This window comes from Pseudoalteromonas sp. A3 (assembly GCF_025942345.1).
Taxonomy (GTDB): domain Bacteria; phylum Pseudomonadota; class Gammaproteobacteria; order Enterobacterales; family Alteromonadaceae; genus Pseudoalteromonas; species Pseudoalteromonas atlantica.
Map to the genome: position 1 here is coordinate 57,672 of NZ_JAPCKL010000001.1, position 57,671 is coordinate 115,342.

The following is a 57,671-nucleotide window of genomic DNA, read 5'->3' on the forward strand; positions in this document are numbered from 1 at the left end:
AGTAGGTTTTCCTGTGTCGGCAACTAAAAATGGTGGTGGTGCATTTTTACTTGTATACGCTTTGTTTGTTGCTTTTATTTGTTTACCAGTAATGATGGCTGAAATGGCCATGGGTCGTAACGCGCAAAAAGATCCACTTGGTTCGTACAAAGCGCTGGCAAATAACGACAAAAAATGGAAGTTTGCAGGCTTTTTGGCTGTATTAACGCCGTTTATGATTGCCGTATTTTACATGGTTATTACCGTGTGGATTTTTGGTTACTTAAGCCAAACCGCCATGGGTAATTTAGATGCATTGGCAGATCCGAGCCATTTTGGCAGCTTTATAAATAGCTACACCGTTTTTGGCTACATGGCTGTGGTCGTTATTATTGTTAACCTTATTTTATTGGGTGGGGTTAAACAAGGCATAGAAAAAGCCGCTAAGTTTTTAATGCCGGCTTTATTTGTTATGTTGCTTGCCCTTGTAGCGTATGTATTAACGCTTGATAACGCCATGGCTGGTGTTAAATATTATGTTATTCCTGATTTTTCTAAAATGAGCGCCAGCGTGCTTAATGGTGCACTAAGCCAAGCGTTTTTCTCACTATCGCTTGGTATGGGTATTTTAATGACGTACGCCTCTTACATATCTAAAAAAGATGACATTGTTGGCAGTGCTAAAATGGTAGCTATTACCGACTCATTAGTGGCATTTGTTGCCGGTTTAATGGTGTTACCGGCAATATTTAGTTTTGATCCAAATACCGACCCAGCCGCACTTTCTGACTCGTCTGTATCGATGATATTTGTATACTTACCTAAAATTTTATTAGCACTTCAAAATGATATTGGTTACTTTGGCGCGTCTGCAGTGGCGTTTTCGTTCTTTTTATTAGTGTTTTTTGCAGCGATTACTTCGCTTGTATCAATTGTAGAAGTACCTACAGCGACCCTTAGCGACCGCAAAGGGATCAGCCGTAAAAAAGCTTTAGGTATTTTAACGCTAGCCACCGGTGTATTAACTATATTGTGTACTATGTCTTTTGGTATGGTTGATAGCTTAACGTCGTTTACTAGTTACGGCAGCGGTAATAAAAGCTTTTTTGATATTGTTTATGATGTATTTTACGACACTATATTGCCACTGAATGGTTTAATGGTGTGTTTATTTGTTATGTATCGCTGGAAAAAAGCGCGCCTAACAGATGAGCTAAGCCAAGGCTCACCAAATTACGCCGGTAGCTTTATGGAGAAATACGTTAACTTTTCGCTTTCTACGTTTATTCCGGTTATTTTATTAGCCATATTTATAAACACAGTAGCGACTAAGTTTTTTGCCTTTAAGTTATTTGGATTTTAGGCTAAAAGAAAGTTTTCAAAAGCCGCGTATTAACGCGGCTTTTTTGTGTTTAGAATAGCGGCTTAGCTTGTTAGCTTATAGCTCCTGAGTCTAATGAACTGCCAATCCCCAGTGTAAACATCCACAACCCCCATAAGCTATGCTCAATTACACACACTATGGTTGAGCGGCTTTGCGCGTAGGTAAACGAAAATAATAGCCCGCCTAAAAATGCTAAGCCTACAGCCACCCAATTGGCATACACAATATGGGCAAGGGCAAACACCGTCGCACTTACCACTATACGCACTCTTTTTTTTGGCATAATGCGTTTATAGCGATGAAAAAAGTAGGTCCTGAAAATTAGCTCTTGTGGTAATACCGACAGCAGCGGGTATAGAAGCAGTAAAAGTAACCAGTTATAAAATGAGTGCAGCGGCATGCTAAACCAGTTTTCTTGGTGAATAATGCCGTAAAACACCCCTGAAAAAAGCGCTCCTAAAAAAAAGAAACTAAATAAACGTCGCTTTACCGAAGAAAACTGCCCCAGGCTTGTGAGTCTAAATCGCTTAAAGTGAGGGTCGTTCAGTAATAACATGCAGCACACACTCATTAAAACAATCAGTGCGGGTATTAGCCAGTTAGCTAGGTAACTACGAAGGGTAAAGCCTATTAAAGGCAATAAAACAAATATTAGGGTAAATTCAAACCAGCGGTATTGATTGGCGTTCAAGGTCGTCTCTGATTGATTTTTTTTACACGCTATCAAGCAAAGACGACATTTTTATGACGAAGGTGTTTTACTTTGCGGGTTCTTCTTCATCAGGGAAGTATTTATACAAAGCAAAAATAGTGATCAAAATACTCACAAAAGTAATGGCCATTAAGCCAAACACTTTAAAGTTAACCCAAAAATCGAGTGAGAAATTATACGCAATGTAAATATTCAGCACTGCAATACCTGCGGTAATGGCAACCCACATTAAGTTAAGCTTATTCCACACCGGCTCAGGTACTTCAATCGCCTGTTTAGAGTCGTTGGCGTTTTCGAGGATTGAGCTAAGGGCCTTTTTAACAAGATTTTTATTCAGCACGTAGCGGCTAATTAATAAGGTAAGGCTTAAGCCGGCATAAATTAACGTGGCTTTCCATTTTATATACTGCTCATCGTGGAGTACTAAGGTTAATGTGCCAAACACCGCTGCAATAGCAAAAAATAGCCATTGGCGGGCAGGTACATGGCCGTGCTTAAAGTAGCTATACGCAACTTGAATAAGCGTAGTGACCATTAAAAGGCCTGTTGCCCAGTAAATATCAACTAATTTAAATACCGCAAAAAATAATATTAGCGGGATGTATTCAATCAATGCGTGCATATACTACCTAAATTATACAAAAAGAAGTCAGGGAAGTTTTTACCACATAACACTAGGCAACTACAAGGTTGACTTGTTGCCCTGTAAGCCTTAGCCTGCGTGGCTTTAATTATCCATCATCATATTCCCACGCTTAACCAACACTGATTAAGTGTGCATTTAGGAGCCTACAATGAACAAAGCACAACTTGTTGCCCAAATAGCAAAACGCAGTGAACTAACAAAAAAAGACACACAAGCAGCCCTTACTAGCTTACAAAAAGTAATTACTAAATCGTTATCTGAAGGCGACCAAGTGCAAATTAATGGATTTGGTACATTTGCTTTAAGCTACTACCCAGCGCGCACTGGCCGTAACCCACAAACAGGCGAAAGCATTGAAATAGAAGGCGCTAACAAACCCGTATTTAAACCAGCCAAAGCATTAAAAGATCTCCTTTAAATAGCAACTTGCATTGACCGGTACCAGTGATCAGTACCAGCGACTAGTTCCTGCAACCAATACTTGCTAATAGCCCGGTTACCTTTTTAGGTTTAGTTAGCGCTATTAATCATAACATTACAGTTCGGCGCACCCCGCTAATAGGGTGCGTCTACAAAATAAATACCCAGTTTTTAGTTAATGCCTTACTACTTCATCTTGTAAGCAAAGCTTGTGTGCTGGTTTTTAATACGCACTTTAAATTAAGCTATGTAGATTGTTCAAACCCTCTAAATGATTTACATAGCTTTGACAGCTTTAATTTATATTATCCATTATTTTCAATAGGTTAAAATTGGCATCGGTTATGCTTTTAATAGGGTGATTGAAACAATTTATTAAACGCAATAAGGAGATCTCTATGTCTACATTACAAACAAGCACTCGTTTACAAGGCAAAAAAATTGCTATTTTAGCCACCGATGGCTTTGAGCAAAGTGAGCTATTATCTCCACGTGATGCTTTACTTAATGCCGGCGCCGATATCGATATTGTGTCGGTAAAAGAGGGTGAAATCACCGGCTGGGATGAAGATAAATGGGGCGACAAAGTAAGCGTAGATAAACTTGTTACAAATGCCAGTGCCAGCGATTACGATGCGCTCATGCTGCCAGGTGGTTTATTTAACCCAGATACGTTACGCCAAGATAAGCACGCAAAAGCGTTTATAGACGGTTTTTTTGGCGCTGAGAAAAACAAACCCGTCGCAGCTATTTGCCATGCTCCTTGGTTACTTGCCGAAATTAATAAATTACGCGACCGTACCGTTACATCATTCCCAAGCATTAAAAGTGATTTGATCAATGCTGGTGCAAACTGGGTTGACGAAGAGGTGAGTGTAGACCAAGGTTTAGTAACAAGCCGCAGTCCTGCAGATTTAGAAGCATTTAATGCAAAATTTATTGAAGAAATTTTAGAAGGTAAGCATCAAGCTCACTAAGTTTAGAGCTTAATAAAAAAGGGCATTTTAAATGCCCTTTTTTAATGCGTAAATTTTAAGCTTTTACAGTGCGGTGGCCGCTTTCATATCAGCTACAAACGCTTTTAACTGCGTTGTCATCGCGTCTAAATCATTAAGGTTGGCTCCAATAATTTTAACAACGGCTGAGCCTGAAATAGCACCAGCTGCACCGGCATTTAGGGCGGCTTTTACATCATCGGGCGTAGAAATACCAAAGCCTAATAAAGCAGGGGCTGCATGGTATTCTTTTAATTTAGTTACTATGTTACCCGCTGGCATTTGCGCTTTAGTATCGGTGCCGGTAACACCCGCACGCGATAATAAATACGTGTAGCCACGGCCGTAAGATGCACATTGGCGCAGAGTATCGTCATCGGCATTGGGTGTGGCAATAAATATTGGGTCTACACCGTTTGCTACGGCTGCTTTTCTAAACATTTTAGACTCATGCAGTGGTACATCAGCAACTAAAATAGAGTCTACGCCCGCCGCTTTAGCATCTTTATAAAATGTTTCTAAACCGCGTTTAAACACAAGGTTTGAATACAATAATAAGCCAATTGGAATATCTGCATTGTAATCGCGTATTTCTTTAATAATATCAAAGCAATCTTGCGTGTTAATGTTTACATCGAGAGCACGAATATTCGCCGCTTGAATAACGGGGCCATCGGCGATTGGGTCTGAAAACGGAATACCTAGCTCCAGTGCATCCGCGCCGCCATCAATTAAACTTTTAATGATGGCAATACTTTGCTCTTTACCTGGGTCGCCAATGGTAACAAATGGCACAAATGCGCCTTGTTTTTGCTCATTAAGTGCAGCAAAGGTTTTACCGTAACGATCTGTATTTAACTGGCTCATAGTTGACCTCCTTGTGATAAAACGCTGTGTACGTGGGTTAAATCTTTATCGCCACGGCCACTTAAGTTAACCACTAAAATGCTTTCTTCTGTTTGCTCTTCGGCGTATTTAAGTGCATAAGCAAGGGCATGGCTTGATTCAAGAGCTGGGATAATGCCTTCGTTTTTAGCCAGTGCTTGGAACGCGTCAAGCGCTTCTGTATCGGTAATACCCACATATTGAGCACGGCCTGTTTCGTGTAAAAACGCGTGCTGTGGTCCAACTGCAGGGTAATCAAGGCCGGCAGATACTGAGTATGACTCTTCAATTTGGCCATCGTCGTTTTGCATAATGTACGTATAGGTACCGTGCAATATACCTTTAGTACCTTTACAAATTGTAGCGCCGTGCTCGTGGGTATCTAGGCCTTTACCTGCAGGCTCTACACCAATAAGTTTTACACTTGGCTCGTCAATAAAGTCAGTAAACATACCAATGGCATTAGAGCCACCGCCAACACAGGCTAGTACGGCATCTGGTAGGCGTCCTTCTGCTTTTAGTACTTGTTGTTTAGCTTCTTCACCAATGATTTTTTGATACTCTCGTACAATTGTTGGGAATGGATGAGGACCCGCAGCGGTACCAAGTAAGTAATGAGCGTCTTGGTAGTTTGCAGACCAGTCACGTAGCGCTTCGTTTACCGCATCCTTTAATGTGCCAGAGCCGGCTGTTACCGGAATAACCTCTGCGCCCATTAATTTCATTCTAAATACGTTAGGCTGTTGGCGCTCAACGTCTTTAGCACCCATATAAATGCGGCATTTTAAGCCAAGTAATGCACAGGCTAGGGCTGTTGCCACGCCATGTTGGCCCGCTCCAGTTTCGGCAATAACTTCATTTTTACCCATACGTTTAGTTAGCAACGCTTGACCAAGTACTTGGTTGGTTTTGTGTGCCCCGCCGTGCAGTAAATCTTCACGTTTTAGGTAAAGTTTTACTTTAGGGTTTTTAATTAAATTACGCGTTAATGTAAGCGGCGTAGGGCGACCGGCATACTCGTTTAATAATTTTGTAAACTCAGCCTCAAACTCAGGGTCTTTTTGTGCTTTGTTAAATTCGTTCTCTAACTGCTTAAGCGCAGGGACAAGTAGCTCAGGTACAAACATACCGCCAAACTCGCCAAAATAAGCTGGATTTTGCATTATAACCTCAATAATTTCTGATGCTTGTAAAAGCATTTTGTAATTTGATAGGGCACTTTTTACCCGCAGATTCTTCAACGCCTGAATTTAAATCAAGGCCTAGGGCACCTTGAAACAGCGCGTCTTTTATATTGTCTGGATTTAAGCCACCCGCTAGCATAAAGGGGGTTGTTGCGTCGCGCAGTACTGCCCAATCAAATGCTTTACCTGTACCACCGGCTTGTGTATCGCTGTGGGTATCATAAAGATGGCGGTCTACGCCCGTAGCTGGGGTTGGCAATGTATCTTTAATTGCCTGTGCTTTCCAAATTTCACAACCTTTAGGTAACTGTGTACGTAATGCGGCAATGTAATCGTCACTTTCCTGACCGTGTAATTGTACTGCGGCAAGTTTTAGTTCGTGCGCGTATTGCACCACTTGCTGCGGGCTTGCATTAACAAAAACACCGACAAATTTAAGTGGCGCACTTTGGCTCAGCTCAATCGCACAATCTAAATCAACATAACGAGGCGATTTAGGGTAAAAAATGAGTCCACCGTACACTGCGCCGTTGTTGTAAGCGGCCTGTACGTCTTGTGCTCGGGTTAAACCGCACACTTTGTTATCACCTAAAATCACTTTTTTGCAGGCTTGTTCTAAATCGCGCTCAGCCATTAAAGAACTGCCAATTAAAAAGCCATCACATAATGGCGCTAAACGTTTAACATCTTGATGAGTGTAAATACCTGACTCTGAGATAACCACTTTATCTTGTGGGATGAGTTTACGTAGCTTTTCGGTGGTGGCTAAATCAGTGCTTAAATCGCGAAGGTCACGGTTATTAATACCAATAATTTGCGCATCAAGTGCAAGGGCACGGTGCACTTCTTCTTCGTTACTTACTTCGGTTAATACCGACATGTTAAGCGAGTTGGCAACTGCATGTAGCGCTTTATATTGTTCATCATCAAGCACTGAAAGCATTAGTAATATAGCATCGCCGCCATAAATACGTGCCATGTAAACTTGGTACTCATCAATAAAAAAGTCTTTACAAATAAGTGGTTGCTCTACTTGGCTACGTACAAACTCTAAATAATCAAAGCTACCTTGAAAGTATTTAGTATCTGTAAGTACGCTCATGCAGCTAGCATATTTTTTATAAACAGAGGTGATCTCGGTTAAATCAAACGGCTCTCTTATTAGTCCTTTTGAAGGAGATGCTTTTTTACATTCTAAAATAAACTGCGTACCCGGCTTTGCTAACGCTTTATAAAAGCTGCGGCTGGTTGGCACTGCTAGGTGTTTAAAGCTCTCTAGTGGGCGCGCGGCTTTACGCTCTATTAGCTCTTGTTTTTTATCAGCAACAATTTTGTCTAATACATTAGCCATGACTTACCTCAATAATTGCATTTAATGTGTTCATGGCTTTGCCTGAACTTAGTAATGTTTGTACCTGTTGTGCGCCTTCTTTTAATGACTGTACTTTACCGCTTAGGTATAAAAGTGCAGCCACATTGACCACGATTGCAGCATTGTGCGCATCACTGCCTTTACCTTGTAAAATAGCAAGGCTTGCATTTGCGTTATATTGTGGGCCTTCACCGGCTAGTTGTTCAAGTGAATAGTTTGCAAGGTCAAAGTCGCTTGGGTTTAATGTGTACTGCGTTATTTCGCCATTGTTTAGCTCAACTACGTTAGTTGGGCCGTGCAGGGCTATTTCGTCAGTGCCAGAACCATGCACTATCATCGCGCGCTTAGTGCCTAATGTTTTAAGTGTTTGCGCCATTGGCATACATAAAGACTCATCGTAAACACCCAGTAATTGCACGTGTGGTGCAGCAGGGTTAGCAAGCGGGCCTAAAATATTAAAAATGGTACGTGTTTTAAGCGCAGTACGTACGCCCATCGCGTGGCGTACACCACTGTGATAATGCGGTGCAAACAAAAAGGTAAAATGGGTTTGTTCAAGGCACTGTGCAGCCTGTGCTGGGCTCATATCAATGTTAATGCCCAGTGCTTTTAATAAATCAGCAGAGCCCGAATTACTCGATACACTGCGATTACCATGTTTTACCATATTAATACCCGCGGCAGCTGCAACAATCGCCGCGGTAGTACTAATATTAATCGTGTTTGATCCATCGCCCCCGGTGCCGCAGCTATCGGCAAGTTGCGTGCTAGCGGTTGTAAAGGCAACGGCGTTTTCTCGCATTGACGCTGCAGCGCCGGCAATTTCATCGCTTACTTCGCCTTTTATTTTAAGGCTGATTAGCAATGCAGTGAGCTCTATTTCGCTCATGTTACCTTGCATTATTTGGTTAAATAATGCATTTGATTGGGCATAGTTTAACGACTTGCCTTGAATAAGTTGCTCAATAGCGTATTGAACATTTATGGTCTCTTTTGCTTGGGTACTCATAATGTCCTCTATTAGTTGGTGCGCGTTAAGTACGCAACACTTTGTTGAAGTAGCATTGCACCATTTGGCGTAAGTATTGACTCAGGATGAAATTGATAACCTAACGCTTTATCGTCGTGGTGATATATGGCCATAGGAATATCGTCAAATTGTGCAATTACCTCAATATTTTCAGGTACCCTAGTTGCCATTAATGAATGGTAACGGGCTACGGGCATGGTGTTGCCCATTCCTTCAAACACCGGATGCGGGTTTAAATTAATGATTGATGACTTACCATGTACGGTTTCGCCAGCGTGGCCGATTACTCCGCCGTAACTTTGTGTAAGTGCTTGTTGCCCCAAGCAAATCCCCAGCATGGGGAAGTGGCCTTTAGCCAGTTCGATTAATTCCATTAAGCAACCTGCATCACTGGGTGCACCAGGCCCTGGCGAAAGCACTAATAATACTTGCCCAGGCTCTTGGCGCATTTTATTAAAAATAACCTCTGCGCTTATGTTATTTCTGTATACCACAAGCTCACAGCCCAGCATGGTTAGTTCATCAACGAGGTTGTAGCTAAACGAATCAAAGTTATCTAAAAAGTATATTTTCATTGGGTTTGCTGTGCTCATTTTATACCGCCTCATAAGTCGATTTTATGGCGGTGATCACCGCTTGGGCTTTAGCGCGGGTTTCGTTAGCTTCGGCTTGCGGATCAGAATCGTAAACGACACCTGCACCTGCTTGCACATACGCGGTATTATTTTTAACAAACGCTGAGCGAATAACAATGCAGCTATCCATTGCACCATCGCCTGTTAAATAGCCTACTGCGCCACCGTAGCTGCCACGGCGTTTGCCTTCGGTTTGACGTACAAGTTCGGCAGCGCGTACTTTAGGAGCGCCTACCAGCGTGCCCATGTTCATACACGCTTGGTAAGCGTGCAGTGCATCAAGCTCAGGCTTTAATGTGCCCACCACGCGAGAAACCAAGTGCATTACTTGCGAGTAGCGGTCTACTTTTAATAGCTCTTTTGCATGGCGTGTGCCGGCTACACTAATGCGTGCCACATCGTTACGGGCTAAATCAACTAGCATTAAATGCTCTGCACGCTCTTTTTGATCGTTTCTTAGTTCAAGCTCTATACGGCTGTCTAAATCTGGGTTGATTGTGCCATTGGCAAATTTTCCGCGTGGGCGAGTACCGGCAATAGGGTAAACTTCAACTTGTTTGCTTTGTACTTCGTATTTAAGCGCAGACTCAGGTGAGGCGCCAAATAAAGCAAATTCTTCATCGCGCATATAAAACATATAAGGGCTTGGGTTTTGCTTTTTAAGCTGGCTATATGCGTGCAACGAATCAGGGCAGGGCAGTGAAAACGTACGCGAAGGCACAACCTGAAAAATATCACCATCAACGATGTTCTTTTTAAGCTTAACCACTTGCTCGCAGTAAGTTTCATCGCTTATATCAACACTTACATCGCAGGTACCTGTTTGCATAGGCGCACTAAACTCTTCTGCTTTGTCGCATAAGGCATTTAATCGTTCTAGCTCTTTACCTACTTCAAAACAATTAGCGTGTACGTCTGGGCCATTAAACACATTACCAATAAGCTCGGTGGTTTGTTTTTGATGATCGATAACCACTAAGGTTTCGGCTAAGTAAAATACGTAGTCTGGGCAGGTGTTTTCGCCATCGGGTACGTCGCTTAGCTGCTCAAAATTAGCCACCATGTCGTAGGCAAATACACCGCCTAAAAATACCGAAAACGGGTTTTCGGTGGTGCTTTTGATACTGTTTATACAGGTGCGTAGTGCGCTAAATGCATTATCGGCAACCAGTTTACTTGCCTCGTCAATGTCATTAGAGCCGCCTTTATAAACAAGAGTTAGGCTTGTGTCGGTTAAGGTTGCATCGCAGCTTTGTACATTGGCTCTTAAATACGGCAGCAACTGTTTACCGTTATTAGATTGTGCGCTTACCGTGACGGTTTTACCTTGGCAAACAATGCGCAGCGCGCAGTCAACTAAAATTAAGCTTTTAACACTGTCTTTAGAATCAATTTCGGCTGATTCAAGCAGTAGCGAATTAGGCTTATCAAGTGCTGCATAAAGTGCAAGTGGGCTACTAATGTAGTCGCGCACTTGCGTTATGCTAGTAACTTCGCCTGGTGTGGTAGTTATATGACTAAAAATCAAACCTCATTCCCTCAAAAAATAAAACCCCGCAATGCTTTTGCAATGCGGGGTTTGAATAACGATATCTAAATTACAAACAGATCATTACCGTCCCGCTATATCAGGCGCCACCACCAACGATGTGTAAGAGTAAGACCGTTATTCATGTTTTTTTGCCTCAAAATAAAAAATTAAATACGTAAAATTTAGTTATAAAAAAACCCGCATAGTTGCGGGTTTTGAATATTTGCTAGACACGACAATTCATCACCCAAAAATTATGAGTGCCACCACCAAATAGTGTGTTGAATTGAATTGATCATTTTTATTAATTCTTAATCTGTCTTAAAGTGGCTACAGTAAAACGTATTTAGCGCTTTTGTGTCAAGTGTTTATTTAAAACAATTTAGTCAAAAAAGTTGTTATACTTATATAAACATCTATTACCCTTAAATTTAAGCAGTTTTCTTTTGATAAAATACGATTTACACAGCCATACAACGCATTCAGACGGACATTTAACAGTTGAGCAATTATTAAACCGCGCTGTAGAAAAAAACATTGATGTGTTTGCGATAACCGATCACGACACTGTGGCTGCTATTACGCCGGCAAAAGCGTTTATCGAAACAGAAAACCTACCGCTTAAGCTTATATCTGGCGTAGAAATTTCTACCAAGTGGGAAAGCTTTGAAATACATATTGTTGGGCTAAATATTGATATAAACAACAATGCCCTTACATCATTGTTATCGGCGCAGCAGCAAAAGCGTGACGAACGCGCAATCGAAATTGGCAAAAGGCTGGCAAAAAACGGTTTTGATGGCATTTACGAACAAGCCAAGGCGCTGGCAGAAAACGCCCAAATAACACGTGCTCATTTTGCGCGTGCATTGGTTGAAAGAGGCGTAGCTAAAAATTTTCCTGGGGTATTTAAAAAATACTTAGGGCGCAGTAAAACAGGTTATGTTCCTAGCAATTGGTGTGATATGCAAACAGCCATTAGCGCCATTCATGCTGCAGGCGGGGTTGCGGTACTTGCACACCCAGGGCGTTATCAAATGTCTAATAAATGGTTACGTAAGTTACTTGTGCAATACAAAAGTGACGGGGGCGATGCCATGGAAGTTGCGCAGCCGCAACAAGCGCCTACTGAACGCCAATTTTTGGGGCAATTGAGCCAAGAGTACGGTTTACTGTGCTCGCAAGGTTCTGACTTTCATTTTCCAACTAGTTATTTAGAGCTAGGTAAAAACTTATACTTACCCAAAGACTGCCAAGGGGTTTGGCAAGTGTGGGAAGGGCAAGAAGGAGTATTATCATGAGTCAATTAATTCATATTCACCCAGCAAACCCACAGCCACGACTTATTAGCCAAGCGGTTGATATTATTAAACAGGGCGGGGTTGTTGTATACCCAACAGATTCGGGCTACGCAATAGGGTGTAACCTAGGTAATAAGCAAGCAAAAGAGCGCATTGAGCGTATTCGTGGAATAGAAAAACACCATAACTTTACGCTGGTATGCCGTGATTTATCTGAGCTGGCAACTTATGCCCGTGTAGATAACCAAATGTTTAGGCTTATTAAAAATAATACGCCAGGGCCATACACCTTTATTTTTAAAGGCACAAAAGAGGTGCCAAAGCGTTTATTAAACGATAAGAAAAAAACCATTGGTATGCGCGTTATAGAGCATCCAATTGCATGTGCATTACTTGCAGAGCTTGGGGAGCCGTTAATGTCGTGTTCGTTAATTTTACCAGGAGAAGAGTTCACAGAATCAGACCCAGATGAAATTTTAACGCGTTTAGATAAACACGTAGATTTAATTATTGACGGCGGACACCTTGCAGAGCAAGCAACCACGGTTATTGACCTATCAGAAGATGATATTCACATTTTGCGTGTAGGGTGTGGCGATACCAGCCCGTTTGAGTAACCTTGGTGAGTGATACAACACAGGGTGAAAAAAAGACTCAAAGTGAGCCAGTGCAGCAAAAGCTGCCACTGGCTTTTTTGCATGGCAAAGCCGTTGTAGATAAACCTGAAGATTTATACATTCCGCCCGATGCACTTGAAATTATTTTGGAAACCTTTGAAGGCCCGCTTGATTTACTGCTGTATTTAATAAAAAAGCACAAGTTAGATGTGCTCGAACTCTCTATTTTTAGCATTACTGAGCAATATGTCAGTTATGTAGAAATGATGAGTGAGTTTCAGTTAGAGCTTGCCGGTGAGTACTTAGTAATGGCAGCGTTATTGGCACAAATAAAATCGCGTCTGTTATTGCCTGTGCACGAGGAGCTCGAAGAAGAGGAAGACCCCCGCGCCGAACTGATCAAGCGTTTACAAGAATACGAGCAGTTTAAAAAAGCAGCCGAAAATATAGATGCCATCCCCCGTTTAGGCCGTGATATTTTTGTCGCACATGCAACTATGCCGGTTATTGAAAATACCGCTCAAAACCTGCCAGAGCTTGAGTTAAAAGATTTAATGTTAGCTCTGAGCGACGTGATGGCGCGCGCCAAAACATTTGAGCATCACCAAGTAACAGCAGAAATCCTCTCTACCCGTGAGCGGATGAGCCAAATTTTAGCCCAGCTGAGTAACGCAAAAAAAGCACTGCCGTTTAACGATTTATTCACCCTTAGTGAAGGGCGAAGCGGTGTAGTGGTTAGCTTTATTGCTATGCTTGAGCTTATAAAAGAAGGCTTAATTAGCTGTTTGCAAGTCTCACCTGATAGCCTAATTTACATAAACCTTACTGACACACCAAATAGCTAATTAGTAAAACTGTAGCTCAAGTTGTATGTGCGTATATGCACAGATGCTGTTTGTATACGCTATTTTAGTTTTTCTTCACCCTCTATATTCTTAAATTATTGAATTTAGAGGAACCCACATGTTTAAAAATACGCCCACATCTTATGGCCTTATTGCCATTACTTTACACTGGTTGATGGCTTTTACCGTGTTTGGTTTATTTGGCTTGGGCTTATACATGGTTGAGCTAACCTATTACGACAGCTGGTATAAAGGCTCACTGGATTTACATAAAAGTATAGGTATAACGCTCGCCGCAGTGCTTATTTTTAGAATTTTGTGGCGCGTATTCAGCCCCAAACCTCGCCCCCTTAGTCAAAATAAAACAGTAAACCACATTGCACATACCGCGCATATTGTTATGTACCTAATTTTAGCAGTCATTGTAGTGGCGGGTTATTTGATTTCTACCGCCGATGGCAGAGCAATCGCTGTTTTTTCGATATTTAATGTACCAGCTCTGGATTATAACTTTGATGGACAAGCCGATATTGCCGGAAAAATTCATTACTACGGTGCGTGTACATTAATTGGCTTGGCTGTTTTGCATGCACTGGGGGCATTAAAGCACCACTTTATTGATAAAGATAAAACCTTAACGAGAATGATCAAACCAAAGGAATACTAACATGAAAAAACGACTATTAAGTGCAGCTCTATCGGGTGTAATGATGTTATCGGCTACTGCAAATGCAGCAGATTATGTAATTGATACGCAAGGAGCGCATGCATTTGTTACCTTTAAAATTAAGCATTTAGGCTACAGCTGGCTGCACGGGCGATTTAACCGTTTTGATGGCAGCTTCAGTTACGACGCTAAAGCGCAAACAGGGTCTAATATTTTAGTAAATATAGATACAGCAAGTTTAGACTCTAACCATGCTGAGCGTGATAAACACTTACGCGGTAAAGACTTTTTAAATGTGGATAAATACCCAACAGCAACATTTAAAAGCACCAATGTGAAATTTACCGATGATGATACAGCCACAGTAACGGGTGACTTTACTTTACATGGCGTAACTAAACGCATTACGTTTAAAATGGATAAAGTAGGTGAAGGGCAAGACCCTTGGGGTGGCTACCGTGCTGGTTTTGAGGGCGAAACCAGTTTAAAACTGACCGATTACGGCATTGATTATAATTTAGGCCCGGCGTCTACCCATGTTGATATTGGGCTGTCTATTGAAGGTGTGCGTAAATAATAAAGCGTAGATTAAATTAAAACGCCACTTTAGTTAGTGGCGTTTTTGTTTTTTGTAGCGTGAATTCTTGATTCTAATAAGGGTTTTAAATGTGGGGGTAACCAGCGTAACATTACTTGGTGGTATTGCTCGGTTTGCTTAATTTTTTTTAATTGCTCATCTAATAGTTGAATATTTTTAGCACCTTGTTCATTTTTAGTGCAGCCAATATAGCCATAACTTAACGGTGGCGCTTCAACAATCGCTCGCTGAGTTAGGTTTTCTTCAAAGTACATAGATTTAGCTAAGTAATGGTGCTCACTTGGGTAACCTAATAAAATATCTAAGCGCTTTAAATTGAGCATATAGGTAAGGCTGGCTAAACTATTTCGCGTTGGGCGAATAACAATATCAACATCGGGGGTGTTATTTATTACGCTGTCGAGTTGCTCGCCGTATGAGCGGTTCATAGATACACCTAATGTGAGCTTTTTTTCTGCTAGTAAATCCTGCAACGACACTGGCTCTGAGTTAGGCACTTCAAGCGAATGCGCCAAACCTTTATGCATAGCAATGGAAGGTGAAAGGCCCGTGGTTGAGCTTTGCTCACTAAAGTGAATAAACTTTTCTCTAAATGCATTTTTATAAAGTGATAGGGCGCAATGTGTGGCTGATTTATTGGCTAGTTCTTGCGTTACTTTGCCAGAGGGGATAACAAGGCGATTAAACGTGATGTGCTCAAGTTGTTGCTCGAGTAAGGTTATAACGCTTTCATCACGCCCCTGGTGTTGGTATTTTCCATTTAAAATGTAATAGGGCGCAAAGTCGTGCGTTAGCCAGTTAATCGTGTGGGCGTAACTGACTGAAGAAATGCTTAAATATAAGGTGATACACAAAAATGCACGGAGCATTACTACAACTACCTAAAACAATGAAAGTATCGCTATTGTAGTCAATTAAGTGCAACAAAGTAAAATGCCAGCTACAAAGCTGGCACATTTTATTAACATTAACTGCTTAATCAGTTAATTGCTCGCAATGTTTAGTTGGCTTTTAACCATTTTACAAATTCGCGCGCTTCGCTTGCTTTTTGGAACATTGCGTTTTTCAAACCTTGTGTATCACTAAAAATAACACGTTGTTTGTTTACAGAAATTGATTGCACCGGATGGGCAATTTGGATCATAGATCCATTGTATTTATAAGACATAATAAAACTCACTTTATTCTTGTTATTTACTCTGCGCTATTTTTTATAGCCAAATGCAGTTAATAAATTAACGATGTTGTGTTTAGCTTCATTACAGTGTTGACGATCTTTATGACACTTTTGCGATGATATTAAAAAAATCATCAAGGTATTAATAGGGGTTCTCGCCGTACAATAACTTAGCTTTAAAATATACGTTTTGCGGGGCTTACTGGATCAGGGTAAAAAGGTTAACCGCGGTGGTTTTTTAAGACCAGAGAAGAAAGGTAACCTAAATAAAAAATGTGTGCAAGCTATTTATTTAAAAATTATTTATACTTAATTTTATCAACTGCTTAAACGCATGGATTTTGACCTTAAAAAGGTAAGTATGAATTACATAATAGTCAGCGATATTTATGGTTTAACAGCACCTTTAATGAGGTTGTTAGATATTATGCAAGCCAATACAGAGGTTATAGACCCCTATAAAGGAGAACTGCAACCCATTGATAGTGAAAAGTATTATTATAATAAATTTATAAATGACTGTGGCCATGACAATTACGTAGCTAAGCTCTTAAATGTATTTAATAACCTTACAGAGCCAACAGCCTGTATAGGGTTTAGTGCAGGCGCAAGTGCCGCGTGGCGCGCACAGTTATTAACAGGCAATCCACACCTAAAAAAGCTGATTGGCTTTTACCCTTCACAAATTAGAAATCATTTAGATATTGCGGCAAAAGTACCTTGTACGTTTATTTTTCCACATACCGAAATGCATTTTAATGTAGATGAAGTGATAAGTACTTTAGCCAGTAAAAGCCAAGTTACGTGTAACAAAACACCGTTTTTACATGGTTTTATGAATGCTTACTCAACTAATTACAATGTAAAAGCATATGATGAGTATTGCGCACTTATTAAAAGCACTTAAAGTGTATTTAACTGCGTTTTAGTAATAACAGGAAAGTCGGTACGCGTATTATATTGCGCGTACAAGGTAGTAAAAATACTACTGCGTGAGAGCTTATCTAACTCTTTTATGAGCGTTTTAGCACTTGTGCGCCCAGCTCTGCAGCATAGTTGGTATTGTTTTATTATAGCGGCAACGCTTTTACCTTGTTTTTGAAGGGCTAAATCGGCTTCTACAAAAAATGCTGCCCCTGTCCAATAAACCCGCTGTTGTGCACGTTGCTTCCACATATCACTTGAAAGTTTATTAAGTGGCTGCTGCTTTGTTTTAGTTTGTAAGCGTGCTCGCTCAAACCCTGCGTTTAGGCGCTGAACAAATTGCGCTTGGCTAATGACACCGCTGTTGCGCATTATTACGTTTTGCATGTAACTGGCAAACCCCTCGCTTAACCAAAAGCCAGAGTAAGGCAGTAGTGGTAAATATAAATGAGGGAGCTCATGGTAAAGCGTCCAATCTTTTGTAAATGCATTTAAACTTGCGTAGCGGTCAATATGCAGCTCTAATCCATCGGGATTATTTCGTTTTACGCTAGCCCATGGCACGGGTTCAAAAGCAAAATATTGTGGCTTTAAATAAATAGGGAGGGTGCTTTGTTGTAATGGGCCTAAGGTATTTTGTGTTTTTTTAAGGCTTTGATTTACCCAAGTAGCTACCGTTTTTTGACCCTTAGTCGTCAGTGCGTCTAAATTATGAATAACTACATCAACAGCTGAGGCATTTAAAGAGCACATTAATAGCAATAACAGCCAAAATAACTTCATTTATACCTCCTAAATACGCGCTTAATACTAGACCCACTATTTACGTAATTAAGCACACGTAATTCGTTATTTTTTTAACTAATATCAATTATAAAAAGCAAATTGCATACATACTCAATCAAGCATGATTTAATCAGGTAACACTATTTTTAGTATAGGTATTAACCATGGCTTATCAGCATATTAAAATCCCTGAGCACGGACAAAATATTACTATTGATGCTAAAGGCCAATGGCATGTGCCTGTAAACCCTATTATTGCTTATATTAATGGTGACGGGGTTGGGCAAGAGGTCACACCGGCCATGCAGCATGTGGTGAATAATGCCATTACACACTGTTATGCAAAGGAGCGAAAAATTCACTGGATGCAAGTATATAACGGCGAGCAAGCAGCAAAGTTATATGATGGCGATTGGTTCCCAGAGGAGACGATTAACGCAGTACGTGCGTGTAAAATAGCAATTAAAGGGCCCTTAACTACACCTCTTGGCGGCGGTTTTCGCTCATTAAATGTAGCGCTAAGGCACGAAATGGATTTATTTGTAAATATGCGCACTGTTAAAGGGTTAAGTGCATTGCCATCGCCGTTAAAAAATCCATTTTTAACTAACATAACAGTGCTGCGTGATAGCAGCGAAGATGTATATTCAGGAATAGAGTGGCAAGCTGGCAGCGTAGAGAGCGAGAAAATGCTCGACTTTTTATGTGAGGAAATGGGAGTAACGCGCTTAAGGTTTTCACAAGAGTGTGGCATAGGTATAAAAAATATATCTAAAGAAGGCTCCGAGCGCCTAGTACGCTATGCAATTAATTACGCCCTTAAAAATAACAGCGAATCGTTAACGCTTGTGCATAAAGGAAATGTACTTAAATTTACCGATGGTGCCTTTAAACGTTGGGGGTTTGCCTTAGCCCAAAATGAGTTTAACGCTACCCCACACGAAAACGGGCGCTGGCTTGAAATACCACGCGCTAATAAATCGCCTTTGATTATTAAAGAAGTGATAGCCGATAACATGCTGCAACAATGTTTAATGAACCCAGAGCAATTTGATGTGGTAGCAACCACAAACCAAAATGGCGATTTTTTAGCAGATATGCTCAGCGCACAAGTTGGCGGAGTGGGCATTATGCCGGCTGCTAATTTAAATAACGATGTGGCATTTTTTGAACCAACCCATGGTACGTTTGAGAGAATAGCAGGGCAAAACAAAGCAAATCCAAGTAGCAGTATTTTAAGTGCCGTTTTAATGCTTAAGTTTATGGGCTGGGATGAGGCAGCAACGCTGATTGAACAAGCGCTCGAACAAGCACTCAAAAGCAGTAATGTAACCTTTGATTTAGCGCAAAATATTAATAACTCGACAACCCTAAGCTGCAGTGACTTTGCACAAAAGGTTATCGAGTATTTTTAAGCAACTCCATTATTAGGCCGCTGTGGCTGTTTTTGCCTTGTGTACACATGGGCGATTAGTAAGCTGTGCAGCGCGGTGGTAAATATCGTGTGCGTTAGGTTCATCGCACTGAGTACCACTAAGCGTATCCATTAATGCAACTACAATAATAGCCGGTACTTGGCAGCAGTATTCATCAAGTACTGCCTCGGTTGTTTGTGCATCTACATGGCAAAGCGGGTGGTTTTTACGCTGATACGCATGCAGTAGCGTATCTACTTCTAAAATGTCATCTGGTTGGTGCTTTGTTTTACGGCATTTACAACCAAACTCATCAACCAAGGTAGCAAGTGCTTGGTATGTCTCAGCGGCATTGGTTTTAGTGCATAACTGTTGGGTAATAAACTGATGTAAATTAGCATCAATAAATAACCCGTCTTGTTGTGTGAAGCTTGATGTTGTCATAATCATTACTCTTAGTTTGTTGGCTTAACTTCACTTTAGCGCTAAGTGTATTATTAATGAAATTGTTGTTTTCAATAACTGACATTGATTTTATCAATAGTAAATAACAGCTAACCAAAAACCACTTAGCATGCTTATTTAAAGTGGTGCAAAAACCTATAAAAATGCACAAAACTGGGACACACTAAATAATAATTAAAAGCATAGTTTAATTAAGTATTTGATTTTAATTGATTTTTATTTTTGTGGTGGGTTGGCATCAAGGTTGCTAAATATAAAGGGTAGGGTTCACTCCTATTTCTACGATTTCAAAAGCGCCATGGTATTTTCCCAAAGTTGAATACCATGGCGCTTTTTTATTTTTAAAAGAGCAATGCGCATATAATAGTTGTGATAAAAACCACAAAATAAAGTTTATGATGCCAGTTTTTCTTATAATTTTTACGATACTGTTTGATCATAATATCAACATCTTCTTTAGAAAAAACATGTTCACACCGATAGCACACGTGCATTCCTTTTTTAATAAAAGCGCCACATTTTATACATCTATAAATATAGCTAAGGCGGCTTTCGCATAGGTAAGGATATTATTTTTTATTTTTCATAATTGTTATTTTTGAGCGCTTTTTTTTGTTTTACTATTGTTTCTATACCGTGCGCGACGGTTATACACCCTAAGCCTATTGCACCAAAAATAAAAAAATAGAATTTTTTAGGGCTCGATTCGATAGAAGCAATTACCCGTTCCCCTCCTTTATTATGTATAACGCCATCATTATAAGTAAAGTAGCTCCATAGAATGAAAAACAAGCCTAGTAAAATAGTTACGTATGCTTTGGCTTCTTTCTTTGAGTTTTGCTCTGTTATTTCTAATTGCTTTATAACCTTAGGATCCACTCTCTTTGGGTTGTTTAGCTCTTCTATTAGATGTTTGTATCTTTGCGGGTATTTGTTTGCATCAATAGTTTCAAGTGCTTCATGTAATTCTTTAAGTGAATAATTAGAGTAATCAATGTTGATAGTGATTTTCCTTAAATCTTTTTTAATACATTTTGAGCTGTAATCAGAATTTTAAATTAAAGAAAATTACTAATTACCTATCAGCAATTGTTTTAGCAAACTCAAGCAACTCACGGCGTAACCACTGGTGTGCGGGAGCATGGTGAAGTAGTGGGCTCCATATCATTTTTACCTCAATAGGAACTATTTGAAACGGTACTGGGCTAATGACTAAATCGGTATGCGTGGTTAATAATTTAGCCTGCCTGCGCGGTAAAGTAGCAATAAGTTGCTCTGATTGGCATAGCAAACTTGCAATCATGTAGTGGCGTGTAAACACCCGTATTTTACGCGTTTGTTCTAGCTGCCAAAGTGCTTCATCTACCCAGCCTAGTTTTTGCTTGCCAGACTTGTTGGTAACGGCGGCTTCTGGCCCCCAGCCTGCACGGTTTACCCAAACATGTTCTTTTTGTAGGTAATCTTCAAGGCTTGAATGCTGTAAAAAGGTATTTTTAGGGTGGGTTAAACAGCAGTAATTATCGCGCCAAACACTGGCTTGATGAAACGAGCGAGGCAAGCCATTAAAACGGTTTATGGCTAAATCAATAGTGCCTTTTTCCATATCTTGTAGGTTTACATCGCTTGGACTCAGTACATCAAAATTAACCCCCGGGTTTTTAGTTAACTGCTCAGTAATAAAGGGGGCAATTAAGGTCGACTCCATGTAGTCGTTTGCCATTATTCTAAAAGTCACCTCTGCCGTTGCCGGGTTAAATTCCTCACTGGGCTGAGTAATCGCCTCTGCCATTTTTAAAAGAGACTCTATTTCAGGCTTTAAGCTAAGTGCTTTGCTGGTGGGGGTCATAGAGCCTGCGGCACGCACAAGTAGTGGGTCGTCAAATAAATCACGTAATCGTTTAAGTGCGTTACTCATGGCAGGTTGTGTTAGTGCGAGTTTATTAGCCGCTTTTGAAACACTTTTTTCATCAATGAGCACATTTAAGTACACTAATAAGTTGAGATCGACGTTACGTATATTCATATGATCAATTTTATTTATATGCTTTATTAATTACCTAAATTAAAGCCTGCTTGCTAAGGTGTAAACAATTAATAAAAAATAACCGCTATAAGTGGTAAAAATAAAAGTGTTGTAACCATGTCAAAACCGTTAACTAATCAAACCAATAATGCGCTACAGCAAGTTATTGCTACTAAGTTGGCCCGCGCTGTTTTTGCAGGCTTTGAAGCAATGTTTGCGCAGTTTCTAAATATTACGCTAGGTGCGCAAAGCCGGTTTGAACAACAAAAATATCACGATGTGCAAACTGCAATGCGCGAGCGCTTACAAGTGTACGAACGTGAAGTAAAAAATGTTAGTGAAGCTGTGAGAGTAATTGCTTACGCTGAACTAACTTGTCCGCAAACATGGCAGCTAGCTAAAAATATATACGGCGATATGGTGCAAAATCATGAAAACAAACCCATAGCACATACCTTTTTTAATTCTACCTTTGGTGCAATTTGGGACGATAAAAAAATTCGAACCGTACATTTGTTTGTATTAAAAGCAAAATACAGAAGCGAGCCGCGCTCGTATGAAAACTTAGTTAGGAGAATATCGTTTAAAGATGGGTTTAACCACGCTGTAAAAACCCTAATTACCCGCCAAGCATTTAGAGTACCTTTTAGTCAATTAAACGCCGATTTAAACGCATTGCAAACAACGTTAATGGCCGGTGCAAAGCAGCAATGTAAACAAGTGTATGAGCTTATAAATTTAAACGACGGGTTTATAGAATACGCAAATTCATTATTTTTTAGAAACAAAGCCTGTTACTTAATAGGGCGCTGTATCGCTAAAAATGGCGATAATATGCCTTTTGCTATCGCCATATTAAATACTAATAAAGGGTTAAAGCTTGATGCCGTAATGATGGGCGCCGATCAGTTAAGTTTACTGTTTGGTTTTGCTCGTACCTATTTTATGGTCGATACCGACCAGCCCGCGCGTTACGTAGATTACTTAAGCGTGCTGATGCCTCATAAAAAGCGCTTTGAGTTATTTAACGCCATTGGCTTTATTAAGCACGCTAAAACAGAGTTTTATCGTTACAAAGTTGATACCACTAAAAATAGCCCTACTAATTTTAAATACGTGACAGCACCAGGTACTCCCGGCATGGTTATGCTGGTATTTACCATTGAAGGGCTAGACTACGTTTATAAAGTAATAAAAGATAAATTTAGTGCACCAAAAACAGCCACCAAAGCGCAAGTAAAAGCCAAGTACAACTTTGTAAAGCAAGCCGACCGAGTAGGGCGCTTAGTAGATACACACGAATTTAGGTATTTAGCGTTCGACCTCAGCCGCTTTAGCGACGAGTTACTTAAGCAAATGAAGGCACAAATTGGCAGCAGCATGGTTATATCGGGTAAGGCGCTTATTTTAAAGCATGTGTATGTTGAGCGAAAAATGACGCCGCTTAATTTATACATTAATCACTGCTCTAACAAAGCATTACAACAGGTTATGACCGATTACGGTAAAGCGATTAAAGACTTAGCCGGCGCAAATATATTCCCAGGCGATATGCTAATGAAAAACTTTGGCGTAACCCGTTGGGGGCGCGTTGTTTTTTACGACTTTGATGAAATTTGCCCATTGACTGATTGCTACTTTAGAGATGTACCTAGCGCACAAAACGACCTAGAGGAGCTAAGCGCCAACAGTTATTTTGATATAGCAGAAAACGATATTTTCCCCAGTCAGTTTAAGGTGTTTTTTAGCGCAAACGAAACGGCATTTAACTATTTTAACTGCGAACATAACGATCTGTTTTTAGCTGATTTTTGGCAAGCTTGCCAACAACAAATTAAATCAGGCTTTTTACCTGACGTATACCCGTATAAACAAAGCTGGCGGTTTAAATAAAAATAACTAACCCCATGTCTAGCTAGGGCCTGTTTATCTTTCGAGGTTAAATTTGCAGCCGTCTGTTTGGTAATTAGGCATGGCAGAGCCTATGTAGTGTGGTTGTTCCCCATAAATAGGCGATAACGTAGCATAAATGCCAAACAGGCGCTGCCCGAAGGGTTTCTGCCTAGGGGCCATTTACTCTTTGTTGCCTACATGGATGTAGGTAAGGGGCGTGAGCAGGACGCGGAAGCTTTGCTCGGTTTTTACTTAGCCCACTAGGTTACAAACCTCGCGCCGCGATTAAATGGCCCCTAGATTGAACAAATTTTAATCCTGAAAGGTTAACAGGCCCTAATTAAAAGGCTAAATACGGAGCATTAATGAAATATATTTCTCATGAGGGTGGCACCCTTGCATTTAGTGAAACCGACAAACCGGTTTTAAAAAGCCACGAAGTGCTAGTAAAAGTGTCTGCTATAGGTGTAAACCGCGCTGATTGCATGCAGCGCCAAGGTAAATACCCAGCGCCAGCTGGGGATAGCCCCATTTTAGGTTTAGAGTGCGCAGGCACAGTGGTTGAGCTTGGTTTTGATGTTGATAAAAGCTGGCTCAATAAACGTATTTTTAGCTTGTGCGCAGGCGGGGCTTACAGCGAATACGTTGCCATAGATGCTAAACAATTAATGGTATTGCCAGATGATTTAACCATGGTAGAAGGTGCAGCTATTAGCGAAGTGTACCTAACAGCATTTGGTGCGCTTTTTGAACTTGGTAAATTACAACAAGGCCAAACAGCGCTTATTCATGCAGGGGCAAGTGGTGTAGGCGGTGCGGCGATTCAAATGGCTAAAAGTGCAGGTGCAACGGTGGTTATTACTGCCGGCTCAGATGAAAAATGCGAGCATGCAAAAGCCCTTGGCGCCGATCATGCCATTAACTATAAAACAACTGACTTTGTAGAATATATGCAAGCAAATGAGCTTTTAGCAAATGCAATTGTAGATCCTGTATCGGGCAGTTATTTAAATAAAAATGCGGTTATTGCTGCCATGGATTGCCAAATTATTATGCTCTCTTTTTTAGATGGGCGTTTTGCTGAGGTTGATTTTGCAGCGCTACTACGCAAACGTATTTCGTTTCATGCATCAACACTTAGAAACCGTAGCATTGAGTTTAAACGCCAATTACGCGATGACTTAGTTGCGCGTTTTTACAATGATATTGCTACTAAAAAGTACGACTTTAACGTGTATAAAACACTACCGTGGAGCGATGCAAACGAAGCGCATGCTATTTTAGAGCGTAATGAAAATGCCGGTAAAGTGGTATTACTTGTAGAATAACCACCCAATGTAACACTGAGGCGTGTGTTGGCGTTGTTAATGCATGGCTCAGCTAATATAATTTAGTAAATATAAAATACGTACAAAACACACAAGGTTAAAAATGAACCCAATACTAGCAATACTTAAAGAGCACAATGTAAGCGACGAAAAAGTAAAAGCATTGTTCGAAGCCTTTACACAAAACCCAATGATGGCAATGGCATTAGTACAAGAGCTTGGTATTCCGCCTGAAAAACTACAGCAGTTAATGGCCGTGGTGATGACTCAGCCGCACTTAATTAAAGAAGCCACCGACGAACTAGGCCTAGACTTTGAAAAAGTAAAAGAAGCGAAAGACAAGCTAAACCAGCAATAAGCTTCACAAATTACTCCTTACCAAGGCATAAGCCTTGGTAATTCTACCTAAAATCACCACACTTTTTGTTACATTATTCATTGAACTGCTTGGTATTAAGCTAGTCATACTATTACTTATGATAGGTAGGGACTAGGTATGAAGCCACTTTATAAATTTTGGAAAAATAACCGTTCGTTAATTTTATTTATTGCGCTGATGAGCGTGTTTAGAAGCGCAGTTGCCGATTGGTATGAAGTACCGACAGGCTCGATGAAACCCACCATTTTAGAAGGCGACAGAATCTTAACCGATAAAATGGCTTATGATATACGCATCCCTTTTACGCATATTCCTTTAGTTAAATTAGCCGACCCACAAACAGGCGATATTATTGTATTTGACTCACAAGCTGCTGATAACCGGTTAATTAAACGCGTAATTGGTGTGCCAGGCGATACTGTAGCGCTTTATAACAACGAGCTAGAAATTAATGGCGTTAAACTTAAATACAATAACTTGCAAAGCAATATTGATTCTTTAGATAAAATAGAAGATTTAAATGGCCACAAACACACGATTCGTGTTGCGCATACGCCTTCACAGCTATCGGGTTTTAATAAAATAACTATTCCTGAAGATTATTATTTAGCAATGGGTGATAACCGCGATCACAGTGCTGACTCGCGTGTTATTGGTTTGATCCCTCGCAGCGAACTACTTGGCAAAGCAGAGCGCATTATTGTGTCGCTTGATTACGACGATTATTACTTACCTCGTAAAAACCGCTTTTTAAAACCCTTACTTTAAGGCGGTTTTGGGCGCTAACCATACGCCGATGTTAATCGCTTAGCTCTACAATTTTTTGCGCAATATTATAAAGCGAGCAGTGCGAGTCCATTGCTTGCTTTTGCAACTTTTTATGAGCTTGCTCTTCGCTAAGGCTTAGCTGCTCTATTAAAATATACTTTGCCTGATGTATTACTTTTTGTTCTGTTATTACCCGTTTAGCATCAACTAAAGCCTGATTTATTTGCTTAATATGTTGGCTTTGCTCCATGATTAGGTCGTACATGCTTTTATTACTATTGAGTTTATTAGCAGCGGTATTTTGGGGGGGATTTTGTTTAAACGCGAGTTGGCCGTCGGTCATTGGCATGTATTGCTCTTCAAGGCTGCTTATAACCTGTTTATTTGAATTTAAAGTGCGCTGCGCCTGAGCAATTTGCATTGCTGCAGAGTCAATAAGGTAGTCACTGAGGTTTTGCTCAATTTTGTGCATAATATCGATACGCGTTGTTGTTACCTCGTACCACACCTCACTAAGCTGAGAAAGCGGCTGCGCATTTTCGTCATCTAAATTTTGTAAAAGCCCGCGTAGCTGATCCACTTGCTTATTTACGGGGTGATCAGTTAACGAGCGATAGCATTTTAATACGTGTTCGTCGGCGTATTCGTTAAAAAACGTAAAGCTGTGGTGCTGTTGTTGAACAAAATGAGCAAGCTGTTGTTTTTGCTCCACGGTAAACTTACTTGATGCAAACGCTTGCGCGCCACAGGCACGTTCTTGTCCGGCGTATTCTTTACCTTGCATAAAATTAAAATATGCCACTAGCAATCGTGTAACGCGCGGGTCGCTGGCGCCATCGGCGGCTTCTAAAATTATATTTAGCAAACACGAAATAAGCTGCGTATACGATTGAGTTGCATGCACTGGGGTAATTTTTTGATTTGCTATTTGTTGTCGCAGCTCTGGCAGCGCCTCTAACGATTGCAAACTATGGGTAATTAAATTGTACAAACGGGTGTGGCCCGTGTCGGCGTTATCGGTAATAAAGGTCGTTTTAATTGAGTGGTAAAACTGCGTTTGTGTTTGCTCTGTTAAGCTAATTTGTTGTTTTAACTGCGAAGCAAAACGTTTGCGGTTAGAGGCTAAATAAATATTGCTCATGCCGCGCTCTTTTTGTAACTGATGTATAAAATCGCCCAGTTTAGTAAGCGATGCACAGCTTTTTTGAAGCTGTTTTAAGGCATGAATTTCTTGGTATTTTGCTGCTAATAAAAACTGTTTTGTGAGAGGATTGCTCGATAACATAGGACTTGTTCCACACTTTTTTGTATATAAAGTGCAACCACTGTTCCAATCATTTAAAAAATTTTCGATTGAATTTAAAATTAAATTAAAACAGCTGCTTAAAGCCATACTTGTTATTTGTTCCCATTTTAACTTATCTGTCCTTATTACAGGAATAAACCTTTTTGGTGCAAAAATAGTTGTTTTTGCACTCGATTGCGCCCTACATGAACGAGGGGAAAAAAGTGTTTACTCTGTAAACTGCACAGAGCAAACACCAGAGGGGGAATTTATGCGTTGCTACATTGCAGCAACGCTGGGCTGATAGCCATTTGATGATTTATTACCTCGCCAACCATAATTAGCGTAGGGCCCGTTAATGTGTGCTCCGCACTTTCGCTAATAATTTGCCCAAGCGTGCTGGTTATTATTTTTTGCTGGTTGGTGGTGGCATTTTCTATCAATGCGATAGGGGTTGTTTTAGGCCAGCCAACCGATTGCAAACCAGTACTTAATGCGTTTAAACGTCCTAATCCCATATAGACGACTAGCGTGGGGTTGTTAGAGTCTTGTACATAGGTGTAGTTGTGCCAATTAGGGAGTTTATTAGGATCGGCAAATTGCGCCGTTAAAAAGGTAACACTTCGGGCCACATCGCGAGCAGTAAGCGGTATACCAGTATAAGCCGAGGCTGCACACGCGGTAGTAACGCCCGGGACAATAGCAAAATTAATATTGTGATCTGATAGGGCGTTGGCTTCTTCATTGATGCGCGCAAAAATACTCGGATCGCCACCTTTTAAACGAACAACTTTAAACCCTTGTTGTGCGTATTTTACTAATAAGGCACTAATGGCAGCTTGTGGCATAGAGTGCTTGCCTGCACGTTTACCTACATACACTCGCTGCGCATGTTTAGGCAGTGTATTTAAAAGCGCTTCACTAACTAGGCTGTCGTACAATACCACGTCGGCTGCTGCAATCTGGCGCTGCGCTTTTACAGTTATAAGCTCAGCATCGCCCGGGCCTGCCCCTATTAAATACACGTGGCCGTTTTTTCGATGTTTAGCTTTGTGCTTTACATCTTGAGTTAGCTTATTAACAAACTTGTTTAGCCATGGGCTGTCAATACCCGAAAAATACGAAAGAACACTCATTTTATTGCTCCTTATGCTAACGCTGTAATGGCTTTTGGCTCAGCGCTAACAAAGACATTGCCATTGTCTATTTTGGCTTCAAATACGGGGAGCTGTATTGCCTCTGCTTCTAGGCATTCGCCAGTATTTAAACAAAAATGTTGCTTATACAAAGGGGAGGCCACTACTAACTTTCCATCAATAGAGCCAATAATGCCGCGCGATAGTACATTGGCTTTGCCTATCGGGTCGTAGTTGCTAATGGCTAACACAGGCTCACTATTTTGTGGAACATAAAATATGGCCACTTGCTGGTTGTTTACTAATGCGCATACGCCACTATTAGCAACTAGGTCGTCGGTTGTTCCAATTTTATGCCAATACATCAGCTTGCTCCTGCTCAATTTCCATTACGGGGATACGGTTTGTCGAATTTTGCTGGTTACGTTTTTCAGACTCAGTGGCGGGGCGAATTTGGTTGCGCTCTTGTACAAATAAAATATTGCTATCGGCATCTGGGTTATTAATAAATTGGCGGAACCGTTTTGAGGCCTCTGGACTTTCGACTGCTTTTTTCCATTCGCAGGCGTAAGTTTTAGTTATAAGCGCCATTTGAGTTTCAAGCTCATGGCAAATACCTAGGCTGTCGTCTATTACTACGCTTTTTAAATAATCTAACCCGCCCTCTAAATTTTCCATCCACACTGAGGTGCGCTGCAGTTTATCGGCGGTTTTAATGTAAAACATGATCACGCGGTCAATGTATTTAATGAGTGTTTCGGTATCTAAATCGGTAGCAAATAAATCAGCATGGCGCGGGCGCATACCGCCATTTCCACATACGTATAAGTTCCAGCCATTTTCGGTTGCTATTACGCCTATATCTTTGCTTTGTGCCTCAGCGCATTCGCGAGTACAACCCGATACGGCCATTTTAAATTTATGCGGGGCGCGTAAACCTTTGTAGCGGTTTTCAATCGCAATCGCGTGGCCAACACTGTCTTGAACGCCATAGCGACACCACGTACTGCCAACGCACGATTTAACAGTTCTGAGCGATTTACCATAAGCGTGACCGGTTTCAAAACCGGCTGCAATAAGTCTTTCCCAAATAATAGGGAGCTCTTCAAGGCGTGCGCCAAATAAGTCGATACGCTGCCCACCGGTTACTTTACAGTACAGGTTAAAGTCTTTGGCAACTTGGCCAATAACGATAAGTTTGTCGGGGGTAATTTCGCCACCCGCTATACGGGGAACGACAGAGTAAGAGCCATCTTTTTGCATATTTGCAAGGTAAGTGTCGTTGGTATCTTGCAGGCCAACATGAGCGGGTTCTAAAATAAACTCATTCCACGTTGAAGCTAAAATAGAGGCCACGGCAGGTTTGCATATTTCACAGCCGTGATGACCGCTGCCATGTTTAGCGAGCAAATCATCAAAAGTTTTAATGCTTTCTACTTTTACTAAATGCAGTAACTCTTGGCGCGAAAAAGCAAAGTGTTCACACACATGGTTGTTAACTTCAACCCCACGGCTTTGAAGTTCACTGTCGACTACCGATTTTAATAATGCGGCACAGCCACCACAGCCGCTGGCGGCTTTGGTACAAGCTTTAACTGCAGATAAATCGCATGAGCCGCCATCAATTGCACCCACAATGTCTCCTTTGCTTACATTGTGGCACGAACAAATAGTGGCGGTATCGGGCAGGGCATTTCCCGCTAAAACAGGCGCTCCTTCACTATCAGGTAAAATGAGGCACTCAGGGTGTGCGGGTAATTCCATATCGTTTAACATGTACTGCAACAGTGTGTCGTAATCGCTAGTATCGCCAACAAGCACTGCGCCTAATAACTTATTGCCTGCCTCATTTAAAATAATTTTTTTATAACAATCACGAATAGGATCTTGATAAATTAACTCTTTGCAATCGGGGGTTTTAGCGTGGGCATCGCCAATTGAGCCTACCTCTACCCCGAGTAGTTTTAATTTTGTGCTCATATCGGCGCCTAAAAACTCAAGTTCGCCGCCTGTAAGTTGGCTTGCAACCACGCGAGCCATGTTATAACCCGGGGCGACTAAGCCAAATAGCTTTTTGTCCCATAAGGCACATTCGCCAATAGCATATATATCTGGGTTTGATGTTTGGCATTGGTTATTTATTACAATGCCGCCACGTTGCCCTAATTCAAGTTCGGCTACTTTGCCAAGCTCATCGTATGGGCGAATACCGGCCGAGAACAAAATTAAGTCGGTTTCTAAAAACGTGTCATCTGAAAAATTTAATCTGTAACGGCTCGTTTCGCCTTTTACTATTTCGCTGGTGGCTTTAGCGGTATGCACGCTCACGCCCAGTTTTTCAATTTTGTTTTTTAACAGCGTACCACCTTGTTCATCAAGTTGTACCGCCATAAGTTGGGGTGCAAACTCAACTACATGAGTATCAAGCCCAAGTTGTTTAATTGCATTGGCTGCTTCAAGCCCTAATAAGCCGCCACCTATCACTACGCCACTTTTACTTTGTGCAGCGCTTGCTTTTATTTGCCCTAAATCTTCTAGGGTACGGTAAACCAAGCAATGGGGTTGGTCATTTCCTTTAATTGGCGGCACAAATGGGTACGAGCCTGTTGCTAAAATAAGTTTATCGTAATTAAATTTATCACCGGTTTGAGTGCTAACTACCTTGTTTGTTTTATCTATTTCATTAACCCACTGGTTAGTATGCACATTTATATTTAACTGCTGATAATTATCAAAGGTGGTTAGGGCTAAATCGGCGGCTGTTTTACCATCAAACACGCTGGATAAGTAAACACGGTCATAAGCTAAATTTGCTTCTCCACACAGTACGGTAATGTGCGCGTTAGCGTCGCTTTGGCGCATTTGCTCTACAAAATGGTGCCCAACCATCCCATTACCAATAATGAGTATTTTTGTTGGTGTTTGCATTGGTATCCCCTCAATGACGGTTTAATTTAAAAACAAAAAAGCCCGCCACAGTTACAAATTAATGCAACTGCGAGCGGGCTTCTTTGCCTGTGGTCATAACAACCTAAATGTGTGTCGTTTTAATAACGAACGGTATGGTTATCATATAAGCAAAAACACGGCCATTTTTATAAGTGTTTGTTTTTTAATAGCTACATTACTTTTAAATGTTTTTCTTACGCATATTTGAGTTGTTTTGGTGCGGTGACAGCACTATGGGAGTGCACAAAATGAGGCTACAATGTGATGCTTAGTCAACAAAAGTGCATTTGTGCCGTTAACTAAAAACGAGGGATAAGCGTTTAGGCTATAAATAAAAAATGCGCTTTGTTATTTTGAAATAAAAATAACAGTAAGCGCATTAATACTGTAGCTTTACTTGCTTTGTTTTGCTAGGGTTTCTACATCGGTATCTTCAACAGGTTTAAAGCTGCCCGTTGCTTCATCGTAGGTTTTAATTTCTGCAGATTCTATATCATATACCCAGCCGTGTAGCTTAACTTGACCGGTTGCAATTTTTGCAGCCACAGCAGGGTGTGTTTTTATATGCTGTAGTTGTTGTACTACGTTTTCTTCAATTACTAAGCCTAGGTGGTCGTTATTGTTTAGCTCTGCGCAACCACATTTTTCTTTTACAACTTCAGTTGCTACGCGGCTGTGGCCAAGCCACTCTTTAACGTGCGGTAAGCTTGATAAACCTTCAGTATTTATAGCGCCTTTCATTGCGCCACAATCCGAGTGCCCACAAATAATAATGTGCGATACGCCCAGTGCAGCCACCGCAAATTCAATTGAGGCTGTCATACCGCCGGTTTGATTACTATGTGGCGGGATAATATTGCCCGCGTTACGACAAATAAATAATTCACCGGGTTCAGTTTGAGTCACTAAGTTAGGATCGATACGCGAGTCGGCACAGGTGATAAATAACACTTCTGGGTTTTGACCATTGGCTAGTTTTTGAAACGCTGCTTTTTTTGATGGGTAAACTTCTTTTTGAAACTTAGCCACGCCCGAAATAATATGTTCCATGTACAACTCCTATTGGTGTAATTTAATCGTGTTATTTATAGCTTTATTCGCCTGACAAATTAGCGCCATTATAACTTTGTTCTTGTTTGTTTTGTACTATTACACTGTTTAATAAATTTCATACTCGCGAACAAAGGGCGACACACGTGCATGAAGTTATTGGCGAATACATGAGCGTACCTAGCAGAGGCTTCGAGTAAAATAAAAGGCGGTAAGTGGCGAAAAAGGTGGTTGAGGAGGTTAGTAGCTTAACTTGCTTTAAGTTTATGGGCTGATTTTAAGTTATACATGCGCTGATCCGCTAAGGTTAAACACTCAGTATGGCTCTGGCACTCATCGCTAGATGCTATGCCATAACTAATACCTGATTGCGGCCATTGCTGTTGAATAGTGCGATGTAATGCGGTGAGCTTCTGGGTAAGTGTGGTTTTTAGTTGGGGAAGGTGTGATTTGTTTTTGACTTTACATAACCAAATAAATTCATCGCCCCCGGTTCTAAATACGGTGCCGTCTTGCGCTAGATGCTGTGTCATTAATTTTGCTGCATTAATTAAAAACGCATCACCTTTGGCGTGCCCAAGCGCATCGTTTATTTTTTTTATTCCATCACAATCTATAAACACAATGATGTAAGCACTGTGTGCAAGTTTAATCAGCTCATCATTTAATAGTAGTCGGTTGCCAACTTGGGTTAGAGGATCAAAGCGAGATTCATGTAACAAGGTACTAAATTCGTGCTGTTTTAACTTTAGCCACTCAGACAAAGACAGCACAATACACACACAATCTATTGCTAAGGCTAACAGCACAAGTATTTCTGATGAGGTAGCATTTATTAAATCAAAATGAAATGCAACGAATACTACTAATGACAGGCTATAGAGCATATTTCCAAATAAAAAATACTTGGCTCTAAAATCGTTCAGGCTAAGCATGGCAAACCCGGTGGTTAAGCTAAGCATAACCCATACAGCTGCTAAAAAGTGCGCGATATAAAACACTAAATAAAAGGGCATAAATAGGCTGCAGATACCGCATACAAATGCGCTAACGGTAAAGTATTTTAAAGCACTCCCAAGCTTATTGGCTTTTTCTTTATCGAAGTTAAACAGGTAGTAGGTAAATGCTGCTGCGCAACTTACAGCAAAGGCAAATAAATAAATACCTAAGTAATGTTTATTAAAAGAGGGGCTGGCATAAATTGTATTTACAGCGCCCGAAGCAAACGCCCAGCCAAGACCGTGCAAACCGACATACCCAGCACAAAACAAGGCCACTTTTTGCTTTACTCTTAAAAACATTACAAAGGCCATCATTGCTAAAGTAAGCATGACAGAAATTGCAATAAGGCTTAATGAGTTTATATAAAACTGATGATGCAAAAATGCACCTTCGCTTAAAATACTTAAATCAACCGGCGTTGGATAGTGTTTGGCTTCTAAATATATCCATAAATAGCCACTGCTTGGCGCATAGAAGGGCAGTTTAAATGCTTGTCCATGCATTAAAATAGCCGGTTGATTAACGTGAGACTGCGAAAAATCAGCAAGCTTAACTATATCCCCCTGTTCGGTTTGCCAATAGGCTAAACCAACGTCGATAAAATTGGCTTGCGGCAGCACATACCAAGCTCCAGTGGTGGGGTTATTTAACGCAATTTTTGTTATTACAGCGCCACTTTTACCGAGCAGGTTACTCGTTTCACTAGCGTTTTTATAAGATGTAATTACTTGCTGTGCAGAAGGAGGCGCATTGAATGCTGTGACAGGGCGCCACAGGTTATCATCCTCTAGGGTAATGTTGTTATTAAGTGTATAAGCATATGTTAGCGGGCTAAACAAAGCACAGAAAAAGAATACTGTTAATATACCAACCCGCACCATACCTAAACTCACTTTAAAAACCCACTAAGCGATTATAATCAAATTGTAAACAAATAGTATATAAATCAAACAAAATTATCGCCTTTAAGTAATGGCTTAATTTGGCTTTAAATAACAAACTGCATTAATAAATAAATAAGTAAGTAATAATGAATATGCAATTAGCTCGCAGTTAAGTGGTTTGTGCATGCAGATTGAAAACGCCAGTACAAGTAATGGCGCTAAGTTGGAGCCGTGGGTTTGTGATCATGCAAAAGCCAGTCAACGCTTTACTCTCAATAGCACGGGTGATGACTACTTCGAGCTCAAATCAAGTTTAAGTAATAAATGTGTTGATATCGCAGGTAAACTGCAAACATATGGTGCTGATATTGTACAGTGGCAGTGTTATAACGGCGACAATCAACGTTTTCAATTTATTGAATAATACAATTAGCAAAGTTTTTTACACTAATCTAAGTTGTTGACAATTAATTGTTATTTATTTTGTGTTGTGTAATTATTCAACATAGTACCTAACCGCTTTTTTACAAAAGCGGTTCTTTAATAATAAAAGAATAGGCTTGCTATGAAACACACACATAAAACCATTTATATCCCAATAGCTCTATTGTTAGGCACTGGGCTTGTCGGCTGTACTAATAATCAACCAGAACAAAGCATACAGCTTAGTAATACTACACAAAAAGAACACATGCTGTGGGATTTTGAAAAAGCTGACTACCAACCTTTTTTAAAAAGCCACAATGCCACTACAAGTCTAATTGAACAGCAAGGCAACCATAAATTAAAGGTTACATTTGCTGCAAAAACGCATCACGAAAGTGATATTGAATTTGTAAATAACCAAACTTGGAATTGGCAAGCTTTAGGTAATTTCGCTTTTGCTTTAGATATTGAAAACCCTGATAAAGTGTCTACCCAGTTATATATAAAAACAATTGATAAAACTGGCAAAGCACAAAGCCGCAGTGTAGTGGTACCCAGCGAATCAACTAATACTTATTATATTGAATTAAAAGGCGCTGATTTAAATATAGAGTCGGGTATACGCTCTAATCCTCCAAGTTGGAAAAGCAGCTACACACCGGTATTGTATCGAGGTGGTGCAAAAAATATTGATGTCAGCCGAGTAACAAAAGTGAGCTTTGGCACAAAGGGCTTATTAGAAGACAAACACTTACTCATTGATAATGTAAGGCTAATAAAACCGACAAACTTTGATACTGAGTACCTAGCAGGCTTAGTGGATAAGTTTGGCCAAAACGCCAAGCGTGACTTTGCCAATAAAGTATCTTCAACTGAGCAGTTAATTGCGGTTTCAAAACAAGAGCAAGCCAATCTTAGCAAAGTCCCTTTAGCTGGTCGCTCTAAGTTTGGTGGATGGCAGGATGGGCCAAAACTTAAGGCTACAGGCTACTTTAGAACCGACAAGTACAATGGAAAATGGAGCCTAGTTGACCCACAAGGCTATTTATTTTTTTCAACCGGTATCGCCAATGTACGCTTAGCCAATACCACTACCATTACAGGTTACGATTTTGATCAAAAATACATAGTACAAAGAGAGCCCGGTGATTTAACCCCTGAAGATTCGATTGGTTTAAACCCTGCACCGAAATCGGCATGGCCATCACGTTATATTAGCTCAGAATTAAGAGCAAATATGTTTAATTGGCTACCCGCTGTTGATGATCCGCTCGCAGATAATTATGGATATCGCCGTGAAGTTCACAGTGGTGCGTTAAAAAAAGGCGAAACATTCAGTTTTTATAGAGCTAATTTACAACGCAAATATGAAACCCAAAACGAACAGGTATTGATGCAAAAATGGCGAGATACCACCATTGACCGTATGCTCACTTGGGGTTTTACCTCGTTCGGTAACTGGATTGATGAGGGTTTTTACCAAGAAGACCGCATACCCTATTTTGCGAATGCGTGGATCATTGGTAACTTTAAAACCGTTAGCAGTGGCAACGATTACTGGAGCCCACTACCAGACCCCTTTGATCCCGCCTTTATTAAACGCGCTGATGTGACGTTAGCAACGCTAGCCGCACAAGTTAAAAATAACCCATGGTGTGTTGGTGTATTTATAGATAACGAAAAGAGCTGGGGCATGATGGGCTCAGTTAATTCGCAATATGGTTTAGTGATTAACACATTAACTGTCAATGCAAAACAAAGCCCCACAAAAGCTGAATTTGTGTCCCTGATGAAAGAAAAGTATCAAGACATATCAGTATTAAATGTAAACTGGAAAACTAATATTTCATCTTGGCAGGAATTTGCCTCAGGGGTGGTTATCCATGATATCACCGAGGCAGTACAAGCTGATTTTTCCGTGATGTTATACCACTACGCAAAACAATACTTTGCCGTTGTTGAGCAAGCGACAGCCAAGCACTTGCCTAATCATCTATACATGGGCGCGCGATTTGCTGATTGGGGCATGACACCTGAAATTCGCCAAGCTGCGAGTGAGCACGCAGATGTAATGAGTTATAATTATTACCGTGAAGGCTTAAATGATGATTTTTGGGATTTTTTAGCCGCACTTGATAAGCCCAGTATTATTGGAGAGTTTCATAATGGGGCGTTAGATTCAGGGCTATTAAACCCAGGCCTTATTCATACTCAGTCACAACATGAGCGTGGCGTTAAATATCAACAATACATGAAGAGTGTGATCGATAACCCATACTTTGTTGGCGCACATTGGTTTCAATATATAGATTCGCCGTTAACTGGGCGCGCTTATGATGGCGAAAACTATAATGTTGGCTTTGTTAATGTCGCAGACATTCCCTATCAGCCGCTTGTCAACGCCGCTAAAGAAGTTAATCAGCAACTATATCAACGCAGGTTTAGTCATGAAGATAACTAAAAGCTTGGCCTTTAGCTTATTTTTAGTGATTACCTTATCTGTATATGCAGAGCAACACGAGGTTAAGCCGCTTATAAAGCAAGGCCCTTATGAGATATACAATAAAAAAGCGTTACAGGTTTTAGATTTAGATGCAGCGATTGAGACACTGGCATCTGGCTTTGATTGGTTAGAAGGGCCTGTGTGGGTGAATGATGGCCAGTACTTGTTGTTTTCAGATATTCCCACGCACCGTGTGTATCGCTATCAAGAAGGCGAAGGAGTGCAGCTATATTTAGCACACAGTGGTTATTCAAATGGTCTATTGCTGAATCAGCAGAACGAGCTGGTGTTGTTGCAATCGCGCTCACGTCAAGTAGTTAAAATGGCCGCGCCATTAACATCAGCTAAGGCAAACTATCAACAACTTGCTAGCCAATATAAAGGCCAGCGGTTAAATAGCCCTAATGACGGCGTATTTAATCGCCAAGGCCAGTTGTTTTTTACCGACCCTCCTTATGGTTTAGCCAAGCAATTGGACGATCCCGCTAAAGAGCTAAACTTTCAAGGTGTTTATAGCCTAACAGCGGCAGGGCAGTTACAGCTATTAGACAAGACACTGATTTACCCAAATGGCATTGCGTTATCAAAGGATGAAAGCACCTTGTATGTGGCCGCATCCAACCCGCAAAAGCCTGCATGGTATCAATACAAATTGCATAAAGACGGGACGGTAATAAATAAAACGTTACTGCATCAATTGCCTGCTGTTACATCGGATAGCCATGGTTTGCCAGATGGCTTAAAAATACATACAGATAGCGGGATTATTTTTGCAACCGGGCCTAACGGGCTCTGGCTATTTGATGAACAAGGCACGTTATTGGCACGGGTAAGGCTGCCTCACATCAGTGCCAATTTAGCCTTTAATGCTCAGCAAAATCGGGTGTATATCACTGCACATCAACACTTGCTGGCGCTCTCACTAAAGAATTAAGCTAGTAAGGTTCACCATTACAACTCATCGAGCAAGTCAAATCAGTTGATTAACTTGCTCGCGCTTTACTTCAAAGCAAATTTCCGCGTTAAGTTATTTTCATTTTATTAACTATATATCCTTTACAATAAATTTGCATTGTTGTAGATTGTTAACAATAGACAGTATCATGTAAACTAATTTGGTGGCTAGATGAGAAATTCATTACTAAAAATAAAAAGCGTAAAGGTGGAGTATTATCAAATTCCTCTGGCTGAGGTGTTAAGTGATGCTAAACATGGAGATCATACCCATTTTGAAGTGATTGCTGTGCGCATCATGACAAACGACGGCTATGAAGGCATGGGTTATACCTACACCGGTGGCAAAGGTGGCCGTGCTATTTATTCATTATTAAATGATGAAATTAAACCTGGCTTAATTGGCGTCGACTCATCAGCCATCATGTCAATTTGGGATAAATTACAGTGGGATCTGCATTATGTTGGTCGCGGTGGTTTATTAAGCTTTGCTATTTCTGCAGTTGATATTGCGCTGTGGGATATCAAATGTAAGCGGTTATCAGCACCACTGTGGCAAGTCGCTGGTGGTCATAGCGATAAAACAGCGTGCTACGCTGGCGGAATCGACCTTAACTTTGATGAGAAAAAGCTGCTGGCGAATATTCAAGGCTATCTAGATCGTGGCTTCAACGCCGTTAAAATTAAAGTTGGTAAAGCAGACAATAAAGAAGACGTAGCTCGTGTTGAAGCTGTCAGGCAGTTGATTGGTGATGATAGAACGTTAATGGTCGATGCTAATTACTCAATGAACGTAGAGCATGCAATTCGTTTTGCCAAAGCGATTGAAAAATTTGATATTACGTGGTTTGAAGAACCAACCATCCCTGATGACTACAAAGGTTTTGCTCGTATAGCACAGGCGACATCTATTCCTTTAGCGATGGGCGAAAACCTGCACACTTTACATGAATTTGGCTATGCAATTGATCAAGCCAAATTAGGCTTTTTACAACCTGATGCCTCTAATATTGGCGGTATCACTGGCTGGCTGCACGTAGCAAGTCAAGCTTATACCCACAACTTACCTATTTGTAGCCATGGTATGCATGAATTACATGTATCGCTTCTGGCTTCACAACCTCATGCGGGATTTTTAGAAGTTCACTCGTTCCCGATTGATGAATACACAACGCGACCGTTACAACTTGATGATAACGGTAAAGCCTGCGCCCCAGATATTATCGGTACTGGCGTAGAGTTTGACGCGCAATTAGTTAAACCACATTTAGTAAAACAATCATAAGGTATCACTATGCAAGCAGCAGAATATATTGGTAATAAATCGTTTCGTATCGTTGCAGGTCAAGCGATAAAGCCACAAGCAGATGAAGTTCGTTTAGATGTTGGTTTTGTTGGTATTTGTGGTACCGACATGCACATTTACCACGGTGTAATGGATCAACGTGTAAACCCACCACACACCATAGGACATGAGATTTCAGGTGTTGTCGCCGAGCTTGGCAGTGAGGTTACTAACCTACAAGTAGGTGATCGTGTTGTTGTACGTCCACTTGATTATTGTGGTGACTGCCCAGCCTGTAATGCAGGCCATAGCCACGTGTGCCATAACCTTAAATTTATGGGGATTGATTCAGTTGGCGCATTCCAAAATTCATGGACCGTAAAAGCCCGCACTATCCATAAACTACCAGAGAATGTATCACTTGAGCAGGGTGCACTGATTGAACCGTTATCGGTTGCATGCCACGATATTTCGCGTTCTCGTTTAAAAGCAGGCGAAAAAGCTGTAGTGATTGGGGGTGGCCCAATTGGTCAGCTTGTCGCATTAGTGGCAAAAAGTGTGGGTGCAGAGGTATTGATCTCAGAGGTTAATAACGAACGACGTAAATTTTCGTCACGTTACGATATTGAAACAATTAATCCGCTGGAACAAGATTTACAAGAATATGTGTCTAAATGGAGCGATGGAAAAGGCGCTGATGTTGTGTTTGAAGTATCTGGTGTGCAGCCTGCAGTTGAAGCCATGACCCAAATTGCAGCTGTGCGTGGCCGTATCTGTATGGTTGCTATCCACTCACAAAAACCGCCAGTCGATCTATTTCAGTTTTTCTGGCGTGAGTTAGAGCTGGTTGGTGCACGTGTATACGTAGATGCTGACTTTGAAATGGCAATTGATTTGGTAGCCAGTGGCAAGATTGACTTAGCACCATTTATTACATCTGTGAGTGAACTTGCTGATATTAGCTCTGCATTTGCCAGTATGGATAACAATCCAACGGGTATGAAAGCACTTGTCTCTTGCCAAACTAAGTAATGGAACAAATTATGTTAGATAAATTTAGCCTAAAAGGTAAAACAGCGTTAGTCACAGGGTGTAGTCGTGGTATTGGTAAAGCAATGGCACTGGCATTAGCAGAAGCGGGCGCCGATATCATCGGCGTATCAGCAAGTCTAGCAAAGTCTGGCTCAGATGTTGAAACCCAAGTCTTGGAGCGCGGTCAGCTATTTCATGCTTATCAATGTGACTTTTCATCACGAGAAAGCTTGTATACTTTTATTGAGCAAGTGAAAAGTGATCACCCTAAAATAGATATTTTAGTGAATAACGCTGGCTCAATCTTGCGCGATCCAGCGGTTGAGCACAGCGATGAATATTGGGATAAAATCATTGAGATTAACTTAAACTCACAATTTATCTTAAGTCGCGAACTAGGAAAAGAAATGGTCTCGCGTGGCCAAGGTAAAATTATCTTTACTGCGTCATTATTAACCTTTCAGGGCGGGATCACCGTACCTGGCTATGCGGCAAGTAAAGGGGCAATAGGCCAATTAACTAAAGCACTTGCCAATGAGTGGGCGAGTAAAGGTGTTAATGTAAACGCTATTGCACCGGGTTACATTGCAACAGATAATACCGAAGCACTCAGAAATGACCCAGAGCGTGCAAAATCGATTTTAGAGCGTATTCCGCAAGGTCGTTGGGGAACACCGGATGACTTTAAAGGGCCAACTGTATTTTTAGCATCAGACGCCTCAAACTACATGAACGGCAGTGTATTGCTAGTTGATGGCGGCTGGATGGGACGATAAAAAATGACAATTAAAAATAACGTAAACTTTATCAATGGTGAGTATGTAAGCTCATCAAATAGCGACACCATCAGCGTGCTCTCGCCAAGTACCGGCGAGCAGGTGGGTGTTATTCCTAAAGGCAGTGTTGAAGATGCACAAACAGCCCTTGAAACAGCGACTGTTGCACAAACTGCATGGGCACAAAAAACGCCACGTGAACGTGCCACAATCCTACGCCGTTTTGCACAAGGTATTCGTGATAATAATGAGCGCCTAGCTGAGTTATTAGTACAAGAGCAAGGTAAGCTGATTGATGTGGCTCGTATGGAAGCCAATGTCACAGCAACGTTTATCGAATATGCATGTGATAATGCCTTAACAATCAAAGGGGATATCATTCCTTCAGATCACGAAAACGAAAAAATCTATATTCATAAAGTGCCACGTGGTGTGGTTGTGGCAATCACAGCGTGGAATTTTCCGCTGGCGTTAGCTGGTCGTAAAATTGGCCCTGCACTAATCACCGGTAATTCTATCGTTATTAAACCAACGCAAGAAACGCCATTAGCAACTATGGAACTCGGTGAAATTGCTAACCAAGCGGGTGTTCCTGCTGGCGTACTTAACATTGTTAATGGTACTGGCTCTGTGGTGGGTCAACATTTATGTGAAAGCCCGCTGACAAAACTGATCACCATGACCGGAAGTACCCGTGCAGGGCAAATTATTCATCAAGCCAGCGGTAAGCATTTAACTCCTGTTATGCTTGAGCTTGGCGGCAAAGCACCGTTTATCGTAATGGAAGATGCAGATCTAGATAAAGCTGTTGACGATGCTGTTACAGCACGATTTGCAAACTGTGGTCAAGTATGCACCTGTGCAGAGCGTTTATATGTGCACAGTGATGTATACGACAGCTTTATTGAAAAGTTCATCCCTAAGGTTAAAGCCTTAAAAGTGGGGGACCCGATGGATCCAACATCAGAGATGGGTCCTAAAGTAAACCAGAGTGAAATTAATAATATTCACTCAATTGTTGAAAAAGGCATTGCTCAAGGCGCGAAGCTTGCCACTGGCGGCAAAGTCGCGACGGTGGCAGGATTTGAAGGCGGAAACTGGTACGAACCCACGGTACTTGTGGATGTTGACCAAGATAATATTTTAGTGCACGAAGAAACCTTTGGCCCAATATTACCTATTATTAAAATCAATAGTATTGATGAAGCGATTGCATACACGAATGACAGTGAATACGGTCTATCAGCTTATTTATACACAAAAACATTGGATTACATTCACCGCTCTATTGCTGAAATGGAAGTAGGCGAAGTGTATGTAAACCGTGGTTTAGGTGAGCAGCATCAAGGTTTTCACAATGGTTGGAAACTAAGCGGTATGGGCGGTGAAGACGGCCAGTACGGCTTAGAGCAATACCTTGAGAAGAAAACAGTGTATTTAAATGAGAAGTAATTAGGCAAGGTGGATTCTCTCACATTTGCCCACCTAAAGCCGATGCAGTGCATCGGCTTTTTTGTGCTTGTGTGTTTTTTAACAAAACACAAATAGGACATGAAATTACCATTTTTAAGCGTTAGTTGTGTATTCTGAGCAAAAATAACGGACTAGTATGGTTCATCAAATTTATATTTTACGGTGAAGGTACAAAGTCATGACAACAAAAAACACAAAGGTGAGTGAATTTGCCGATGCATTTAAAGGGCAACGTACCGCAACGGGCATAGGCCAAATGGATGACCAAAATGATCCCGTAAAGATGATATTAGGTTTAAAAGAAGTACGAAAAGCCGCGCATAATTGTACCCTGTTTCAATCAGGTGCCAAACCTGGCCGCATTGTTATTCCTTCTGAAGTTGCAATTAGAGAAACCCGGCAAATTCCCTTTGAAGTTGACCCACCTGAGCATGGCGGTTTTCGTGAGTTATTAAACCCGTGGTTCAAACGTCCGTTAGAAGAGCAATACCAAGCGCGTTTACAACAAATCATAGATGACACTATTGAACATGCTCTGAATACCGAGACGATTGAAATTGTCAGTGAATTTGCACTGCCACTGCAATCGAAGGCACTGACATTGTTACTTAATACCCCAATGGATACAGCACAAACATGGATTGATTGGGGAACACATGTATTTCGCAGTGAAGACAGTAATCTAGATGGCGATAAAGCCAACATTCTGTACGACTACATAGATCAACAAATTGATAAAGCAGTGGCGCAACCTAGTGATGATCTGTACTCAGTATTACTGGCAGCCAAGGTCAATGGTCAAACCATGACCAAGGAGCAAGTTAAAGGGGTCATGATCCTAACTTTTGCAGGTGGCCGCGATACCGTCATCAATGCTATCACTAACTCAATGGCTTACTTTAGCGAACACAGCAGCGATTTACAGCGTATTTGCAATGAACCAGAAATCCTTAATCGTGCGGTGGAGGAGCTGCTTCGTTATTTTTCACCCTTAACGCATATGGGGCGAGTAGCCACACAAGATACACAGGTTTGTGAGCATGCGATAAAAGCTGATAGCCGTATCTCTTTGTGCTGGGCATCAGCAAACCGTGATGAAAACATCTTTAAAAATCCAAACCATGTAGATTTTGACCGTAAAGTAAACCCTCACGTCAGTTTTGGCTTTAGTCACCACACCTGTTTAGGAGCTACTCATACGCGGCAAATATTACGTCAATTGGTGTTATCTCTGGCTAAAAAAGTTGCCTGCATAGAGACAGTTAAAGCCGACGAAAATATTGAACAGCTTGGTGAATTTTCAAGAAAAGTCGGCTTTAACAGTCTTCACGTTCGTTTAACCGCTAAATAATTAATCGATAACAAAGCGCACTGTAGCAAGTGTCAGTAAAAAGTAGAGGAATAATCATGGCTAAAGTAATTTTTATGACCCAAAGTAATGGCGCAATAGCAGTGGAAGGAAGTGGTGGTTCGTTAATGGAACTTGCGGTGGCAAATGGTGTATCAGGCATTGATGGTGATTGTGGTGGTGTGTGCTCTTGTGCAACCTGTCATGTTTACGTTGCCCCTGAAGATTTTGAGAAAGTGGGAGCCGCGGATGAAATTGAAAGCGACATGCTCGAACTTGACGATAACGTGACTGAATATAGTCGGTTATGCTGTCAAATTGAGGTATCTGATGACATAGATGGCATGACATTTGTGGTGGCAAATTAATTGGTAAATTCTTATGCAACATATAAATACAGAGCAAAACGACATTGATTTAAATGTAGTCGTCATAGGTGCCAGCCACGCAGGTGTTAACTTCGCGTTTAATTTACGCCAACAGGGCTGGCTTGGCGCTATTACACTGATTGATAGCGACCCTGAATTACCTTATCACAGACCGCCGTTATCAAAAAAAACCTTGCAAGCAAGTGACACAATTGCCAGCCCATTGAAAGCAGAAAAAGCTTACAAAGATAACAATTTATCGCTGTATTTAGGGCAAACTGTTACAGCCATCAACAGTGAAACAAAAACAATTACATTAGCATGTGGGCGGTTAATTACCTTTGACAAACTTGTTATTGCCACGGGCTGCTCGGCGTTTATTCCTGCGATTAAAGGCTTAAATGAGACTGTTGATGCTCAAGGAAGTCATCAGTATTTTTCTATGCGAACCTTTGTTGATACAAAGGCGATAAAAGCTGCGCTTAATAACAGTCGCGATAAACAAGTCGTGATTATTGGCGGCGGGTATATTGGGCTTGAGTCAGCATCGTCATTTGTTGCATTAAGTGCCAATGTCACTGTGATTGAAAAGCATGACAAAATATTATCCCGGGTGACCTCTGCGGTGATGTCTGACTTTTTAACTGATTTACATCAAAGCAAAGGGGTAAATTTACAAACCAGCAAGGATGTAGTCGAAATAAAACACCAAAGCAATAAACACATCGTGGTATGCAGCGACGGCAGTCAATACCCCGCTGATTTTATTCTAGTGGGCGTGGGTGTAAAGCTAAATACCCAATTGGCAAGTGCTGCGGGGATAGAGGCCGATCAGGGAATTAAAGTAAATGAGGCTTGCCAAACATCCCATCCTGATATATTTGCTATCGGTGATTGTACTCGTCATTTTAGCAAAATTTATCAGCGATGGATCCGTTTAGAATCAGTCCAAAATGCGGTTGATCAAGCCAAATCGGCGGCCATGTTTATTGCTAAGCAACAATACACGCCCGCGGCTGTGCCTTGGTTTTGGTCTGATCAATATCAATACAAGTTACAAATTGTGGGTTTAGCAAATGGATATAATGAGCTAATAGTGCACAAAGAAACACCAGAGCAGTTTTCTGTTTGGTATTTTCATGATGACACCTTGTTATGTGTTGAAGCAGTTAATAGTAGCAAAGCTTATGTACTTGGGACGCAAGCGATAAAACAAGGGCTATCAGTCAATAAAGCGTTATTAAGGATCACAACAGCATTAAGTAAAACCTTATTACAGAGCACATAATTGCGCTTATTAGCGCAGTTGTTGACGATACTGTAGCGGCGTGACTTTGAAGTGAAACTTAAACTGTTTAATGAAGTAAGAAGGACTGGAAAAGCCTAAATCATAAGCAATATCTGTGACTGATATATCAGTTTGACCCAATAATCGCGCAGCGTTATATAACTTATGTTGAATAAGGTAATCGGAGTAGGGAACACGAAAGTGTTTTTTAAAAACCCGAGAAAAATACGACGGCGATAAATGACACATATCAGCGGCTTGCTCTAACGAAACGTTAATACCATTATGGGTCTTCAATTGTTCAATAATAGGCGTTAACTTTTTAAAGCTTGCTAAGCCAGATCGCGGTTTATTGAGCGTTGCCGCGCCATTTTTACCGTACTCGCAAACGAGTGTTATAAGGCTATTAAACAACTGTTTACAGGTTTTGCTTTTAGGGTTTTGGTTGTATTCGCTTAGCATCCAGGCTAATAAGCAGTGCAGCTTTTGTTGTATTTCGACACAGAAACTAAGATGCATACCCGATTTAAGCAGCTCGGTAAATTCGTTTAAAGCCGGGTCATTTAGTTGCTCAGGCATAAATTGCACTATATACCAAGATTTAGACCGCGGGTTTAACTCAAAGTCATGGGTTTCCATTGCTGGTGTAAATACGGCCTCATAATCAGATAGCTTTGACTCGCCCTGATGATAGAAATAAGTGCCATCGATGCGCTCAAAAAAGATGAATTCATGGACCTGATGAAAGTGCATAAAACAGGAATAAGCATCGTGCTGCAAGTAACTGACATGATGAATTTCAAAATCGTAGCCATCCTTTATGGTAAATGGCTCGCAATAGATTGTAGGCTTAGACATATAGTTTATTGTTAACAAAACTTAGTTGAAGTGTATCGCGCCTTATTAAAAGCTGCAATGTCTGATAAGCCAAATTGAATATTCGATACCCTGAAGGAGAAAATATGGAATTAAAGTTTTTATGCCCTTACTGGGGTTGTGAAGGAATAGCCGCAGAGCAGTTTGTTGCCCGCGTACTCGCTGCGGGTTTTGATGGGGCTGAAATTAACTTCCCTGATGACGATGAGTTTATTGCAACCATTAAACGTGCAGCTCGTGAAGATAACTTTGTTGTGGTTGCTCAACAGTGGCTGGCTGCTAAAGCAGAATCGTTTGCACAGTACCGAGCTAGGTTTAATGCGCGACTACGCTTTCTTGCTACACTTAACCCTGTGTTTATAAATTCACATACAGGGAAAGACTTTTATAGTTTTGCGCAAAACAGCTTATTAATAAAAGATGCGTTAGCGTTAGAACGTACTTTAGCAGTGACAATTACGCACGAGACTCACAGAGGGCGCTTTAACTATGCCGCTTTTGCTACTAAGTCTTACCTTCAACAATTTCCAGAGCTAAAATTAAACGCAGACTTCTCCCATTGGACTAATGTAAGTGAAAGCTTGCTTGAAGAGCAACAAGATGCCCTATTAGCAGCGCAACAGCAGAGCTACTATATTCACGCAAGAGTCGGGCATACTCAATCCGCGCAAGTAAATGATCCCTTTAGTAGCCAATGGCGAGAAACATTAAACCTGTATGTACAATGGTGGCAAACGATCATCGACTTAGTAAAAGCACGAGGTCAGCAAACATTTTATATTTGCCCAGAGTTTGGTCCTTGGCCTTATATGCCGAATGAACTCAATTCTAATAAACCAATAACAGAGCAATGGCAACTGAATGTTGCTATGAAAGATTACCTAAAGCAGCACTTGGTTGTGTAACTAGAGGGGATATTTTATAACCGGCTTTAACTTAAAAAAAGCCGGTTATATCAGCGTTTGTACTATTTACCGTAGCGTTTTTCGTACATGGTCGATGTGACGTCTTTTACCGCCTCAATCATTTTAGGATAAGGAATATCGGTGCCCGTGACAAAGCCGATATTGGCATTTTCACCATCAAAGGCTCGCCCAGATACTGGTTCATCAACATACTGAAACCAATGCGCGCCTACCATATAAGGTTTTTCGAGAACGCTTTGCATGTATTTTTTATACATGGCTGCACGGTCAGTTTGATTCGCTGCATGGACAATGCCTGGGTTGAACAAGCCAGAGTCGGTTGCAGTTCCGATATGAAACTCGCCAATAACAACAGGTAAATCAACATTTTCTAAAAATTTCCAATAATGATCTTGCATGCCTTCTTCGTAAATATTAAAGCTTAAAACATCTGAGTATTTTACAGAGGCTTTAATAATTTCATCGGGCATACCCCAATTAGCCATACGAGCGCCCATATATAAGTGATTAGGGAGTTTTTTAGCTAAGGTGCCATTAACCACTTTAAAGTATTGCTCGCCGAGCATTTCTAGCATTTTAGAAATATCAGCTATTTGTGCATCGCTGTAAGTGGTAAATGTTACGCCCTTGTCGAGCTCATCCCAGTTAGCGATATCACTTTGCCATGCTTTATTTAATGCAGTAATTGAGCTGTATTTTTGTTTAAGGTGCGTAGTAAAAGCATGCTTAGCAGGGCTATTCGCTGCATTTTTAGAAAGTGCATCGAGTATGATCCCATAACGCTTTTCAACACTGCCTTCACGCTCGCCCCAACTTTTCTCGTTATCTATAAAAATACCGATACACCAAGGTGATGCTTTAATTTTTTGTGCTATAGCATCGATTGTTATTTCGGCGCGTTTTTTAAATTCAGGGTCGTATACGTCAGGCATTAAACCCCAGTGGTTGGTGTGGCCAGAAAGGGTTTTAAAATCACCAATAATCCAACCGTTGGCAAAATAGGGCACCGATTCTTTATCATAAAAAGCCGGGTCGACCCAGTTACCAAACGATGTAAACCCCCAATCCTTCATGCGGTCAAGTGTTACATCATGCCATTTATCTATGTACGATTTAGGTGATGTTTCGCCGTAGCGACGTTGTAAATTTGCACGATAAAAGCTATATGTTTCGCCATGTGCCACAGGGCCTTTATGGGTTGAGCGTCGGTAGCTGTAATGCTCGCTCAGTGGCTCATTGTAATCCGGCAGCCATTGGAACATATTATGACGCAGCTCAGAAGTAATAAAGCGGCTCTGGCGAGCTTGCTCTGAGACTTTAACAATGCCCATAGAATCTTCGGGGGTGATCTCATCACTGCTGCGATTACGTACTGAGTCGTCTTTAAAGTCTACCCCAGTAATTGTTGTTAGGTTAGCCATACGGACATTAGCGGGACCATGAGAGAAAAATAAATACCCTTCAGGGTCGACCATCCACCATTTACCGTCTACTTTTTCAGTTCTGAAATAGCCTGTAGCCTCTAACTTAGGACCGTTGGCGTAACCACCAAATCGTGAACGGTCGCTCATGCCTTTGGATTTTGCAAGTTCAGCTAGTTCAATATCAGCCAAACGTTTAAGCTGCTCATCTGAGGTGATTGTCAGTGCATTGGTTTGTTTACTGTATTGACCATATTTGTCGATGATATTAACCATCCAGTTTGGATCTGACGGTGGGTTTTCTCTTAGTTTGATATCGCCAATTAATATTGACTTATCTTCTAGCACGCCGATAGTGAACAGGTTCATTGCGCTAATTTTAGTAAAGTCGCCACCATCATCACGCCAAGAGCGCCACACCATTAAGCGATCTTTTGTTTGCCAAGGTGGCGCATCTCCCCACATACCGGCATTTGTTTGTGCTTCTTTGCCAGTTAAAGGAAAATACACCGTCCCTTGGTAATTAGCAGGTAAACTCACTGAGCGACTTTGTAGCTGACCGTGTGGGTTTTCTAATGACAAGTAAACATGTATAGAGTCTGAGCTGGTGTTTTGTACATCAAATGCCAAATTATAGTTATTATATGCCGACACGTCCCATGGGCTCGGTGGAGCTATTTTTAGCTCAGAAATATTTCCCTTAGCTGAAAAATTTAACGCTAATTGTTTATTATTTGCTGACTCAATCAATTGATGAGATGTATGACTATCAAAAAGCCATCTTTGCTGTTGTTGATCTGAAAAATCAACCAGCTTGGTCAGTGTTTCTACCTCAGTAAATGGATCTGCTTGTGAGATAACTGATGGCTTTTGCACAGGCGCTTTATGTGTATCGCTGCAACCATTGGCAAACACACAGGCTAAGCTTAGCGCAATTAAATTAAGTGTCATTGAAGGGCGAGGTGTTGTCATTTTAGTTTGGTCCTGTTGTAAACTAGAATGAATAACATACGATCATTGTTAACAATAAACAATGATCGTATTCATATTTATCACTTTTAATTTTGTTTTATTAACTTCATTGGGTAGCTGTTGGACGAATTCCATTGGCCAACATATAAATTGTCATCTTGATCTACACAAATACAGTGCACATGATTAAATACTTGCCAATCAGTTTGCATCGGTTGTAGTTGACCATCTTGATAAACAGGTTGTGGTGCACCCACGTTAGCGATGATTTTATTTGTTTCGTCAAAAATACTAATAAAACCTGAATCATCGGCATTGCGATTATCAACGTGTGACCAACACACCGGCGCATAAAAAACGGATCCCTTGAATACGGGACCACCAATGTAGGCGCCATTAGCACTGATTGTTTTAAGGTATTGGCCATCTAAAGAAAATACTTTTAAACATTGCTCAAACCGAGAGCTTACGAGCAAAGTCGGGTTATTTTCATCACGTAAGTCAATTTCAATTCCGTGCGTATTTTGTAAGTTGTAGTGGCTATCGCTGTTATCGTGTCCTCCCCAGTGTTTTATATAGCGGCCTTGTTTATCAAAATTAAGTAAAAAGTCGCTACCGTAGCCGTCGGTTACATACAAATCGCCATTCGATGCAATGGCGATATCAGTGGGACGAAAAGGTTGCTCAGGTGAATAAGCGCCATAAGTTTGTGGGTGGCCAATTGTGTAAATGAGCTTGCCGTCTAGGGTCATTTTGGCAATAAAACCAGCTTGTGGTATTACATTGTTGTTAGGGCTATCCCATTGTTCTTTGCTGTGACCATCCCAATGTCGGTTAACGACCCAGCCACTATCGACCACATATAAATACTCTTGCTCGCCTTCTTGCACAATTTTAATGGCATGACCACCTGGGAACAGGGTACCAAATGCATCCAGTAACTCACCTTGTTGCGAGTAAACTAAAATGTTATTACGCGTGTTATCAGTGATCATAAAAATACGCCCTTGCGAGTCCATCACCATGGCGTGACAATTTTCGATGGGGTAGTCTTCGGGGTCTAATTTACCCCAGTGCGCATCTATCTTGTATTGGTAGTTACCATGACCCACTATTTTGCCATGCGGGTCTTGTCCGTTTTTTGGTATTGCGTGAGCAATTTGTTGTTTTTGTTGTAACGTTAGCTGTTGGAGCATTGTATTTTCCAAATAAAAAAAACCAACTCAAAGTAAGGGCTAACAATCTTTGAGTTGGTTTGGCTAGAAAAGGGTGGCTATCCTGGGTGATTTAAAATCGCATCATCAACAACCCGATCGAGAGGATAGTAAATCGCTTCATTTTCTTTAAATGATTGATTGCTGACGGCATTATAGGCACAAATCATTGACCAACGTGGCTCAGACGCTCTATTTTGATTAGATTTATGTAGCAAATTACAGTGGAAAAACAACACATCGCCAGGCTCAAGCTCAACGTTAACCAGCTCATGATATTTCATGGCCTCTTCGACAAACTCTAAGCACGCGCCTTTTTGATCGCCAGTTTTGCTGTGATCTAAACGCCCTAAATGATGAGAGCCTTTTAAAACTTGTAAGCAGCCATTTTCAATCGTTGCTTTATTAATCGCCACCATACAACTGATTGCTTTAGGGTAAAGCATATAGTTATCACGATGCCAGTAACCAAAGTCTTGGTGCCATTCCCAAGCACCGCCTACAAAGGGTTCTTTCATCATAATTTTGGTGCTGGTATGGTAAACCTCTTCGCCGATAAGGGTTTCACAGACATCTACTAAACGACGGCCACGGGAAAACATACTGTAAAAGTCATCTCCCGTTTTTTGCCATAAACACACTTTACTTACTGCACCATCGGCATCTTTTTTATGCCATGCTCGCTCGTATAACGAATCGTCGTTAAAGGCGGTTTGTTGTAGGCGCGCAATTTCTTGCTCATTGTAATAGCCTTTTGCAATAACGTAGCCGTCTCTATGAAAGTCAGCAATTTGTTGTGGTGTGAGTTTTCTGTTGTTCATAACTGCGTGTCCTGTTAGTGACTATTTGTTGTAAATTGTTGACAATGATGTATCGGTTTATTTAACCGGTCAAGCTGTAATTTATATAAAAATATGGTATTCATATATGAATGATAGTGGAATTAATTAACTAATTGTTTCTACATAAATTCATTGTAAATACGGTAGAAAAATTATTTTTTAATTCATATATGAAGATGGGAAATTGATTGATTTTTGCGCTGATGGCGGCTTATGAACACAAAAGTAAAAAATAAATACGCAGTTCCCGCGTTAGATAAAGGTCTCGATATCCTTGAGTATTTGGCGCACAAGGGCAGTGCATGTTCACAAAGTGAAATAGCGGCTGGGCTTGATCGCAGTCCCAATGAAATTTATCGGGTTTTGGTAGGTTTAGAGTCTAGAGGTTATTTAATTCGGGATGAGTTTTCTGGCCGGTATAGTTTATCGCTAAAGCTTTTCAATTTATCCCGCTCTATTTCGCCGGTGGATCAAGTACGCCAATGTGCCATTCCTTATATGGAAGATTTAGCGGTAAATTTAGGGCAGTCATGTTACTTAACTATGCTGTATCAAAGCCAAGCCATGACAGTAGCTCAAGCACGTAGCCACAGTGAAATGCATTTAAGCATTGCTGAGGGATCACTATTTAAGTTGTGTCAATCAACACCTGGCAAACTGCTGTTAGCAAATAGTAATAGTGCAGTACGAGAGATGCTTATTGATCATGATGACGTTTACAGGGAATACAAAAAGCAAAATGAAATCTTAAACGATTTAAATATAATCCAAGAACAAGGATACATAATACAACGCAACCCACTTATTAATGGTGTTAACGACTACAGCTTTTTAATAGGGAAGCCTGAAGCAACGTTAATAGCAGCACTCACAATATCGTCATTCGAAACCCCCTTTTACGATGTGCTTAACCAGCAAAGTATTATTACTGAGCTAAAAGCGGCCGCTAATAGCATTACTTCTATATTAATAAGATAAAGCGATTAACTTATATCACACCTTTTGTGATAAGCAGTTTGGCAAAGTTATTTCATTACTTATTGTGTAACAATAAAACATAAGCATTAAGCACCCATGCTCTATAAAGAGTATTTGTTACTCAATTAAAAAATCCTAGCTTATATCACTAATTTTTAGCGCTATTAATATTACTGGGCGCTCAACTTCTTATTTTTATACCTCCAGTCCCCGTATTTGCTCTTAATTCACGATGATTAAAAAATGCCCATAAATTGTAAAATAAATACGCAATTTATTTGACTTATGTAGCAAAGTTACTTTACTGTAAAGTTAATTGTTAACAATATTATGATAACAATAAGGCATCTCGTTAAATATTAAACAACAATTACACTCTACAAACACATTATTTAGGTGCAAAAATGACTCACACACAATTTAAATTAAATGCGATTTGCGCAGCTATGCTACTCACATCCACATTGGCTAATGCTGAGCAACAAAACGATACAGCAGCGCAAAATGATTTAGAAGTTATACAAGTAACCGGTATCAGAAGTGCTCTTAGTAAATCTGCATCAATCAAACAAACTTCATCGGGTGTGGTTGATGCCATTTCGGCAGAGGATATCGGTAAATTACCTGATACTAATTTAGCAGAATCATTACAGCGTATTAGCGGCGTATCTATTGATAGAGCCAATAACGAAGGTAACCAAGTAACAGTGCGTGGCTTTGGTCCTAGCTTTAACTTAGTGACTTTAAATGGCCGCCAAATGCCGAATTCGTCGGTATTACAAGAAGCCGGCGTGTCACGTAGTTTTAATTTTAGAGAAATTGCAGCTGAAAGTGTCTCTGGTGTAACTGTTTATAAAACAGGTAAAGCGAATGTCGCATCGGGTGGTATTGGTGCAACCATTGACATTAATACCGCCAAACCATTTGATTACGACGGCTTTAAAGCGTTCGCGAATGTTAAAGCGATAAAAGACACCAGTTCAGAAAAATCCAATGTTACACCTGAAATATCCGGCATGATCAGCCAAACATTTGCTGATGATATGTTTGGGGTATTGTTGTCAGTTTCTCACTCAGAGCGTGAAAGTGGTCGTGAACGCGTTGGTACGTCGCAGGGGTGGGTTAAAAATCGCGCTAACCCAGATGGTGTAGATAGCAGCGCTATTGATACATCAGCAAACCCCACTGGGACCTATTGGGTGCCTTGGACCCCAGAAATGGAGCGCTTTGAAACGGAGCGTACCCGTGATAACGCTCAATTAGTATTACAATTTGCCCCTACAGATAATATAACTGCTACGTTTGACTACACTTTATCGCGTTTTGAAGAGATCAGTGAAACCAATAAAATGTCGTTTTGGTTTGATAATCCAGGCGGTACAGCAGATCAAAATGGTACTTTAGTGGATATCACCAATGCCAATGATGAGCTTAACTTTTGGGCATGGGAGCTTTATGAGAAAAAAGAAAACGACTCTTTTGGTTTAAACTTAGCGTGGCAAGCATCTGATTCGCTTAAATTAAGCTTTGATACCCATGATTCAACCTCTCATTCGAACCCTGACGGTACAACGGCCGAAACAATTGCAAATTTAAAAAATGTGCCTGGTTCAGTTGATTTGATTGGTGCTAACTTCGCAACTGAAGTGCCCAGTATTACTATTGATGACTCATCATTATCGGGCGGTGCTTATAATCCTGATAATATCGTATCTGATTTATATCAGCGTCGCGGCTACGAGATGAAAAATAACATCAAGCAATATCACGCCAGTGGTATGTGGGAAAACTTAAACAGCGGTGCAATTTCAGCGATTCATTTTGGTGCTATGTACACGGATTATCAAATTGATACTTATTTATCCGAGCAATTCTCATTTGTAGATATTCCGTTAGATAGCTTAGGGTTGACGTTTGATGACGCAGCAGGTTTTGCTGATGGTTTTTCAGGCTCTGATCAACTATTTCCTTATATGCCAAGATACAGTGCCCATGACTTTGTGGATATTGTTAAAAACGAAGGTTTATTTTTAGAGCCTAATGTTTCTACTAATGGTGTACAAGAACAAACAATGGCGTTTTATGTGTCATTAGATGTAAGTACTGAGTTTAATAATATTCCAATTGATATGAATGTTGGGGTACGTTATGAAAGCACGGATGTAACCGGTTATTCTGTGAAACCAGCGATCATCGCGCTTAACTATCGCCATGCTGAAGAGCTACGCCCTGTGTATGCAGATGAAGCCACACCCCAAGAGCTGGAAGGTGAATACACGCGTATTTTACCAAACCTTGATTTAAGTGCTGATCTAGATAACGGCTATAAAGCACGTTTTTCATACAGTAGAACGTTAGCTCGTGCAGGTATTGATGCTATGTTCCCATCTACCACAATTAATGCACGTCCTGGAGGTCCATTTGATGCCTCACAGGGTAATCCAAATCTATTACCTATTACCTCAGATAACTTTGACTTCTCGTTTGAGTGGTATGGTGATGATGGCAGCTATGCATCTGTAGGTTACTTTAAAAAGTTTGTTGAAAACTTTATAGGCGCAGGGGTGGTACAAGGCACACTTGATGACATTAACGGTGAGCCGCTGCGCGACCCAAGTGTAAACCCGCGTCCTAGCTGCCCTGACAGCAGCGATGAGCCTAACCCAGATTGTTTGAGCCAACCGTCTGATCCGGTTGTTACCTTTGATATCTCAACACCTGATAACCTACAAAATCGTGAAGTAGATGGTTGGGAATTAAATGGTCAGTACATGATTGAAGATACAGGTTTTGGTGTTGTTGCTAACTATACCATAGTTAATAGTGATGAAGAGTTTGATCCGTATAACTTTGATCAAACTATTGCCCTGGCAGGCTTAAGTGACTCTGGTAATCTTGTTGGTTTTTATGAGAATGACGACTTCGAAGTGCGTCTTGCTTATAACTGGCGCGACGAGTTTTTACTTTCGCTTGGCACAGAGCCTACGTTTACTGAAGCCTATGGTCAGTTAGACTTTAACTTTAATTACACCATTAATGAATCGTACTCAGTTAATTTCGATGCGTTGAACTTGACTGACGAAACCGTTCGTCGTCATGGTCGCTTTAGCGAGCAATTGATCTCTGCTGAGCAATATGGTCCACGTTATAGCATTGGTTTCACGGCTAAGTGGTAATAAGCTAAATTTAAGAGCGAGGCACTGTTAGTCTTGCTCTTTTTATTGGCTATATAGCAATAATAGAGGTTGCTATGAATGACACATTAAAATCAATTGTAATAGTCGGTGGTGGAACCGCTGGTTGGTTAAGTGCAGGGATTATTGCAGCCTATTTAAAAAAACATCACAGTCTTAATTATCACATTACATTAGTTGAATCAGCTGATATAGCAACGGTTGGCGTTGGTGAGGGCACATGGCCGACCATGCGCAGAACGTTACAAAATATGGGGGTTGATGAAGCACAGTTTATTAATCAATGTAATGTATCATTTAAACAAGGTGCCAAATTTGCCAACTGGCATAGCACAAAAGAAAACGACTTTTACTACCACCCATTAATGATGCCACAAGGGTTTGCGGATAATGATTTGGCGGCAGCTTGGCTTCGCCAAGACACTGACTCAGCAGCACCGCATAACCATTTTGCAAATTTTGTTTGCCCACAACACGCATTGTGTGAGCACAACCTAGCGCCTAAAGCCCTAACAACTCCACAATACAGTGGTGTGGCAAATTACGCATATCATTTAGATGCAGGCCTATTTGCCACATTTTTAAAAAATCATTGCATTAACCACTTAAACGTAACACATGTAGTGGCCAGTGTTTTATCGGTAAATAATAACGCTAATAGCGATATACACTCCTTAAGTTTGGATAATAACACGGCGCTTTGCGGCGATTTATTTATAGATTGCTCAGGGTTTAAATCTTTACTGTTAGGTGAAAATTTAAAAATCGGCTTTAAATCATGCAAAGACATTTTGTTTGCTGATAGCGCATTAGCAGTACACATGCCGTATGACGATGAAACTCAGGTGATTAGTTCACACACCATCTCTACAGCGCAAACAGCAGGTTGGATATGGGATATAGGCCTGCAAACACGCCGTGGAGTGGGGCACGTTTACTCAAGCCGCCATATCAGTGAGCAAGAGGCCAAAGAGCAACTTTTTGATTACCTAAACATCTCGCCCGCTAAACGGGCTGACTTTAATGTGAAAAAAATTAGTTTTGAACCAGGACACAGAGAAAAGTTTTGGCACAAAAACTGTGTGGCTATTGGTTTGTCGGCTGGATTTTTAGAGCCATTAGAGGCGTCGGCCTTATTGCTGGTGGAAATATCCGCTAACTTTATAGCAGAGCAATTACCAGCTAACCGCCAAGTCATGGATATAACTGCCGCACGATTTAATCGCACCTTTAGCTATCGTTGGCAGCGTATTATCGATTTTTTAAAGCTGCACTACATGTTAAGTGAGCGAACCGATAGCCTTTTTTGGCAGCAACATTGCGCTGAGCAAAGTATCCCGCAAAGCTTACAAGGTAACCTAGCATTATGGCGAACACATATCCCTAATGACAACCACTTTGATTATTCTGTCGAGGTATTTCCGGCAGCAAGCTACCAATACGTACTGTATGGCATGGGCTTTAAAACGGCGACGACCCATTATGGTAATCATCCTCGCGCGATTAAAAAAGCGCGCAATCTAGCAGCTA

51 protein-coding genes and 1 pseudogene (2 of these 52 cut by a window edge) are annotated in these 57,671 nt (G+C 40.9%); 28 read left to right on the forward strand and 24 right to left on the reverse strand.

What is annotated here, in order from left to right; translation table 11 throughout:
* A protein-coding gene (locus OIZ54_RS00265; RefSeq protein ID WP_054982639.1) for a sodium-dependent transporter crosses the window boundary here: on the forward strand, positions 1 to 1,342 show its 3' portion. 83 nt of this gene lie to the left of the window's left edge; the window shows 1,342 of its 1,425 coding nt (coding positions 84-1,425); its start codon lies beyond the left edge, outside the window; it ends in the stop codon at positions 1,340 to 1,342.
* A gap of 70 nt (positions 1,343 to 1,412) precedes the next feature.
* Here OIZ54_RS00265 and OIZ54_RS00270 read toward each other — a convergent pair whose 3' ends face one another.
* Positions 1,413 to 2,054: a CPBP family intramembrane glutamic endopeptidase gene (locus OIZ54_RS00270; RefSeq protein WP_264389350.1), complete on the reverse strand. Its 642-nt coding sequence runs from the start codon at positions 2,052 to 2,054 to the stop codon at positions 1,413 to 1,415.
* A gap of 67 nt (positions 2,055 to 2,121) precedes the next feature.
* The gene (locus OIZ54_RS00275) at positions 2,122 to 2,697 is read right to left on the reverse strand and encodes an inner membrane-spanning protein YciB (RefSeq protein WP_004586799.1); all 576 of its coding nucleotides are present in this window, start codon (positions 2,695 to 2,697) and stop codon (positions 2,122 to 2,124) included.
* Positions 2,698 to 2,869: 172 nt separating this feature from the next.
* Between OIZ54_RS00275 and OIZ54_RS00280 the strand changes: the two genes are divergently transcribed.
* Positions 2,870 to 3,139 carry an HU family DNA-binding protein gene (locus OIZ54_RS00280; protein ID WP_004586798.1) on the forward strand — a complete coding sequence of 90 codons (270 nt, stop codon included), beginning with the start codon at positions 2,870 to 2,872 and terminating at the stop codon, positions 3,137 to 3,139.
* Positions 3,140 to 3,539: 400 nt separating this feature from the next.
* Positions 3,540 to 4,118: a type 1 glutamine amidotransferase domain-containing protein gene (locus tag OIZ54_RS00285; protein WP_004586797.1), complete on the forward strand. Its 579-nt coding sequence runs from the start codon at positions 3,540 to 3,542 to the stop codon at positions 4,116 to 4,118.
* Between the two features lie 63 nt (positions 4,119 to 4,181).
* Here the strand turns inward: OIZ54_RS00285 and trpA are convergent, their stop codons facing one another.
* Genes trpA through OIZ54_RS00315 form a run of 6 tightly spaced genes read right to left on the reverse strand, consistent with a single transcriptional unit; the run spans position 4,182 to position 10,770 of the window.
* Positions 4,182 to 5,003: a tryptophan synthase subunit alpha gene (trpA, locus tag OIZ54_RS00290; protein WP_264389351.1), complete on the reverse strand. Its 822-nt coding sequence runs from the start codon at positions 5,001 to 5,003 to the stop codon at positions 4,182 to 4,184.
* The gene (gene trpB, locus OIZ54_RS00295; RefSeq protein WP_264389352.1) at positions 5,000 to 6,184 is read right to left on the reverse strand and encodes a tryptophan synthase subunit beta; all 1,185 of its coding nucleotides are present in this window, start codon (positions 6,182 to 6,184) and stop codon (positions 5,000 to 5,002) included. The genes trpA and trpB overlap by 4 nt, the downstream gene beginning before the upstream one ends.
* A 7-nt stretch (positions 6,185 to 6,191) precedes the next feature.
* On the reverse strand, positions 6,192 to 7,556 hold the full coding sequence (gene trpCF, locus OIZ54_RS00300) for a bifunctional indole-3-glycerol-phosphate synthase TrpC/phosphoribosylanthranilate isomerase TrpF (protein ID WP_264389353.1): 1,365 nt from the start codon (positions 7,554 to 7,556) through the stop codon (positions 6,192 to 6,194).
* Positions 7,549 to 8,586 (reverse strand): anthranilate phosphoribosyltransferase, encoded by a 1,038-nt coding sequence (gene trpD, locus OIZ54_RS00305; RefSeq protein ID WP_264389354.1) that lies wholly within the window; start codon positions 8,584 to 8,586, stop codon positions 7,549 to 7,551. Before trpD ends, trpCF begins: the two co-directional genes overlap by 8 nt.
* Before the next feature lie 11 nt (positions 8,587 to 8,597).
* Positions 8,598 to 9,200 carry an aminodeoxychorismate/anthranilate synthase component II gene (locus tag OIZ54_RS00310; protein ID WP_264389355.1) on the reverse strand — a complete coding sequence of 201 codons (603 nt, stop codon included), beginning with the start codon at positions 9,198 to 9,200 and terminating at the stop codon, positions 8,598 to 8,600.
* A 1-nt stretch (position 9,201) separates the two neighbouring features.
* Positions 9,202 to 10,770 carry an anthranilate synthase component 1 gene (locus OIZ54_RS00315; RefSeq protein ID WP_055255700.1) on the reverse strand — a complete coding sequence of 523 codons (1,569 nt, stop codon included), beginning with the start codon at positions 10,768 to 10,770 and terminating at the stop codon, positions 9,202 to 9,204.
* A gap of 449 nt (positions 10,771 to 11,219) precedes the next feature.
* On the opposite strand from OIZ54_RS00315, the gene rnm reads away from it, so the two are divergent.
* From rnm to OIZ54_RS00340, 5 genes are all read left to right on the forward strand, one after another.
* A complete protein-coding gene (rnm, locus tag OIZ54_RS00320; protein ID WP_264389356.1) occupies positions 11,220 to 12,074 on the forward strand; it encodes an RNase RNM in 855 nt (284 codons plus the stop codon).
* Positions 12,071 to 12,691: an L-threonylcarbamoyladenylate synthase gene (locus OIZ54_RS00325; protein ID WP_004586789.1), complete on the forward strand. Its 621-nt coding sequence runs from the start codon at positions 12,071 to 12,073 to the stop codon at positions 12,689 to 12,691. The genes rnm and OIZ54_RS00325 overlap by 4 nt, the downstream gene beginning before the upstream one ends.
* Before the next feature lie 5 nt (positions 12,692 to 12,696).
* A complete protein-coding gene (locus OIZ54_RS00330; protein WP_264389357.1) occupies positions 12,697 to 13,536 on the forward strand; it encodes a segregation and condensation protein A in 840 nt (279 codons plus the stop codon).
* Positions 13,537 to 13,654: 118 nt separating this feature from the next.
* On the forward strand, positions 13,655 to 14,203 hold the full coding sequence (locus OIZ54_RS00335) for a cytochrome b (RefSeq protein ID WP_096739492.1): 549 nt from the start codon (positions 13,655 to 13,657) through the stop codon (positions 14,201 to 14,203).
* Position 14,204: 1 nt separating this feature from the next.
* On the forward strand, positions 14,205 to 14,780 hold the full coding sequence (locus OIZ54_RS00340; protein WP_264389358.1) for a YceI family protein: 576 nt from the start codon (positions 14,205 to 14,207) through the stop codon (positions 14,778 to 14,780).
* A gap of 29 nt (positions 14,781 to 14,809) precedes the next feature.
* Here OIZ54_RS00340 and OIZ54_RS00345 read toward each other — a convergent pair whose 3' ends face one another.
* Both OIZ54_RS00345 and OIZ54_RS00350 read right to left on the reverse strand, forming a co-directional pair.
* A complete protein-coding gene (locus OIZ54_RS00345) occupies positions 14,810 to 15,670 on the reverse strand; it encodes a transporter substrate-binding domain-containing protein (RefSeq protein ID WP_029772692.1) in 861 nt (286 codons plus the stop codon).
* Between the two features lie 131 nt (positions 15,671 to 15,801).
* Positions 15,802 to 15,969: a hypothetical protein gene (locus OIZ54_RS00350; RefSeq protein WP_024033460.1), complete on the reverse strand. Its 168-nt coding sequence runs from the start codon at positions 15,967 to 15,969 to the stop codon at positions 15,802 to 15,804.
* 370 nt (positions 15,970 to 16,339) lie between these two features.
* Between OIZ54_RS00350 and OIZ54_RS00355 the strand changes: the two genes are divergently transcribed.
* A complete protein-coding gene (locus OIZ54_RS00355; RefSeq protein WP_264389359.1) occupies positions 16,340 to 16,885 on the forward strand; it encodes a dienelactone hydrolase family protein in 546 nt (181 codons plus the stop codon).
* Here the strand turns inward: OIZ54_RS00355 and OIZ54_RS00360 are convergent.
* Entirely contained in the window at positions 16,882 to 17,685 is an 804-nt protein-coding gene (locus tag OIZ54_RS00360; protein ID WP_264389360.1) for a hypothetical protein, read from the reverse strand. The genes OIZ54_RS00355 and OIZ54_RS00360 overlap by 4 nt on opposite strands.
* 167 nt (positions 17,686 to 17,852) lie before the next feature.
* Between OIZ54_RS00360 and icd the strand changes: the two genes are divergently transcribed.
* Entirely contained in the window at positions 17,853 to 19,103 is a 1,251-nt protein-coding gene (gene icd / locus OIZ54_RS00365; RefSeq protein ID WP_248450877.1) for an NADP-dependent isocitrate dehydrogenase, read from the forward strand.
* 12 nt (positions 19,104 to 19,115) lie between these two features.
* Here icd and OIZ54_RS00370 read toward each other — a convergent pair whose 3' ends face one another.
* The 3 genes from OIZ54_RS00370 to OIZ54_RS00380 form a co-directional block, all read right to left on the reverse strand.
* Complete coding sequence (locus OIZ54_RS00370) at positions 19,116 to 19,547, reverse strand: hypothetical protein (protein WP_004586781.1); 432 nt, start codon at positions 19,545 to 19,547, stop codon at positions 19,116 to 19,118.
* A 597-nt stretch (positions 19,548 to 20,144) separates the two neighbouring features.
* Positions 20,145 to 20,447 carry a hypothetical protein gene (locus OIZ54_RS00375; protein WP_055255712.1) on the reverse strand — a complete coding sequence of 101 codons (303 nt, stop codon included), beginning with the start codon at positions 20,445 to 20,447 and terminating at the stop codon, positions 20,145 to 20,147.
* A 196-nt stretch (positions 20,448 to 20,643) separates the two neighbouring features.
* Positions 20,644 to 21,591 (reverse strand): LysR family transcriptional regulator, encoded by a 948-nt coding sequence (locus tag OIZ54_RS00380; RefSeq protein ID WP_096739498.1) that lies wholly within the window; start codon positions 21,589 to 21,591, stop codon positions 20,644 to 20,646.
* A 117-nt stretch (positions 21,592 to 21,708) separates the two neighbouring features.
* On the opposite strand from OIZ54_RS00380, the gene aceK reads away from it, so the two are divergent.
* The 4 genes from aceK (at position 21,709) to lepB (ending at position 25,959) form a co-directional block, all read left to right on the forward strand.
* On the forward strand, positions 21,709 to 23,484 hold the full coding sequence (gene aceK / locus OIZ54_RS00385; RefSeq protein WP_264389361.1) for a bifunctional isocitrate dehydrogenase kinase/phosphatase: 1,776 nt from the start codon (positions 21,709 to 21,711) through the stop codon (positions 23,482 to 23,484).
* A 365-nt stretch (positions 23,485 to 23,849) separates the two neighbouring features.
* Complete coding sequence (locus OIZ54_RS00390) at positions 23,850 to 24,812, forward strand: zinc-binding dehydrogenase (protein WP_264389362.1); 963 nt, start codon at positions 23,850 to 23,852, stop codon at positions 24,810 to 24,812.
* Between the two features lie 103 nt (positions 24,813 to 24,915).
* On the forward strand, positions 24,916 to 25,170 hold the full coding sequence (locus OIZ54_RS00395; RefSeq protein ID WP_004586776.1) for a DUF2999 family protein: 255 nt from the start codon (positions 24,916 to 24,918) through the stop codon (positions 25,168 to 25,170).
* 138 nt (positions 25,171 to 25,308) lie between these two features.
* Positions 25,309 to 25,959 (forward strand): signal peptidase I, encoded by a 651-nt coding sequence (lepB, locus tag OIZ54_RS00400; protein WP_004586775.1) that lies wholly within the window; start codon positions 25,309 to 25,311, stop codon positions 25,957 to 25,959.
* A gap of 31 nt (positions 25,960 to 25,990) precedes the next feature.
* On the opposite strand, the gene OIZ54_RS00405 is transcribed toward lepB, so the two are convergent.
* The 6 genes from OIZ54_RS00405 to OIZ54_RS00430 all read right to left on the reverse strand — a co-directional run bounded on the left by OIZ54_RS00405 (position 25,991) and on the right by OIZ54_RS00430 (position 34,274).
* On the reverse strand, positions 25,991 to 27,244 hold the full coding sequence (locus OIZ54_RS00405) for a nitrate regulatory protein (protein WP_264389364.1): 1,254 nt from the start codon (positions 27,242 to 27,244) through the stop codon (positions 25,991 to 25,993).
* A 269-nt stretch (positions 27,245 to 27,513) separates the two neighbouring features.
* Positions 27,514 to 28,380 carry a uroporphyrinogen-III C-methyltransferase gene (gene cobA, locus OIZ54_RS00410; RefSeq protein WP_264389365.1) on the reverse strand — a complete coding sequence of 289 codons (867 nt, stop codon included), beginning with the start codon at positions 28,378 to 28,380 and terminating at the stop codon, positions 27,514 to 27,516.
* Between the two features lie 11 nt (positions 28,381 to 28,391).
* A complete protein-coding gene (nirD, locus tag OIZ54_RS00415; protein WP_024033472.1) occupies positions 28,392 to 28,745 on the reverse strand; it encodes a nitrite reductase small subunit NirD in 354 nt (117 codons plus the stop codon).
* Positions 28,732 to 31,308: a nitrite reductase large subunit NirB gene (gene nirB / locus OIZ54_RS00420; protein WP_264389366.1), complete on the reverse strand. Its 2,577-nt coding sequence runs from the start codon at positions 31,306 to 31,308 to the stop codon at positions 28,732 to 28,734. Before nirB ends, nirD begins: the two co-directional genes overlap by 14 nt.
* A 414-nt stretch (positions 31,309 to 31,722) precedes the next feature.
* Complete coding sequence (locus tag OIZ54_RS00425) at positions 31,723 to 32,379, reverse strand: carbonic anhydrase (RefSeq protein ID WP_055255729.1); 657 nt, start codon at positions 32,377 to 32,379, stop codon at positions 31,723 to 31,725.
* A 248-nt stretch (positions 32,380 to 32,627) separates the two neighbouring features.
* A complete protein-coding gene (locus OIZ54_RS00430; RefSeq protein WP_264389367.1) occupies positions 32,628 to 34,274 on the reverse strand; it encodes a diguanylate cyclase in 1,647 nt (548 codons plus the stop codon).
* Between the two features lie 142 nt (positions 34,275 to 34,416).
* Between OIZ54_RS00430 and OIZ54_RS00435 the strand changes: the two are divergent.
* From OIZ54_RS00435 to OIZ54_RS00480, 10 genes and pseudogenes are all read left to right on the forward strand, one after another.
* Positions 34,417 to 34,689 (forward strand): annotated as a pseudogene (locus tag OIZ54_RS00435) (RICIN domain-containing protein); the annotation flags it as partial.
* A 141-nt stretch (positions 34,690 to 34,830) separates the two neighbouring features.
* Complete coding sequence (locus tag OIZ54_RS00440) at positions 34,831 to 37,152, forward strand: agarase (RefSeq protein ID WP_264389368.1); 2,322 nt, start codon at positions 34,831 to 34,833, stop codon at positions 37,150 to 37,152.
* Positions 37,139 to 38,128, forward strand: coding sequence for an SMP-30/gluconolactonase/LRE family protein (locus tag OIZ54_RS00445; protein WP_264389369.1), 990 nt, complete (start codon positions 37,139 to 37,141; stop codon positions 38,126 to 38,128). Before OIZ54_RS00440 ends, OIZ54_RS00445 begins: the two co-directional genes overlap by 14 nt.
* 192 nt (positions 38,129 to 38,320) lie before the next feature.
* The gene (locus OIZ54_RS00450; protein ID WP_248442137.1) at positions 38,321 to 39,433 is read left to right on the forward strand and encodes a mandelate racemase/muconate lactonizing enzyme family protein; all 1,113 of its coding nucleotides are present in this window, start codon (positions 38,321 to 38,323) and stop codon (positions 39,431 to 39,433) included.
* A gap of 9 nt (positions 39,434 to 39,442) precedes the next feature.
* Positions 39,443 to 40,465: a zinc-dependent alcohol dehydrogenase gene (locus OIZ54_RS00455; protein WP_264389370.1), complete on the forward strand. Its 1,023-nt coding sequence runs from the start codon at positions 39,443 to 39,445 to the stop codon at positions 40,463 to 40,465.
* Between the two features lie 11 nt (positions 40,466 to 40,476).
* On the forward strand, positions 40,477 to 41,241 hold the full coding sequence (locus OIZ54_RS00460) for an SDR family oxidoreductase (RefSeq protein WP_064385154.1): 765 nt from the start codon (positions 40,477 to 40,479) through the stop codon (positions 41,239 to 41,241).
* Between the two features lie 3 nt (positions 41,242 to 41,244).
* Positions 41,245 to 42,693 carry an aldehyde dehydrogenase gene (gene aldA, locus OIZ54_RS00465; protein ID WP_096739507.1) on the forward strand — a complete coding sequence of 483 codons (1,449 nt, stop codon included), beginning with the start codon at positions 41,245 to 41,247 and terminating at the stop codon, positions 42,691 to 42,693.
* Between the two features lie 199 nt (positions 42,694 to 42,892).
* On the forward strand, positions 42,893 to 44,065 hold the full coding sequence (locus OIZ54_RS00470; RefSeq protein WP_264389372.1) for a cytochrome P450: 1,173 nt from the start codon (positions 42,893 to 42,895) through the stop codon (positions 44,063 to 44,065).
* Positions 44,066 to 44,121: 56 nt separating this feature from the next.
* Positions 44,122 to 44,430: a 2Fe-2S iron-sulfur cluster-binding protein gene (locus OIZ54_RS00475; protein WP_096739509.1), complete on the forward strand. Its 309-nt coding sequence runs from the start codon at positions 44,122 to 44,124 to the stop codon at positions 44,428 to 44,430.
* 13 nt (positions 44,431 to 44,443) lie between these two features.
* Entirely contained in the window at positions 44,444 to 45,718 is a 1,275-nt protein-coding gene (locus OIZ54_RS00480; protein ID WP_264389375.1) for an NAD(P)/FAD-dependent oxidoreductase, read from the forward strand.
* Positions 45,719 to 45,727: 9 nt separating this feature from the next.
* On the opposite strand, the gene OIZ54_RS00485 is transcribed toward OIZ54_RS00480, so the two are convergent.
* On the reverse strand, positions 45,728 to 46,576 hold the full coding sequence (locus OIZ54_RS00485) for a helix-turn-helix domain-containing protein (RefSeq protein WP_264389376.1): 849 nt from the start codon (positions 46,574 to 46,576) through the stop codon (positions 45,728 to 45,730).
* Between the two features lie 104 nt (positions 46,577 to 46,680).
* Here OIZ54_RS00485 and OIZ54_RS00490 point away from each other — a divergent pair, with 104 nt between their 5' ends.
* Positions 46,681 to 47,499: a hypothetical protein gene (locus tag OIZ54_RS00490; RefSeq protein WP_264389378.1), complete on the forward strand. Its 819-nt coding sequence runs from the start codon at positions 46,681 to 46,683 to the stop codon at positions 47,497 to 47,499.
* 62 nt (positions 47,500 to 47,561) lie between these two features.
* Here the strand turns inward: OIZ54_RS00490 and OIZ54_RS00495 are convergent, their stop codons facing one another.
* The 3 genes from OIZ54_RS00495 to OIZ54_RS00505 form a co-directional block, all read right to left on the reverse strand.
* Positions 47,562 to 49,913 carry a beta-galactosidase gene (locus OIZ54_RS00495; RefSeq protein ID WP_264389379.1) on the reverse strand — a complete coding sequence of 784 codons (2,352 nt, stop codon included), beginning with the start codon at positions 49,911 to 49,913 and terminating at the stop codon, positions 47,562 to 47,564.
* A gap of 86 nt (positions 49,914 to 49,999) precedes the next feature.
* Positions 50,000 to 51,109, reverse strand: a complete 1,110-nt coding sequence (locus tag OIZ54_RS00500; RefSeq protein WP_264389380.1) for a 6-bladed beta-propeller — start codon at positions 51,107 to 51,109, stop codon at positions 50,000 to 50,002.
* 77 nt (positions 51,110 to 51,186) lie between these two features.
* Entirely contained in the window at positions 51,187 to 51,948 is a 762-nt protein-coding gene (locus tag OIZ54_RS00505; protein ID WP_264389381.1) for a phytanoyl-CoA dioxygenase family protein, read from the reverse strand.
* Between the two features lie 234 nt (positions 51,949 to 52,182).
* Between OIZ54_RS00505 and OIZ54_RS00510 the strand changes: the two genes are divergently transcribed.
* The 3 genes from OIZ54_RS00510 to OIZ54_RS00520 all read left to right on the forward strand — a co-directional run.
* Complete coding sequence (locus OIZ54_RS00510; protein ID WP_264389382.1) at positions 52,183 to 52,947, forward strand: IclR family transcriptional regulator; 765 nt, start codon at positions 52,183 to 52,185, stop codon at positions 52,945 to 52,947.
* A 404-nt stretch (positions 52,948 to 53,351) separates the two neighbouring features.
* Positions 53,352 to 56,123, forward strand: coding sequence for a TonB-dependent receptor (locus tag OIZ54_RS00515; protein WP_264389383.1), 2,772 nt, complete (start codon positions 53,352 to 53,354; stop codon positions 56,121 to 56,123).
* A gap of 74 nt (positions 56,124 to 56,197) precedes the next feature.
* Positions 56,198 to 57,671: the 5' portion of a tryptophan halogenase family protein gene (locus tag OIZ54_RS00520; RefSeq protein WP_264389384.1), read on the forward strand. Its footprint extends 95 nt past the window's final position; 1,474 of the gene's 1,569 nt are visible here — the first part of the coding sequence; its start codon is at positions 56,198 to 56,200; its stop codon lies beyond the right edge, outside the window.

Bases quoted from the DNA above. Each gene is read 5' to 3' on its own strand.
- OIZ54_RS00450 (WP_248442137.1), top strand. From the start codon at position 38,321: ATGAGAAATTCATTACTAAAAATAAAAAGCGTAAAGGTGGAGTATTAT.
- OIZ54_RS00350 (WP_024033460.1), bottom strand. From the start codon at position 15,969: ATGTCTTATAAATACAATGGATCTATGATCCAAATTGCCCATCCGGTG.
- OIZ54_RS00325 (WP_004586789.1), top strand. From the start codon at position 12,071: ATGAGTCAATTAATTCATATTCACCCAGCAAACCCACAGCCACGACTT.
- OIZ54_RS00405 (WP_264389364.1), bottom strand. From the start codon at position 27,244: ATGTTATCGAGCAATCCTCTCACAAAACAGTTTTTATTAGCAGCAAAA.
- OIZ54_RS00355 (WP_264389359.1), top strand. From the start codon at position 16,340: ATGAATTACATAATAGTCAGCGATATTTATGGTTTAACAGCACCTTTA.
- OIZ54_RS00395 (WP_004586776.1), top strand. From the start codon at position 24,916: ATGAACCCAATACTAGCAATACTTAAAGAGCACAATGTAAGCGACGAA.
- aldA (WP_096739507.1), top strand. From the start codon at position 41,245: ATGACAATTAAAAATAACGTAAACTTTATCAATGGTGAGTATGTAAGC.
- OIZ54_RS00275 (WP_004586799.1), bottom strand. From the start codon at position 2,697: ATGCACGCATTGATTGAATACATCCCGCTAATATTATTTTTTGCGGTA.
- OIZ54_RS00490 (WP_264389378.1), top strand. From the start codon at position 46,681: ATGGAATTAAAGTTTTTATGCCCTTACTGGGGTTGTGAAGGAATAGCC.
- OIZ54_RS00510 (WP_264389382.1), top strand. From the start codon at position 52,183: ATGAACACAAAAGTAAAAAATAAATACGCAGTTCCCGCGTTAGATAAA.
- OIZ54_RS00380 (WP_096739498.1), bottom strand. From the start codon at position 21,591: ATGAATATACGTAACGTCGATCTCAACTTATTAGTGTACTTAAATGTG.
- OIZ54_RS00370 (WP_004586781.1), bottom strand. From the start codon at position 19,547: ATGACAACATCAAGCTTCACACAACAAGACGGGTTATTTATTGATGCT.
- OIZ54_RS00425 (WP_055255729.1), bottom strand. From the start codon at position 32,379: ATGGAACATATTATTTCGGGCGTGGCTAAGTTTCAAAAAGAAGTTTAC.
- OIZ54_RS00495 (WP_264389379.1), bottom strand. From the start codon at position 49,913: ATGACAACACCTCGCCCTTCAATGACACTTAATTTAATTGCGCTAAGC.
- OIZ54_RS00440 (WP_264389368.1), top strand. From the start codon at position 34,831: ATGAAACACACACATAAAACCATTTATATCCCAATAGCTCTATTGTTA.
- OIZ54_RS00515 (WP_264389383.1), top strand. From the start codon at position 53,352: ATGACTCACACACAATTTAAATTAAATGCGATTTGCGCAGCTATGCTA.
- OIZ54_RS00505 (WP_264389381.1), bottom strand. From the start codon at position 51,948: ATGAACAACAGAAAACTCACACCACAACAAATTGCTGACTTTCATAGA.
- OIZ54_RS00480 (WP_264389375.1), top strand. From the start codon at position 44,444: ATGCAACATATAAATACAGAGCAAAACGACATTGATTTAAATGTAGTC.
- OIZ54_RS00345 (WP_029772692.1), bottom strand. From the start codon at position 15,670: ATGCTCCGTGCATTTTTGTGTATCACCTTATATTTAAGCATTTCTTCA.
- OIZ54_RS00470 (WP_264389372.1), top strand. From the start codon at position 42,893: ATGACAACAAAAAACACAAAGGTGAGTGAATTTGCCGATGCATTTAAA.
- OIZ54_RS00445 (WP_264389369.1), top strand. From the start codon at position 37,139: ATGAAGATAACTAAAAGCTTGGCCTTTAGCTTATTTTTAGTGATTACC.
- OIZ54_RS00340 (WP_264389358.1), top strand. From the start codon at position 14,205: ATGAAAAAACGACTATTAAGTGCAGCTCTATCGGGTGTAATGATGTTA.
- OIZ54_RS00360 (WP_264389360.1), bottom strand. From the start codon at position 17,685: ATGAAGTTATTTTGGCTGTTATTGCTATTAATGTGCTCTTTAAATGCC.
- trpCF (WP_264389353.1), bottom strand. From the start codon at position 7,556: ATGGCTAATGTATTAGACAAAATTGTTGCTGATAAAAAACAAGAGCTA.
- OIZ54_RS00335 (WP_096739492.1), top strand. From the start codon at position 13,655: ATGTTTAAAAATACGCCCACATCTTATGGCCTTATTGCCATTACTTTA.
- nirB (WP_264389366.1), bottom strand. From the start codon at position 31,308: ATGCAAACACCAACAAAAATACTCATTATTGGTAATGGGATGGTTGGG.
- aceK (WP_264389361.1), top strand. From the start codon at position 21,709: ATGTCAAAACCGTTAACTAATCAAACCAATAATGCGCTACAGCAAGTT.
- OIZ54_RS00280 (WP_004586798.1), top strand. From the start codon at position 2,870: ATGAACAAAGCACAACTTGTTGCCCAAATAGCAAAACGCAGTGAACTA.
- OIZ54_RS00485 (WP_264389376.1), bottom strand. From the start codon at position 46,576: ATGTCTAAGCCTACAATCTATTGCGAGCCATTTACCATAAAGGATGGC.
- OIZ54_RS00285 (WP_004586797.1), top strand. From the start codon at position 3,540: ATGTCTACATTACAAACAAGCACTCGTTTACAAGGCAAAAAAATTGCT.
- trpA (WP_264389351.1), bottom strand. From the start codon at position 5,003: ATGAGCCAGTTAAATACAGATCGTTACGGTAAAACCTTTGCTGCACTT.
- OIZ54_RS00500 (WP_264389380.1), bottom strand. From the start codon at position 51,109: ATGCTCCAACAGCTAACGTTACAACAAAAACAACAAATTGCTCACGCA.
- OIZ54_RS00390 (WP_264389362.1), top strand. From the start codon at position 23,850: ATGAAATATATTTCTCATGAGGGTGGCACCCTTGCATTTAGTGAAACC.
- lepB (WP_004586775.1), top strand. From the start codon at position 25,309: ATGAAGCCACTTTATAAATTTTGGAAAAATAACCGTTCGTTAATTTTA.
- OIZ54_RS00475 (WP_096739509.1), top strand. From the start codon at position 44,122: ATGGCTAAAGTAATTTTTATGACCCAAAGTAATGGCGCAATAGCAGTG.
- cobA (WP_264389365.1), bottom strand. From the start codon at position 28,380: ATGAGTGTTCTTTCGTATTTTTCGGGTATTGACAGCCCATGGCTAAAC.
- icd (WP_248450877.1), top strand. From the start codon at position 17,853: ATGGCTTATCAGCATATTAAAATCCCTGAGCACGGACAAAATATTACT.
- trpD (WP_264389354.1), bottom strand. From the start codon at position 8,586: ATGAGTACCCAAGCAAAAGAGACCATAAATGTTCAATACGCTATTGAG.
- nirD (WP_024033472.1), bottom strand. From the start codon at position 28,745: ATGTATTGGCATAAAATTGGAACAACCGACGACCTAGTTGCTAATAGT.
- OIZ54_RS00455 (WP_264389370.1), top strand. From the start codon at position 39,443: ATGCAAGCAGCAGAATATATTGGTAATAAATCGTTTCGTATCGTTGCA.
- OIZ54_RS00310 (WP_264389355.1), bottom strand. From the start codon at position 9,200: ATGAGCACAGCAAACCCAATGAAAATATACTTTTTAGATAACTTTGAT.
- trpB (WP_264389352.1), bottom strand. From the start codon at position 6,184: ATGCAAAATCCAGCTTATTTTGGCGAGTTTGGCGGTATGTTTGTACCT.
- OIZ54_RS00460 (WP_064385154.1), top strand. From the start codon at position 40,477: ATGTTAGATAAATTTAGCCTAAAAGGTAAAACAGCGTTAGTCACAGGG.